Origin of the sequence: Xanthomonas sp. WHRI 7065, assembly GCF_040203115.2 — a bacterium.
Lineage (GTDB): Bacteria > Pseudomonadota > Gammaproteobacteria > Xanthomonadales > Xanthomonadaceae > Xanthomonas > Xanthomonas arboricola.
The window spans coordinates 3434167-3489907 of record NZ_CP168194.1; the positions used below are offsets into that span (position 1 = coordinate 3434167).

The following is a 55741-nucleotide window of genomic DNA, read 5'->3' on the forward strand; positions in this document are numbered from 1 at the left end:
CTGAAGCTGACCAGCGTCCATGTGCCGGCCAAGCCGAAGCGCAAGGGCATCAACCCGTTCACCAAGGAAGAGCAGACCTTTGCAGCGAAGCCGGCCAGCTTCAAGGTCAAGGCTCGTCTGCTGAAGAAGTTGAAGGACGCCGCGCTCTAATCGAGCACGCCTGCGTTGTAACGAAGGCGGCCTGCGGGCCGTCTTTTTTTTTGCGCGCGCGTGACCGCCCGCATCACTCCCCACATGCCGCTCATCGCCGCTTGCCTACCCTGCACGCTGATTTGCAACGCAGCAGGTGCATGTGACCGATCCGTCGTCTTCTCGCCCATCCACACCGCCGTCATCGGCAACCCGCAGCCCCGCGCGCCGGGTGCGCCGGCTGCTGGTGTCGATTGCGCTGCTGTGCGCCCTGGGTGTGGCCGCACGCTGGGCATGGCAGTTGCCGATTGCCGAACAACTGCGTACCAGTTGGGAGCTGTCACGCATGCCGCCACCCGCGCAGTTGTCGGTTCCGGTCGAAGGCGTGCAGGCACGCCGCATCGCCGACACCTTCGGCGCACCGCGCGGTCGCGACCGACGTCATGCCGGCGTGGATATCTTCGCGCCGCGCGGCACGCCGGTGCTGTCCGCAACACGCGGGGTGGTCAGCGCCATCCGCGATCAAGGCCTGGGCGGCAAGCAGGTTTGGGTACTCGGGCCGGCGATGGAACGTCATTACTACGCGCACCTGGACGATTGGGCCGCCGGCCTGGCCGTTGGCGATGTCGTCGAGCCCGGCACACCGCTCGGCATGGTCGGCACCACCGGCAATGCGCGCGGCACGCCGCCGCATCTGCACTATGGTGTCTATGGGCGCAACGGTGCGTACGATCCACTGCCGCTGCTGCGCAAACCCGTGCCACAGCCGGCACAGTGAGCATGCTGGAACACTGCGTCATGGCCTGAGCTATCGAGGCCGTTGCTGGCTACGCCTATGGTGGAGTCAGCCCAAGGAACGACGCCCCCTCCATGTCCCGAAAACGCTATCGCATTACGGTCACGCCCATCGAGAGCGATGGCCGCCCCTGCAGCGATCGCTGCACCATCGAATTCGAACAGCGCTCGCGGGCCGACTGGATGCGGCTGCTCGAGGAGCTGCACCTGCGACGCGATCTGAGCAGCGACGAATGTGCGGCGCTGACGGTCGGCTCGCAGCTGCTGGAAGACCTGGCCGCCCGCCCGCGCGCGCAGCCAAGCGATGCATTGGAGGCCTTGCGGCCAAGACTGCAGTTGCTGCTGGAACGCCTGCAACGCGTGCAGCCGGCCGCCGGCGCCTGAGACCGGCGTCGCGGCGACCGCTACACTGCGCGCATCGGGGACGGGAGATGCGCCATGCGTGGGTTGGGGATCGTCATGCTGGCAGCGGCAATCGCCGGTTGCAGTTGCCATCGCAGCGCTGATGAAGAAACGGGCAACGCGGCAGCGTCCTCGCACGTTGCAGCGGCGACGCAAACGCCGACTACCGCCACCACAGACAACACGCCCGCACGACCCGCAAGCGATGCCACCCCTGATGATGCGGTTGCGCGCGCCAACTTCGCCAAAGCAAGCGCGACCGTGCAGCGATACCTGGGCGCGTTGCCAGGTGCGGCACGTGGTGATGCCGATGCACTGTGGAGCGGCGGTCACCCTGCGCCGGTGCCGGACGATGCGGCGCTGCGCGGTATCGGCAATATCCAGTCGATGCGTATCAATAACGACGCGCCCATCGCACTGGATCAGGAACAGCCCCCGCGCCGGATCGAAGTGCCGGTGCAACTGATCGTGCGCACCGACACCGGCACCCAACGCCTGGTCGGCGCCTACCGGCTGCAGCCGCGCAGCGGCAGCGACGACTGGGAGATCTACTCGGCCACCCTGCACCCGGTATTGCGCTAACCCACGGTTCACCGGCACCGACTAAGGTGATCGCACCTGTTGCCGGAGTCACCCGATGAAACTGCGTTCGCTTGCCGGATCCATGCTTGCCCTCGCTCTGGCGATACCGACGACCAGCGCGTGGGCGACCCCGCAGATCCAGGGACACCAGATCAGCGTACAGGGCAGCGACCTGCAGCAATTCCTGGGTGGCCGCTTCCCGCAGACGCACGATGCGCTGGGCGGCCTGGTCGAGATGACGGTCAGCAATCCGGCGCTGTCGCTGCCGCCGGGCGACCGGCTCAAGATGGCCTTCGACCTGGCGCTCGCCACTGCCGGCGGCGCGCCCGCACCGGTCGGCAATGTGACCCTGACCAGCGCACTGCGCTACGACACGGCCAAGCAGGGCTTTTATCTCGATCAGCCCACCATCGACGATTTCCGCCCGGCCAACGCCGGCGCAAAACTCGACCACAGCACCCGCCAGCTGCTCAATGCCTGGCTGGCCGATTACGCGCGCAAGGAGCCGATCTATCGTATCGACCCGGCCATCGCGGCGGTGATGGGCAATGTGCAGGTGGAGTCGGTCGGCATCCAGAACGGCCGCGTCGCGGTGAATTTCAACCAAAACATCGAACAGCTGGTGCCGGCCGCTGCATTGTCCGGGAAATAGGCTGACGCGCTAGCTGCGACGCAGGACTTGAAATACGCCGTCATGCCGTCGCGCCAATCTGCGCAAACGGCCATCGGATCAAGACAAAGGCCCGGCGTCACCACGCCGGGCCTTTGTTTTCATCTCAACGTTGCAAGGGACGGATCAGGCCACCAGGGCCTTGGCCACTGCAGCGGTGAAGGCCGGGATATCGTCGGGGTTGCGACTGGTGATCAGCGATCCGTCGACAACCACCTCCGCATCCTGCCAGCGTGCGCCGGCATTGCGCAGGTCGGTCTTGACCGACGACCACGAGGTGACGTCGCGGTCGCGAACCAGCTCGCTTTCCACCAGCAGCCATGGGCCGTGGCAGATCGCGGCAACCGGCTTGTCGGCACTGGCAAAGGCCTGGATGAATGCGATCGCCTTGGCGTCGCCGCGCAAGGTGTCGGGGTTGAGCACCCCGCCGGGCAGCACCAGCGCGTCGTAGCTGTCGATCTTGGCCTGATCCAGCCGCTGGTCCACCGGCACCGAATCGCCCCAATCGGTCTTGTTCCAGGCGCGGATCTGCGCAGCGTCGCCGGGCGCAATCACATCGACCTTGGCGCCCCAGGATTCCAGCAGGCGCTTGGGCTCAATGAGTTCGGATTGTTCGAAGCCATCGGTGGCCAGCACTGCGATGGTCTTGCCGGAGAGCGAATACGACATGCGGGGACTCCTCACTGAAAAGAAGCCCGCACGCTAGGCGTGCGCCTGTTGCGCATGAGTGAATCGATGTGTGCGCCGCGTCAGTGCGACGCCGGCAAACCGGTGCTCAGCGCTTGGGCTGCAGCATCGTGCCGGTGCAGTTCTTCGACCCGCAGCGGCATGCCCAGATCTTCTTCAGACGCGGCGTGTGCCGCTCGGCCAGGGTGATGCCGTAGTTGTAGGTGAGCTCTTCGCCGGCCTTGATCGCGCGCTTGGCCTCGATGAAGATCTTGTCCTTGCTGCGGTCGTCGCCCTCGGCTTCTTCAATCACCGCCTCGCAATTGGGGTTGCAGCTGTGGTTGATCCAGCGCGCGACATTGCCTTCGTAATTGGCATCCAGCACATAGTCGTCGCTGAGCGTGAACAGGAAGGTGTGGCCGCTCTCCACATCGCCGGTGTCATCGGCATCCACTTCCGCATGCGTGCGCAGGCGCCCCTTGTACTGGATGATGCGCTCGCCCTTGCGGAGCGCGGCGAGGGCGAACATGCCATTGCCGTGGATACGTGACTTGCGGGCGGCAACTTTGCGCGACATGAAGGGGTCCAGTGATGGGGCCGCTCATTGTGACTGCAGTGCGACGATGCGCCAAGCACAAGCGCAGCAGTACCCGCAACGGCTGCTGCTTGCCGGCGGCTGAACCAGGCAGGTGGCCCTGCCCCGGCTAAAAGCGTACAATTTCGGTCCGCTTTCAGATTTATCGCCTTCCCCATGTTGCGCGTCACCAAACTCACCGATTACGCCACCGTCGTGTTGACCGTCCTGGCAGCGCGCTGCGGCCAGGTGCTCAGCGCCAGCGAACTTGCCGAGCAGGCCGGCCTGGAAGCGCCGACCGTGAGCAAGATCCTCAAGCCGCTGTCGCAGGCGGGCCTGGTCGAAGGGCTGCGCGGCGTGCACGGCGGCTACCGGCTGGCGCGCGCGGCCAGCGAGATCACGCTGGTGGAAATCGTCGAGGCGATGGAAGGCCCGCTGGCGATCACCGAATGCAGCCAGGACCACAGCCAGTGCGGCATCGCGCAGACATGCGGGGTGCGTTCCAACTGGCGCCTGATCAACGACGTGGTCGGCGATGCATTGCGTCGCGTCACGCTCGCACAGATGTTGCAGCCCCTATCTCTCCCTGGCGACAGCCGTCGGCGTTCCATCGCCGCACGCGTCGCGACCACCTGACCCTGTAGGCAGCCCGATGGCCACCGAACTTGCACCCCCGCAGAATGCCGAAATTATCGAACGGCTGGGCCGACGCTATGACGCCGGCTTCATCACCGACATCGAATCGGACTCGCTCCCACCCGGCCTGGACGAGGACGTCATCCGTGCCTTGTCGGCCAAGAAGGACGAGCCGCAATGGATGACCGACTGGCGTCTTGAGGCGTATCGGCACTGGCTGAAGATGCCGATGCCGGAATGGGCGAAGCTGAAGGTCTCGCCGATTGACTTCCAGGCGCTGAGCTATTACTCCGCGCCCAAGGGCCCGAAGTACGCATCGCTGGACGACGTGCCCAAGGAACTGCTCGACACCTACGACAAGCTCGGCGTGCCGTTGCACGAGCGCGCCCGGCTGGCCGGCGTGGCGGTGGATGCGGTGTTCGACTCGGTCTCGGTCGGCACCACCTTCCGCAAGGAACTGGCCGAAAAGGGCGTGATCTTCTGCTCGATGTCCGAAGCGATCAAGGAACATCCGGAGATCGTCAAACAGTATCTGGGCAGCGTGGTGCCGGTCGGCGACAACTATTTCGCCGCGCTCAACTCGGCGGTGTTCTCCGACGGCAGCTTCGTGTTCATTCCATCGGGCGTGCGTTGCCCGATGGAACTGAGCACCTATTTCCGCATCAATGCCGGCCATACCGGGCAGTTCGAGCGCACCCTGATCGTGTGCGAGGACAAGGCTTATGTGTCGTATCTGGAAGGCTGCACCGCGCCAATGCGCGATGAAAACCAGCTGCATGCGGCGGTGGTCGAGCTGGTGGCGCTGGAAGATGCCGAGATCAAGTATTCGACCGTGCAGAACTGGTATCCGGGTGACGAGGAAGGCCGCGGCGGCATCTACAACTTCGTCACCAAGCGTGCCGAATGCCGTGGCGCGCGCAGCAAGGTCACCTGGACCCAGGTCGAAACCGGCTCGGCGATCACCTGGAAGTATCCGTCCTGCGTGCTGATCGGCGACGACTCGGTCGGCGAGTTCCACTCAGTGGCGCTGACCCATCACCGTCAGCAGGCCGACACCGGCACCAAGATGATCCACATCGGCAAGCGCACCAAGAGCAAGATCGTCAGCAAGGGCATCAGTGCCGGGCGCGGGCAGAACACCTATCGCGGCCTGGTCAAGGTGGACCGCAATGCCGACGGCGCGCGCAACTATACCCAGTGCGACTCGTTGTTGATCGGCAAGCAGTGCGGCGCGCACACCTTCCCCTATATCGAGGTGAAGAATCCCGGCGCCACCGTCGAGCACGAGGCCACCACCTCCAAGATCAGCGACGACCAGCTGTTCTATTGCCGCGCGCGCGGCATCAGCCAGGAAGACGCGGTGTCGTTGATCGTCGACGGCTTCTGCAAGCAGGTATTCCGCGAGCTGCCGATGGAGTTCGCGGTGGAAGCCAAGAAGCTGCTGGAAGTCTCGCTGGAAGGCAGCGTCGGCTGACGCCAACGGAATCGGGAGTGGGGAATGGAGAATCGGTATCGGTTCTCTTTCCTGCTCCTTACCGCGCCAACGTCTCGCATTACCCATTCCCTATTCTCGATTCTCTATTCCCATGCTTACGATCAACAACCTCCACGCCAGCATCGCCGGCAAAGACATCCTCAAGGGCCTGTCGCTGGACATCCAGCCGGGCCAGGTGCACGCCATCATGGGGCCCAACGGCGCCGGCAAATCCACGCTGGGCAACGTGCTGGCCGGGCGCGACGGCTATGAGGTCAGCGCCGGCACCGTGCAGTTCGAAGGCAAGGACCTGCTCGAGCTGCCGCCGGAAGAACGCGCCGCCGCTGGCCTGTTCCTGGCCTTCCAGTACCCGGTGGAAATCCCCGGCGTCAACAATACCTATTTCCTGCGCGCCGCACTCAATGCACAGCGCAAGGCGCGTGGCGAAGAAGAGCTGGACTCGATGCAGTTCCTCAAGCTGGTGCGGCAGAAGCTGGCCGTGCTGCATCTGAAGGACGAGCTGCTGCATCGCGGCGTCAACGAAGGCTTCTCCGGTGGCGAAAAGAAGCGCAACGAGATCTTCCAGCTGGCCGTGCTCGAGCCCAAGCTCGCCATCCTGGACGAGACCGATTCGGGACTGGACATCGATGCGCTCAAGAGCGTGGCCGACGGCGTCAACGCGCTGCGCTCGCCGGAGCGTTCGTTCCTGGTGATCACCCATTATCAGCGCCTGCTCGACTACATCACCCCGGACGTGGTGCATGTGCTGGCCGAAGGCCGCATCGTGCAGAGCGGCGGCCCGGAACTGGCGCTGGAGCTGGAAAAGCACGGCTATCACTTCCTGAAGGACCGCGTGGTGCCCGAGGCGGCTGCCTGATGAGCGCCCTGCTGGAATCCCTCGCCCGCGGCTTCTGCGGTAACGATGCGCGCCGGGTCGAACTCGATGCCGCGCTGCAGGCCGGCCTGCCCGGCCCGCGCGCCGAAGCCTGGAAATACACCTCGCTGCGGCAGCTGGAGCGGCGCAGCTTCCAGCCCGCGCCGCTGGTGCCGACGCTGATCGATGCCGCGCTGCTGGACGAGATCCCGTCGCCGCGGCTGGTGTTCGTCAACGGCCGCCCGTCCGACGCATTGAGCGACCTGTCGACGCTGCCGGACGGCGTGCGGCTGGACACCTTGTCAGCGTCGCTGGCCGCCGGCGACGAGGCGCAGCAGTTGCTCGGCCGCCGTTTCGAAGGCAGCGATGAAATCTTTGCGCGCCTAAACGCCGCACTTGCCGACGAAGGCGTGCTGGTGCGCGTGCAGGACGGCGCGCAGATCGAGGCGCCGCTGCATCTGGTCTTCATCGGCGTGGCCGGCGAGCATGACCTGTCCTGGCACCACCGCCACCTGATCGAACTGCGCGCCGGCGCGGCGCTGAACGTGGTCGAGCACCACCTGCATGTCGGCGATGCCGCGCATCTGCACAACAGCCTGATGCATGTGCATCTGGCCCAGGATGCGGTGCTGTCGCATGCCCGCATGCAGGCCGACAGCGCGCACGCAACGTCGCTGCTGCGCACCGATGCGGTGCTGGCGCGCAATGCGCGCTACCAGCGCGTGGACCTGGAACTGGGTGCCAACCTGTCGCGCCACGAGCTCAACGTGCGCCTGGAAGGCAACAACGCCCAGCTCACCGCCAATGGCGTGCTGCTCGGCAACGGCCGCCGCCATGTCGATACACGGCTGGGCATCGCGCACATCGCACGCGACACCACCTGCGAGCTAGTCTGGCGCGGCGTGGGTGCCGATCGCAGCCGGGTGGTCTTCCACGGCGGCATCAACATTCGTCCCGGCGCCGATGGCACCGACGCGCGGCTGTCGAACAAGAATCTGCTGCTGTCGGCCAACGCCGAGATCGACACCCAGCCGGTGCTGGTGATCGATGCCGAGGAAGTGCAGGCCGCGCATGGCGCCACCGTCGGCCAGCTCGACGACAATGCCTTGTTCTATCTGCGCTCGCGCGGTCTGCCGCAGGCCGAGGCGCAGCGTTTGTTGAGCGCGGCGTTCTGCCACGAGCCGCTGCGCGTGCTCCCCGCCGCGCTGACTGCGGTGCTGGCGCTGCAGCTGGACCGCGCACTGGCCTCGGCAGGCGTGGCATGAACGCGCCCGCCGCCACGCAACTGGCCGCGCCGGACTGGGAGCGCGTGCGCTCGGATTTCCCGCTGCTGATGCGGCAGGTGCATGGCAAGCCGCTGATCTATTTCGACAACGCCAACACCGGGCAGAAGCCGCTGCAGGTCATCGCCGCGACCGACGAGTTCTATCGTCGCCAGAACGCCAATGTGAGCCGCGCGGTGCATGCGCTGGGCACCGAGGCCACCGACGCCTTCGAAGGCGCGCGCAGCAAACTGGCACGCTTTCTCAACGTGCGTGCCGACGAACTGGTGCTGTGCAGCGGCACGACCTTTGCAATCAATCTGGTGGCCTATTCCTGGGCGCTGCCGCGCCTGGGCGCCGGCGATGTGATCCTGATTTCGCGCATGGAGCACCACGCCAACATTGTGCCGTGGCAGCTGGTGGCACAACGCACCGGCGCGAGCATCCGCGTGGCCGAGATCACCCCGGACGGCGCGCTGGATCTGGATGCCTTGCGCAAGGCGATGACGCCGGAGGTCAAGCTGCTGGCGATCACGCATGTGTCCAATGTGCTGGGCACGGTCAATCCGGTGCGCGAGATCTGCCGCGAGGCGCGCAAGCGCGGCATCGTCACCGTGGTGGACGGCTCGCAGGCGGCGCCGCATCGGCGTATCGACGTGGCCGGCATCGGCTGCGATTTCTACGCCATCACCGGCCACAAGATGTGCGGGCCCACCGGCACCGGCGCGCTGTGGGCACGGCGCGAACACCTGCAGGCGATGCCGCCGTTCCTGGGCGGCGGCGAGATGATCAAGGAAGTCAGTTTCGAGGGCACGGTGTTCAACGATGCCCCACACAAGTTCGAAGCCGGCACGCCCAACATCGCCGGTTTCATCGGCCTGGGCGCGGCAGTCGATTATCTGGAGTCGGTCGGGCTGGCGCACGTGGAAGCGCGCGAGGCCGAGCTGCTGGCGCATTTCACCGAAGAACTGCAGCGCATCGACGGCCTGCGCATCTTCGGCACCACGCCGGACAAGGCCGCGGTGGTGTCGTTCCTGATCGAAGGCGCGCATGCCCACGACCTGGCCACCCTGCTCGACCTGGAAGGCGTCGCGGTCCGCTCGGGCCAGCACTGCGCGCACCCGCTGCTGCAGTACTACGGCGTCGCCGCCACCTGCCGCGCCTCGCTGGCGTTCTACAACACGCATGACGAGATCGAGCGCTTCGTTGCTGCGCTGGTGAAGGTGCGTCGCCTGCTGGGTTGACGGCGGGGATTGGGGATTCGGCATTGGGGATTCGGAAGACCCCTTCGCCGCCCTGCAGCGCGTGCGCCAGACCTCCGTGCGTTGGCGCACGTGCCCATGGCAAGACACAGAGCAACGCCCCAATCCGGACATCCGACACGGTGCAAGAAACAGCGTTCTCGCGCTTTTACGAATCCCCAATCCCGACTCCCGCTAAACTGCTCCCATGCAGACCACCACCTTCCGTACCGCTACCGTCGACGACATCGACGCCCTTGTGTCGCTGGTGACCTCGGCCTATCGCGGCGATGTCAGCCGCGTTGGCTGGACCACCGAGGCCGACTTTCTCGACGGCGCGCGGATCGATCCTGCGGTGCTGCGCGAGGACCTGTTGCGCGACCGCAGCCTGGTGCTGCTGGTCGAACAGGACGGGCGCCTGCTGGCCTGCGCACATATTGCCGACGACCACGGCGTCGGCTACTTCGGCATGTTTGCGGTGGACCCCGCGCTACAGGGCAGCGGACTGGGCAAGACGCTGCTGGCCGAGGCCGAGCGTATCGCCTACACCGAGTGGCAGCTGCCGTTGATGCGCATGACGGTGATCGATATCCGCGACGAGTTGATCGCGTTCTACGAACGACGCGGTTACCGCCGCACCGGCGTCTTCAAACCGTTCCCGTATGGCGACGCGCGTTTCGGCGTGCCGCTGCGCCAGGACCTGCGCTTCGAGGTGCTGGAAAAACCGCTTGGCGGCGCAGCGCCGTGAGCGACACCTGGACCTTCGTCTGCGCCAGCGAGGCGTTGCTGCCCGGCGAGCTGCAGACCGTCTGGGATGAGGTGACCGACACCCCGATCGTGATCTTCAACCTCGACGGCGAGCTGTATGCGCTGGAAGACCGCTGCAGCCACGAAGACTACGAATTGTCGCCGGGCACGTTCGACCCGGCGGAAGGCAGCATCGAGTGCCTGCTGCACAGCGCCCGCTTCGACATCCGCGACGGCCGCCCGCTGTGCGCACCGGCCTACACCGCGGTGCCCAAGTTCCCGGTCAAGCGCGAACACGGCGGCATCTGGACCCGCGACGACCGCTGACACCAGCCGGACCCGTGCGTGACACGGTCGCCATGAGCGCAGACCGCTCAGGACGCTGATCCGCAGTCTCGGCCCCGTCCGGCGCGTGCCCCGGCATGCGCATATCCGCGCCCCGCAGGAAAATGACGCGCTGCCACGCCAGCGAGCGCGACCAGTCATGCAAGCGACACCTCGGCCGGCCAGCAGGCGCAAACCCGCGCGGTTCCCCATGCAAGCCCGCATTGATCGCCGCAATGGCCTGACGCCTCAGCCGGCGCGATTGCCCGGCGCATGGCGTCAGCCGACAAAGATTGCAAAGAAGAATGATTTGCATTTAAGATCGCAGCCCTTCAGGCCTTCTTAACAACTGGCCTGCCCTGCGATCCCATGCGCCCAGCTCTGCTCGACACTTTTTTCCCGATCCTGCCCCGCATGCGCCTTGCTGCGCAGCGCCTGTGCGTGTCCGGAGACTGGTCGGGCCGACTGGCCGCCTCGGGCTAGCGGGCGCGCATTCCCCGATCCACTTCCCTTCCCGCATCCGCCGAGCCATCGCCAGGCCGGAGCCTCGCTTTCCTCTTCGAGACGCCTCATGACTCCCAGGATTTCCCCGCTCACCTCGGCCGTGCTGCTGACGCTGTCCGCTCCTGCCTTCGCCCAGCCTGGCGATGCGCCGGCGCCTCCGGGCGCGGTCGATCTGGACGCCATCCGGGTGCAGCAGGAACGCGCGCAGAAGCCATCCTCGCCCAAGTACACCGAGGTGCTGCGCGACACGCCGCAGACGATCACCGTGGTCACCAAGCAGACCATGGATCAGCAGAACCTGCTGTCGCTGCGCGATGTGCTCAGCACCCTGCCCGGCATCACCTTCGGCGCCGGCGAAGGCGGCGGTGGCTATGGCGACAGCATCAACCTGCGTGGCTTCACCGCCAGCAGCGACATCACCACCGATGGCGTGCGCGACAGTGCGCAGTACAGCCGCAGCGACACCTTCAACCTGGAAGCGGTGGAGCTGATCAACGGCGCCAACTCGGCGATGTCCGGCGCCGGCTCGGTTGGCGGCAACATCAATCTGGTCACCAAGACCGCCGGCCAGGGCGACTTCACCAACGTCGTGGTCGGTGGCGGCAGCGACCGCTATGGCCGGCTGACTGCCGACAGCAATTACGACTTCGAAAACGGCACCGCCGTGCGCCTGAACGCGATGGGCCACACCCAGGACGTGCCGGGGCGCGACGAGGAGTTCCGTCATCGCTGGGGCTTTGCGCCGTCGGTGGCGTTCGGCCTGGGCTCGGATACCCGCTTCACCCTGAGCTACCTGCACCAGCACGACAACAACCTGCCGCAGTACGGCGTGCCGTTCGCACTCAGCCCGTTCAACGACGGCCCGCTGCCGGGCGTGGACCCGGAAACCTTCTTCGGTTACCGCAACACCTCGCGTCAGGAAATCGACGTGGACATGCTGACCGGCGTGCTGGAAATGGATTTCGACGACAACGTCAAACTGCGCAGCCTGGCGCGCGTGCAGCGCGTCGACCAGACCACCAATGCCACCGCACCGCAGGGCACCTGGTGCCTGCCCAACGGCACCGACCCGTATACCGGCCGCGCCTGCGTCGGCCAGCCGGCGGCCAGTTGGAACCCCAACAGCGGCCCGCGCGGCCTGGTCCGCGAGACGGAAAACTTCATCGCGCACAGCCAGACCGACCTGACCGCCACCCTGCACACCGGCGCCATCGAGCACCGCGTGGTCGCAGGCGTGGCCTTCAGCAAGGAAGACTTTGAACTCAATAGCGGCACCACCTTCCGCAATGCCGATGGCTCCACCACCGGCATCACCTACCCGGTGCAGTCCTTCGACAATCCGTACAACATCTGGACCGGCCCGCAGAATTACTTCCGCACCGGGCGCAGCAAGGGCAGCCTGACCAATCAGGCGGTGTACCTGTTCGACACGCTGCAGTTCAACGAACAGTGGATGCTCAACCTGGGCGGCCGCTACGAGCACAATGAAGGCGACAGCACCACCTACACCGTCAACGCCGCCGGCAACGTCACCGGTGTGAGCGCGGGCTTCCCGGCCGGCAGCGAAGAGGACCTGTTCTCGTATCGCGCCGGCCTGGTGTTCAAGCCGGCCGAGAACGCCAGCCTGTATCTGTCCTACGCCAACAGCAAGACGCCGTCCAAGGCCTCGGTCAACGGCTCGTGCACGCCGATCGCCACGGCCACCGCCGGTGCCAACTGCAATGTCGAGCCGGAAACGGCGGTCAACATCGAACTGGGCGGCAAGTGGGACGTGCTGGACCAGCGTCTGGCACTGACCGCTGCGCTGTTCCGCAACGAGCGCGAAAACTACAAGGTCAACAGCGGCGATCCGCTGATCCCCGAGCAGGTGCTGGACGGCAAGGCACGCGTGGACGGCATTGCGCTCGGCGCCGCCGGTTACCTGACCGACCGCTGGTCGATCTTCGCCAATTACACCTTCCTGGACAGCGAAGTGCTGCAGAGCGTGTCCAACCGCACCGAGAGCCTCACCGGCGACCCGGTGGCCGGACGCGACCTGGTGCAGACCCCGCGCAATGCCGGCAACATCTGGACCACCTATACGCTCAACCAGTGGACCTTCGGCTATGGCGTCACCTACCAGGGCGGTTTCTATCCCAACAACGCCTCGGCCGCGGCCTATCGCAAGACCGACGACTACTGGGTGCACCGCGCGATGGTCGGCCTGCGCGTCAACGACTGGCTCAGCCTGCAGTTGAACGTCAACAACCTGTTCGACGAGGAGTACTACACCAGCGTGCGCAACAACCTCACCGTCAATGCGGCCGGCACCGTCACCGCCGGCAGTGGCTGGGCGCTTCCGGGCGAAGGCCGCTCGGCGGTGTTGAGCGCCACCTTCAGTTTCTGAACCACTGGCACGCCGCCCGCACAACGCGGGCGGCGTGGAGACCACCGCATGTTGCTGCCCATTCCCGATGTTCTCAGCACCGCCCAGCTCGCCGAGCTGCGCGCGCGGCTGGACGCGGCCGACTGGGCGGACGGCCGCATCACCGCCGGCCATCAGTCGGCGCAGGCCAAGGACAACGCACAACTGCCCGAAGACAGCGCCATTGCACGCGAGGCCAGCGCGCTGGTACTGGACGCGCTCTCACGCAGCAGTACGTTCTTTTCGGCGGTCTTGCCGCGGCGCATCTATCCGCCGCTGTTCAATCGCTACAGCGGCGGGCAATCGTTCGGCTACCACGTCGACAACGCGATCCGCTACGACCGCAGTCGCGGCGGCGCCGATCCCGTGCGCACCGATGTTTCGGCCACCTTGTTTCTCAGCGACCCGGACAGCTACGACGGCGGCGAGCTGGTGATCGAAGACACCTACGGCACGCAGTCGGTGAAGCTGCCGGCCGGGCACCTGGTGATCTATCCCGGCACCAGCCTGCATCGGGTGATGCCGGTGACCCGCGGCGCCCGTGTCGCCTGTTTCTTCTGGACGCAAAGCATGCTGCGCGACGATGCGCAGCGTCGCCTGCTGTTCGAACTAGATGTGTCGATCCGGCGGCTCACCCAGGACACCCCCGGCCATCCGTCGCTGATCCAGCTCACTGGCGTGTATCACAACCTGTTGCGGCAATGGGCCGATGTCTGAGCCCGCACTGGACCCGGCGCAGCTGATCGAGCTGTTGCACACGCAGCCCGATCGCGCGGTCGCGCTGCTGCGCAAGGCCGCCGAGCGCCAGGATCTGGCCGCGCAACTGCTGCTCGCCCAGCTCTACGCCGAAGGCCGCGGCATCCCCGCCGATCCGGCCATGGCGATGCTGTGGTACGAGGTCGCCGCCAATGCCGGGCATGCGGAAGCGATGAACCAGCTGGGGCGCTGCCACGAACTGGGCTTCGGCACCGCGTGCAACCATGTGTTGGCAGCGCTGTGGTACCGCCGCGCCGCCGAGCATGGGCTGGATTGGGGCATGTACAACCTCGCCCATCTGTATGGCTCCGGCCGGGGCGTGGCGCAGGACCACGCGCAGGCGTTGGCGCTGTATCGCACCGCCGCCGAACGCGGGCACGCCAAATCGATGAACTTCGTGGCGCGCTATCTCGACCAGGGCCTGGCCTGCGCTGCCGATCCGGTCGCCGCGCGCCACTGGTATCGCCGCTCCGCCGAAGCAGGCGATTTCCGCGGCCAGGCCAGTTACGCCACCTTGCTCGCGGACGCCGGCGACATCGACCAGGCCGAGCGATGGATGCGCCGTGCGATCGCCGGCGGGCATGCCGGCTTCCTGCAACAACTTACCCCGTTGCTTGCGGGTGCAACGCAGCCACGTCTGCGCGCCTTGCTGAGCGAAGTGGCCGCACGGCAATCGCACCTGCAGCCGTCGCTCGCAGTGGATGTGGCCTGAGCGCGCCATGGCGACCTCCAACGACACTCTTGCCGCCACCCAGCAACGCCGCGGTTTCTGGCTGCGCATGCTGCATCAGTGGCATTGGATCAGTTCGGCGCTGTGCCTGATCGGCATGCTGCTGTTCACCATCACCGGGCTGACCTTGAACCATGCCGCGCGCATCGAAGCCAGCCCCTCGACCGAACACCGCACGCTCACGCTGCCGCCGGCCCTGCTGAAGTCCCTGGGCAGCCGCGAAGACGGCGACGCCCCGCTGCCGCCACGCGTGGCGCAGTGGCTGGGGCGTGAGCTGGATATCAGCATCGGTAACCGTGCCGGCGAATGGTCGGCAGACGAGGTGTATCTGGCGCTGCCGCGTCCTGGCGGCGATGCCTGGCTGAGCCTGGACCGCAGCACCGGCGCGATCGAATACGAGCGTACCGGGCGCGGTGCCATCGCCTATCTCAACGATCTGCACAAGGGACGCAATGCCGGGCCGGCCTGGGGCTGGTTCATCGACGTGTTCGCCATCGCCTGCCTGGTGTTCTGCATCACCGGGCTGTTCCTGCTGCATCTGCATGCGCGCCAGCGCCGCATGACCTGGCCATTGGTCGGCCTGGGTCTGCTGATTCCATTGCTGCTCGCCCTGCTGTTGATCCACTGACTTTTTCCTACCGGAGACGATCATGCGCGCCACCCTGACCATCGCCCTGAGCGGCCTGCTCGCCATGCCGGCATACGCCGCCACGCTCGACATCAACGTCGAGATTCCCAAGCTCAACGTCGCCGAATATCACCGCCCGTACGTGGCGATCTGGCTGGAAGGTGCGGACCAGAAGGTCGCCGCCAATCTGGCGGTCTGGTATCAATCCAAGGACACCGCCGAAGGCCACGGCACCAAGTGGCTGCCGGACCTGCGCCAGTGGTGGCGCAAGAGCGGGCGCACCCTCGAGGTGCCGGTCGACGGCGTCACCGGCCCCACCCGTCCGGCCGGCGCGCATGCGCTGTCGTTCTCCGACACCAAGGGCGCATTGAAGTCGCTGCCGCCCGGCCAGTACACGCTGGTGGTGGAAGCCGCGCGCGAGGTCGGCGGCCGCGAGCTGGTCAAGGTGCCCTTTACCTGGCCGGCAAAGTCCGCGCAGACCGCCAAGGCCAGCGGCAGCAGCGAGCTCGGCGCCGTCAGCCTGGCCGCCAAACCCTGAGCGTCATCTGCTTTTGGCGGCCGCGCGCAGCGCACGCGGCCGGCCACGGCGCAGCTGCGCAATGCATCGCGTTGCCAGACACATTCGCTTTCCACGCATCCACGCAGCGCCATACCTGCGCGCTGATCAGACACGTGACCCACCATCCTCGTCGTCCTTCAAGGAGTTGTCATGAAACGTTCGCTCGTCCTGATCGCCATGCTCGCCGCACTGCCGCTCAGCGCACTCGCCCACAAGGCCTGGTTGCTGCCGTCGCAGACCGTCATCGCCGGTGAGGCGCCGTGGATCACCGTGGATGCAGCGGTGTCCAACGACCTGTTCTACTTCAACCACGTGCCGCTGCGCCTGGACAACCTGAGCATCACCGCGCCCGATGGCAGCGCGCTCAAGCCGGAAAATCCGGCCACCGGCAAGTACCGCAGCGTGTTCGACCTGCAGCTCACCCAGCCCGGCACCTACAAGCTGAGCATCGTCAACGCCGGCCTGTTCGCCAGCTGGAAGGAAGACGGCAAGCCCAAGCGCTGGCGTGGCGACGAAACCCGCTTCGCCACCGAGGTGCCGAAGAACGCGCAGGATCTGCAGGTTTCGCAGTCCTTCAACCGGGTGGAGACCTTCGTCACCCGCGGTGCACCGACCACCACGGTCTTCAAGCCCGCCGGCAAGGGCATCGAGTTGATTCCGGTGACCCATCCCAACGATCTGGTCGCCGGTGAAGCGGCGCAATTCACGCTGCAGCTGGATGGCAAGCCGGCGGCCGGGCTGGAGATCGAGATCGTGCGCGGCGGCACCCGCTATCGCGATGCGCAGAACGAGATCAAACTCAAAACCGATGCCAAGGGCGGCTTCAGCGTGACCTGGCCGGAGCCGGGCATGTACTGGCTGGAAACCACCACCGAAGACACCAAGACCTCGCTGCCGCAGGCCAAGCAGCGCCGCCTGGGCTATGTCGCCACCCTGGAAGTGTTGCCGCAGTAATCTGCCGGCACGCGGCAGGAGCGCACGCAGCGTGCATCCTGCCGCCCCATCCTCATAAGACCCGTCCATGCCCGCATCGTCTTCCGCCGACCACGCCATTGCCACGCTCGGCGGCCGCAGCATGGGCACCACCTGGAGCGTGAAGCTGGTGGCGCCGCGCGGACGCGATCTGCACCCCTTGCATGCGTGCATCCAGGCCGCGCTGGATCGCGTGGTCGCGCAGATGAGTACCTGGGAGGCCGATTCGGATATCAGCCGTTACAACCACGCACCGGCAGGCAGCTGGCATCACCTGCCCGACGAATTCCACGCAGTGCTGAGCGCAGCATTGGAGATCGCACAGACCAGCGAGGGTGCCTTCGATCCCACCGTCGGCCCGATGGTCGAGCTATGGGGCTTTGGCGCCGCCGGCACGCGCCAGCGCGTGCCGGAAGCGCAGGCGATCGCATTGGCGAGCCTGCGTTGCGGCTGGCAACGCCTGCAGTTGGATGGCAGGCGCGTGCTGCAGCCGGGCGCAGCGGCACTGGATCTATCCGGCATCGCCAAGGGCTTCGGTGTGGACTGCGTGCATCGCGCATTGCTGCAGTCGGGTATCGACAGTGCATTGATCGAGGTCGGCGGCGAATTGTTCGGCTACGGACGCAAGCCCGATGCCAGCGCGTGGCGCGTGCTGGTGGAATCCGCCCCCGACGAAGATGCCGGCAGCGCGCTGCCGGCACGGGTGCTGGCACTGGACGGCCTGGCGGTCGCCACCTCCGGCGATCGCTGGCACCGCTTCGATGCCGACGGCACACGCTATACGCACACCTTCGATCCACGCACCGGCGCGCCCGTTCCGCACGCCCCTGCGGCGGTCACCGTACTTGCGCCCGATGCGATGCGGGCCGATGCCTGGGCCACCGCGATGACCGTGCTTGGCGTCGATGCCGGTCTTGCCCATGCGTGCAAGGCGGAACTGGCCGTGCGATTCCTGGCACGCAAGGACGGCATCCTGCTCGAATCCATGAGCCCGGCATTCGAACGCCACCTGTCCGCGTCATGAGCAGCGCCACCTCACGGGTGTGGCTGGGCAACGGGCTGGTTCTGCTGGCGCTTGCGGTCATCGTCGGCTGGCTGGCCGGCCTGCATGAGGGCGCATGGTGGAGCGCACCCACGCCGCATCGTTGGCAACTGGCCACACTCGGCCTGGCGCTGTATCTGGGCCTGTGTGCGGTCGTGCTGCTGCGTGCCCGCAAGCGCGTCGGCGCACAACGCGCAGACGCCAGCGGCGTGTTGATCGTCTGGGCAAGCCAGACCGGATTTGCGCGTGAACTGGCGCAACGCAGCGTTGCCGCGTTGCAATCGGCAGGCGTCGGTGCACATGCGCTGCCGATCGAAGCCGTCGACAGCGATCAACTCGCACGCGTGCCGCGGCTGCTGTGCATCGTCAGCACCACCGGCGAAGGCGATGCGCCCGACCATGCGCGGGCCGCCGAGCGCGATTGGCTGGACGGCGATGCGCAGGATCTGACGGCGGTGCAGTACGCAGTGCTGGCGCTCGGCGATCGTGGTTACGCGCACTACTGCGCGTTCGGCCGACGCCTCGACGATCGCCTGCAGGCGCGCGGCGCCACTCGCCTGTTCGAACGCATCGAGGTCGACAATGCCGACCCGCGCGCCTTGCAGCAGTGGCAGCGGCGGCTGACGGAGCTGGCGCCCGCACTGGCGACGCAACCCGATTGGAGTCTGCCGACCTATGCAACCTGGCAGCTACGCGAACGTGTCCACGTCAATCCCGGCAGCGCGGGTGCGCCGATTTACCGACTGCGCCTGACGCCATGCGATGGCGCATTGCCGCAGTGGAGCGCAGGCGATATCGCGGAGATCGCACCGCGTCACGCCCCGGATGCGGTGGAGTCCTGGCTGCGGCGTAACCACTACGATGGCGCGCAGCACGTCGACGGCCGCCCCCTGCGCGACTGGCTCGGCGGCGCGCAACTTCCCGTCGATACCGATGCCGCTTTCGGTATCGATGTGGGTGCCGGTGCAAGCCTCGGCGATAGTGCTGGTGCTGGTGCTGGTGCTGGTGCTGGCGCCGAAGCCGAAGCCGAAGCCGAAGCCAGAATCGACCCAACTACGGACACAGGTAAAGGCACTGATACAGCTACGGGAACAGCCACAGGCACAACTTCACCACTGGACGCAGATGCGTTGGTGCGCAGTTTGGCCGCCCTGCCCCATCGCGACTATTCGCTTGCCTCCATCCCCGAGGAAGGCCATGCAGAACTGCTGGTACGCGAGCATCGGCACGCCGACGGCAGCCTGGGGCTGGGTAGCGGCTGGCTCTGCGTCCATGCACCGATCGGCGCAGCCATCGCGCTGCGCTTGCGCAGCAACCCCGGCTTCCACCCACCCGCACCCGACCAGCCGATGCTGCTGATCGGCAACGGCACCGGCATCGCCGGTCTGCGCGCGCATCTACGTGCACGCATCGCAGCCGGCGCGCGGCGCAACTGGCTGCTGTTCGGCGAACGCAATGCCGCGCACGACGCGCTGTATGCCGACGAGTTGCAGCAGTGGCATCAGGACGGCTGGATCGAACGCCTGGAGCTTGTCTACTCGCGCGATCAACCACAGCCACCGCATTACGTCCAACACGCACTGGCCGCAGCCGCCGACCGCCTGCGTCATTGGATCGATCAAGGCGCCTGCATCTACGTCTGCGGCAGCCTGCGCGGCATGGCACCCGAGCTCGACCACACGCTGGATTGCATCCTCGGAGCCGATGTCAGACAGGAACTCCTACGCAACGGGCGCTATCGCCGCGACGTGTACTGAACCATCGCGTGCGGCACTGCCAAAAGCGATCAACAACACGATTACGCAGGTGCCAGCAGCACGTCTGGTACTGAAATCCGCAACATCCATGCTTACGGTGGCTGCCCGTCAACCGCACCGGCTGATCCAGCGCTACGCGCCGTTGCTGCAGTCATCTGCCCTTCCCGATGCTTCTGACCGTTGTCGGCCGCTGACAACCGCTTGTGGCCTCTGTCAGCGGCCAATGGCGAAGAAGAAAGCAATCGTGTTGCCTCAGGGTTCACAGCCGGGTTGATCCAAACAGCCGCGTTGCCCAAAGAAGAAAGCAGTAGTTAACAGCCGGACTTCACAGAAGGCACATCCAGTGATGCATCCGCGGTGCCAGAAGCAGTCTTTGGTCCGACGCCTTCCGCGACGAAATCTCCTACCAACGCGGTGCTGCATCGACAAGGCATGCAGCACCCTCGCTGCACCGCGCGCGCTGGATACACCGCTACGCCCCGGCGTCCCCGTTATCGCTCGATACCGCGTTACGCTGCCAGATCGACCAGATTGCTCGTTGTCGCGCTGCCGCCAATGCTGCGGTACTGCCCCACGGCCACCTGCACCAACGCTGCATAGGCCTGCTGTGTGCCGTCGCTGCTGGATGCATCGGCCGATGACGGCGGTCGCGGCGGCGGATCGCGTGGCTGCATCGCTTCCTGCAGTTCTTGCAGACTCAATGCCCCGCTCTTGTCGCTGTCGAGCAGGTCCAGCAGCTGCGTGCTCGACGCACTGTCGCCATTGACCAGCGTGCTCAATTCACCGCTGCTGACACTGTCGTCGCCATCGCTGTCCAGGCCGGCAAACAACGACTGCACATCCTGTCCTTGCTCACCCGGCGGCGGCGGAGGCGGCGGCAAGGCCTGCGCCAGTTCGCTCTCGCTGACGGTGCCGCCACCATCCTGATCGAGCATGCTCAGCAGCCCATCGATGTCGATCTTGCTGTCGTCATCGCTATTAGACGACAGCGCGGTCGACAGCTCGGACGCGGTCAGGCTGCCATCGCTGTCGCTATCGATGGATTTGAACAACTGTGTCAGCGGATTGGTTTTTTCCGCCTGCGCGGCGGATGCGCTGTTGCCGATGCTCGCGCTTCTGCTTGCATAGGACGGGTAGGCGGCGTAGCCGGCTCCGACCGAGCTGATGGTACTCATTGATTTCCCCCTGGAATTGCCGGAACCACTCCCGGCGCATGCACTGTTCCCTAGCCAGGTGGCACGGCGATGCCGTCGCTTGTCTGCATTGACACGAACGCATCCGAGCGCGTGCCGCGGGGGCGCGCTCTGCTTGCGGATACGTGAAACGCCCTAGACCGGGCTCACCCGGATCGCCAGCAGCTCGCCGCCGCCATCGAGCACATGGCGCGTGCGCGTGGAGGCACTCAGCCACGCGGTATCGCCGGCAGCCAACGGTGGCAGGCCACTCTCGCGCCCAAAGCTGGCCTGGCCTGCCAGCAGGTGGATCGCCCAGGCGCTGCCCGGGTCGGCGAAAAACAGCATGGTGCCGACCAGCGGCCGGTGCAGCAGTTCGGTCTGCACCAGATCGCGCCGCCACATCAGGTTGAAATCCTGGGTCGGCCCGTCGAGCAACGTCGCATGTACCGTTTCCTCGCCTGCAAATCGGACGCGCTGGTGCGGCGGCAGCAATTCGCAACTGCGATGACTGCTGCCAGGGGCGCCGGTATCGTCATTGGTTCCGGCGTCATGGCCGCCATGATCAGAGCCACTGCCCTCATTGCCACTGCCGCTATCGCTTTTGCTGACGCCGCCGCTAGTAGCTGCGCCGATGCCAATGCCTGCACCGGTTCTTGTGCCTGTGCCTGTGCCTGTGCCTGTGCGGGTGTCGGTGCGGGTGTCGGTGCCGGTGCGGGTGTCGGTGCCGGTGCGGTTGTCGGTGCCGGTGCGGTTGTCGGTGCCGGTGCGGTTGTCGGTGTCGGTGCTGGTGCTGGTGTCGCTGCCCATACCGCTGGCAGCATCGCCAAACTGCAGCCGCATGCCATTGCCGTGTAACAGCACCAGCTCGCGATCGATGCCCGGGAACGCGGAAAACGCCGCGTCCTGCTCGATCTCGGCAATCGACAGGCGTAACGACCATGCGTCGGCGTCGCCGAGACGCAGGATCTCGCGCGTCCAGCCCAGTTGATTGCGCCACCGCTCGCGGCGGTACTCGGTGGCCGGAATCACCCGGCTGCTCAGGTATGTCAGCTGCATGGGCACATTGTGCCGGAAGCCCGGCGCCAAGCCGTCATGCGGTGCTTCAGGGCTGCTGATGTGCCTTAGCCTCGATGCCAAGCCAACTCGAGGGTGTGGCCGAGACCCACGAAGCGGCTGGTGCCTCACGAAGTGAGTAGCGCTTCATGCGGCGAGCACTGCTTTCCCGCAGTTACAAACGCTTGCGTGCGCTCGCGACCCACGCGGGCCCATAACGAAAAACGCCCGGCTGCACATCCAAGTGCAACACCGGGCGATTCCACGTCCTTGTCGGCTTCCAGCCATCCCCCGGACATCCTGTCCAGTTAGGTTGCGGCCACGCATCCTCGCGTCGAACCGTATCTCGGATCCTTTCCCATTAACGCCGTCCCACCGGTTTCACCGCCGCCCCCTTGGCAGCCTTCTTGGCGGGAGCCATCGTGGCTCCTACTTCGATCAGGTCTCGATTCCGTTCGACCGTCTTGAGTCCGATGCCCTTGACCAGTGCCAGTTCCTCGGCACTTTTGAAGGGACCGTTTGCCTGACGGTGCTCGACGATTGCCTCGGCTTTTGATCGCCCGACGTTCGTCAGCACCTTGTCCAATTCCTCAGCAGACGCGGTGTTGATATCGACCTTGTCGAGTGCATACGCATTCGAGGACAACAGCAACGCCAGTAGCAGGGACTTCAGGGCTACGGTAAATGACTTCATTGCAACGCTCCTTGTGGCTTGGGTGATGGTCCTAGCCAGCATTCCTGCCGGCGGAGCCAGTGTCCCGCGCCACATGCAGCAATCCTATCGCCAACGAACTTTTCACACAGCCGGTGAACTGCGCGCCGCCTTGTAGGGAAATACCTACCCCCAGGCACGGGCGTAGAATGTGCCGTTACGTCACGTATTCGGAGTCTCCATGGACAGCGCCAAGATCGACCAATTCATCAGCGAAACCTGGGACCGCGAGATCGTCCCGCAATTGGTCGATTACATCCGCATCCCCAATAAATCGCCGATGTTCGATGCCGACTGGGTCGCGCACGGCTATATGGAGCAGGCGGTCACCCTGATGGAAACCTGGGCGCGCGCGCAGGCCATCGAGGGCATGCAGGTGGAGGTGGTGCGCCTGGAAGGCCGCACGCCGTTGATCTTCATCGAGATTCCGGCAACCGGCGCCGAATCGGGCGACGACACCGTGCTGCTGTACGGCCACCTGGACAAGCAGCCGGAAATGACCGGCTGGGATGCCGACCTCGGCCCATGGGAGCCGGTGCTGCGCGACGACAAGTTGTACGGGCGCGGTGGCGCCGACGATGGCTATGCGATCTTCGGTTCGCTGGCGGCGGTACTGGCGCTGCGCACCCAGGGCCTGCCGCATGCGCGCTGCGTGGTGCTGATCGAGGCCTGCGAGGAATCCGGCAGCTACGACCTGCCGGCCTATGTTGACCATCTGGCCGCACGCATCGGCAAGCCATCGCTGGTGGTGTGCCTGGATTCGGGCTGCGGCAACTATGAGCAGTTGTGGTGCACCACCTCGCTGCGCGGGCTGACCGGCGGCAACCTGAGCGTAAAGGTGCTGGAGGAAGGCGTGCATTCGGGCGATGCCTCCGGCGTGGTGCCGTCCAGCTTCCGCCTGCTGCGCCAGTTGCTGTCGCGGATCGAGGACGAAGCCAGCGGCCGCATCCTGCTGGACGGATTGCATGTGCAGGTGCCGGCCGAACGGCTGGCGCAGGCCAAGGCCGCGGCGGCGACGCTGGATACCGCCATCTTCGACAAGTTTCCGATGGTCGAGGGCCTGGTGCCGATGCATGACGACCTCACCGAGCTGGTGTTGAACCGCACCTGGCGCCCGGCGCTGTCGATCACCGGTGTGGATGGCATGCCGCCGCTGGCGTCGGCCGGCAACGTGCTGCGTCCGCAGACCGCGGTGAAGCTGTCGCTGCGCCTGCCGCCGACCGCCGACGGCAAGGCCTGTGGCGAACTGCTGAAAGAGGCCTTGCTGCGCGACCCACCGAACGGCGCACAGGTGACGCTGGAACTGGAAAAGGCATCATCGGGCTGGAATGCGCCCGAGATGGCGCCATGGCTGGCAAAGGCCATCGACGACGCCAGCCTGGCATTCTTCGACAAGCCGGCGATGTACATGGGCGAAGGCGGCTCGATCCCGTTCATGGGCATGCTGGGCGAGAAGTTCCCCGGCGCGCAGTTCATGATCACCGGCGTGCTCGGCCCGCATTCCAATGCGCATGGCCCCAACGAGTTCCTGCATATTCCGATGGGCAAGCGGGTCACGGCCTGCGTGTCCAAGGTGATCGCCGAGCACCACGCCGCCTGCCTGCGCGGCGAGACCAGCGGCTCGCCGGTGGCGGCCGATAGCGGAACCCGTCATGGTGGGCATGGCTGCTGCTGATTGACCCCTGGACCGCCCCGCGCATGCCGGGGCGGTCCAATGGCATTGCGGTGCGCTGCGGCACGCGCATGGACATAACCCCAACGCCTTCGTCGCAGTCGGCGCTGCACATGTGGTTGCCACGGCAGCGAATGCTAGTCTGCCGATCCCACTTCCCTCAGTGCCTGCGATGAACAATCTCTTCGGTAGCGACAGCTGGCTTTACATCATTCTGGTCGGCTTCGTGGTCGGGCTGCTTGCCCGTTTCATTACGCCCGGCACGCAGCGACTGGGTTGCCTGCTGACCATCGTGCTGGGCATCGCCGGCGCATTGGTGGCCAGCTGGTTCGGCCGCTACATGGGCTGGTACCACGCCGGCGAACCGGCCGGTTTCCTCGGCGCGTTGCTGGGTGCGATCGCGATCCTGGCGCTGCTCCGGCTGTTCAGCGGCAGCAAGCGTTGATCGACCCGGCGTCGCTGCCGACCTGGCTGCGCCTCACTTCACGACACAGCATTTACCCATGACGTCATCGTTGACTCCCGATACCGCGCGCGCTGCGCTCCGCCTGCAATGGGCGCGGCAGGCGTTGAACGACCCTGAGGTCACGCTGCAACGTGCCTCGGTCGATGCGGGATTCCGCAGTTACTGGCGTACCCAAGGACGCGGCGTGGACCGCATCCTGATGGATGCGCCACCTGCACTGGAAAACGTGGCGCCCTGGTTGCGCATGCATGCCCTGCTCGGCACCCACGGCGTGCGCGTACCGCAGGTGCTTGCGCAGGATCTTGAAACCGGCTTCCTGCTGCTGGAAGACCTGGGCGTGCCGACCCTGGCGCAGGTGCTGACCGACGCCAATGCCGACGCGCTGCTGGATGCTGCGATCAGCCAGTTGCTGCTGCTGCAGCGCATTGCGCCGCCTGCCGACAGCGGCGTGTTCGGCGAGGCGCTGCTGCAACGCGACGCCGGACTGTTCGAAGAATGGTTTCTTGGCCGCCACCTGGGCCTGCAGCTGGATTGCGGCCAGGCCGAGCAGCTGCAGTTGGTGCAGCGCCGCTTGATGGACAATGCACTGGCGCAGCCGCGCGTCTTTACCCACCGCGATTTCATGCCGCGCAATCTGATGCCGGTCGGCGACGGGCCGGCGGTGCTGGATTTCCAGGATTGCGTGATCGGGCCGATCGCCTACGACCCGATCAGTCTGTTCAAGGACACCTCGGTGAGTTGGCCGCTGGCGCGCGTGGATGGCTGGCTGGAGCGCTACCACGCGCGTGCCGCAGCGGCCGGATTGCCGGTGCCGCCGCTGGCGCAATTCCTGCGCGATGCGGACTGGATGGGCGTGCAGCGGCACCTGAAGAATCTCGGCATCTTCTCGCGCCTGAGCCATCGCGACGGCAAGCACTGGTATCTGGATAACGTGCCGCGTTTCATCGTCTATCTGGACGAGGTGTTGCCGCGTCATCCGGACCTTGCGCCACTGATCGGCCTGCTGGAAAACCTGGTCAAACCTGCCCTGGCGGCACGCTCCGCGCAGGCCGGCGCATGAAGGCACTGATCTTCGCCGCCGGTTTCGGCGAGCGCATGCGTCCGTTGACCGAGCGCACGCCCAAGCCGCTGCTGTCGGTCGGCGGCACACCGCTGATCGTCTGGCATCTGCGCAAGCTGGCCGCGCTGGGCGTGGACGAGGTGGTGATCAATACCTCGTGGCTGGCCGAGCAGTTTCCGCAGGAACTGGGCGATGGCAGCGCGTTCGGGCTGCGGCTGACGTACTCCTTCGAGGGCGACACCCCGCTGGAAACCGGCGGCGGCATGTTGCACGCGTTGCCGTTGCTGGGCGAGGCCCCGTTCCTGCTGGTCAACGGCGATATCTGGACCGATTTCGATTTCGCGCGGCTGTCGGCCGCGCCAGCGGGCCTGGCCCAGTTGGTGCTGGTCGATCAACCCGCCTATGCGGCGCGCGCAGACTTTGCGCTGGATGCCGATGGCAAGGTACGTGCAGATCTACCCGCGACGCTGACCTACGCCGGCATCGGCATGTATCGACCGGCGCTGCTGCGCGATTGGCAGTCGGTCATCGGCCAGCTCCCGGAGCACCACGGCACCGCGCCGCGCTTCGCGCTGGCACCGATCCTGCGCGCGCAGATGGCGGCAGGCCTGATCGATGGCATCCACCACGCCGGGCGCTGGACCGATGTCGGCACGCCGCAGCGATTGGCGGAGCTGGATGCCCGGTTACTGCGCGACGGCGGCTGATCGCAACCATGCCGCTGCAAATATCCAGCCGCGCGTCGCGCATTGTTCGAACCCCAAACACCGACCATCTCGACGGACTTGCAGCCAACGCGCCGGCGCCGCTCCTGCTCTTGTCCATGCGCACCGACCATCCGGACAGGTCCTTGCCCGCCTACCGTCGCGGGACCTTACGCGGCATGGATGCCGCGTAAGAGCCTACATGGACGTACTTGCGGCGTGTCCTGCGATGGTGGGCAGGCAAGGGCCACGCAGCCAACCCGCAGATCAGCTGCTCTACAAGCTTCAGGCGATGTGCCTCGAATGCCCGGACACCGCGATAGATGTGCAGATGGGAAGCGCTAAGCAACCCGCGATCTAGCGCCGAATACAGTAATCCCGTCAACTGCTCGAAGAGCCGCGATCCTCCAGCACCCGCCGCAGGAACGGCACGGTGATGCGGCGCTTGGCAGCCAGCGATTCGCGATCCAGCCGGTCCAGCAATGCCACCAGTCCGGCCAGTTCGCGTTCGCTATGGGTCAGCAGCCAGTCGATTGCTGCCTCGTCCAGTGCCAGTCCGCGCCGTTGCGCACGATCGCGCAACACCGCCGCGCGCCCTGCGTCGTCGAGTACCGGCAGGCTGATGCGGACGCATTGCGACAGCCGCGAGCGCAGATCCGGCAACACCAAGGCCAGGCCGTCGGGCATGTGCCGCGCGGTGTACAGCAAGGTGGTGCCGGCAGCGCGCGCGCGGTTGTGGAAATCGAACAGCGCCACTTCGTCGTCGCGCTGTCCGGCAATGCTTTCCACGCCGTCCAGTGCGACCAGGCTGCGCCCTTCCAGCGCTTCCAGCGCATCGCGCAACCGGCCAGTGGCGGCGTGCAGAGGCAGGTACGCCGGGGCGCGCCCGGCCTGCTCGGCGGCCGCGCACAACGACAACGCCAGATGCGTCTTGCCGGTGCCGGCGGGGCCGGCCAGATACAGCCAGTCGCTCACCTGTCCGACCGCCAACGCCTGCAGTTGCGACAGCAGGCCGTCGGGCGCGGCGATGTAACTATCGAATCGCTGATCGGGCGGCGCGCGTAGCGCCAGTGGCAACTGCGGAACGCTCACAGCCGATCGGTGTCCTTGCCTGGGTCGATGATCACGCTGCGCTCGTTGGTGGACTGCAGCACGATGCCGGCACGTTCGCCCGCATACAGATCGCTGCGCGTGTACTGCTCATGCGCATAGCGCAGCAGCACATTAGCCACCGCCGCCACCGGCAGCGCCAGCAGCATGCCGAGGAAGCCGAACAACTGGCCGCCCGCCATCACCGCGAAGATCACCGCCACCGGATGCAGGCCGATCTTGTCGCCGACGATGCGCGGCGTCAGCACATAGCTTTCCAGCAGCTGGCCAACGGTGAACACTACCCCGACGCCGATCAGCAGCTTCAGGTCGAAGCCCTGTGCCTGCACCACCGCCGCCAGCAGGGCGAGCACGATGCCGGTGGTGGCGCCCAGATACGGAATGAAGCTGATCAGGCCGGCAATGATGCCGATCAACAGGCCCAGATTGAGCCCGATGATGGACAGGCCAGCGGCGTAGATCGCCCCAAGCGCCAGCATCACCAGGAACTGGCCGCGGATGAAGCCACCCAGCACGTCGTTGGATTCCTGCGCCAGCCGGCTCACGGTGCCGATGTAGGCGCGCGGAATGACCGCGGCCACACGCTCGACCAGGCGGTCCCAGTCGCGCAGGAAGTAGAACGCCAGGATCGGCAGCAATGCCAGGTTGATCACCCATGTCACCATCGCAAAGCCCGACCGCTGCACGTAGCCGAAGAAGGTCTTGGCGGCGCCACCGGCCTGCTCCCAGTGGCTGCGGATCCAGTCGATCAGGCGCTCCGGGTCCAGCCAGCCCATCAGCTCCACGCCGGTCTTGGCTTCCAGCCACGGGATCGCGGTACTGATGGCCCAGGCACGCATCTGCGGCAGCGCGTCGATCAGGGTCATGATCTGGCGCTCGATCATCGGCACCAGGATCATCAGCGCCAGCACGAATAACAGCAGCGCCAGCACGAATACCAGCACCACCGCGATGTTGCGCGAGCGGCCGGCGCGCTCGATGCGGTCCACCAGCGGGTCGCCCAACCAGGCCAGCAGCAGCGCCAGCACGAACGGCGTCAGGATCGGCGACAGCAGCGATACCACCCACAACACGCCGACGGTCACCGCCACCCATTTCAGGCGACGCAGAAACAGGGCGATCTCGGCTTCGGGAGTCAAAGTCATTTCAGGCGGTACTCGGCGTGCTCGTTTTCGAGAATGATCGGGCCCTCGGTCGGTACCGAAACGGGCACCAACGGGCTGTTGTCGCCGAGCATACGGTTGAGGCCGGAAATGCCCGTGAGCAATTCCAGATCCACTTCCATGCGGTCGCCATTGGCGCTGACCGGGCGGATGCTACGCACCACCGAGACGCCCTGCAGTGCGGCAGAGACACGCAGGTAATCGTCGGCGCTGCTGATGCCGGTGATCACCGCGCGGTAGACCCCGGGCACACCCGAATCCACGCGCTTGGCGTAGCGCTTGACCAGCGCATCGGCGGCGCCATCGGCACCGGCAGCCATCGCGCGACGCGCGTCGGCGTCGCTGCTGGTCCAGCTGGACAGCACGTTGCCGTTGTCGACGAAGACCCAATCGGCGGTCCAGCCGGCGTCATTGCGGTAGAGCTTGCCGATCAACTGCATCGGCGGGCTGTACTTGGCCGAGGCGCGTGCCACTGCGGCGGTGTCCTTGCGCCAGATCGCGCCGGCCAGCACCTGCTCGGCGGCGGCACCGCCAGGCAGGCCGAGCCGGTAGCCGCGCTCGATCGCCCGGTCCAGCACGCTGCGCGCGGCATTGGCCTGCGCCACGCCGACCAGGCGCGGGCCGCTTCCGTCGTCGATGGCCAGCCACAGCACCGGCTTGGGCCGCGGCAGCGGCCACACCGGCAGACCCAGCGCGGCGATCAGGCCATCCACGTCCGATTGCCGGAAGCGCGCCACCAGCACGGTGCGGAAAGTCGGCGCGCCGGTGCGCGAGGTGCCCTGGTCCTGACGGTAATCGTAGTTTTCGACATAGCCCGGCGCGCCGCGCAATGCCTGCGAGACGCCGGGGCGGCTCATCACGCCGCGGTCGCCGGAGACCTTGCCCAGCACCGCGCCCAGCGCGCGCGCCAGCGCACCGGGGCGATCGGACTCGCTCTGGCTGTTGACCGGCACTTCGGCCTCGTAGGCACTTTGCGCCTTGGCGACGTCGCCTTCGGTGCGTAGATCGGCCTGCGCAAAGGCTGGCGCGAGGGGCATGGCGACCACGAGGGCGAGAAAGAAAGCGAGACTGCGGCGCATCGACGGTTCCATGACGTAAGCGTATCCGGGTGAATTGTTGCCCGAATGGGACGCCAGCGCCAACGTGGCTGCTAAAATCGCCGCCTTTACAGCCGAGCCCTCCCCGCCCGTGACCAGCCCAACGCCTTCCAATCCCTCGCCCATGACCTACCGTGAGGCAGGTGTCGACATCGATGCCGGCAATGCATTGGTCGAACGTATCAAGCCGCTGGTCAAGCGCAGCTTCCGGCCGGAGGTGATGGGTGGCCTGGGCGGTTTTGGCGCCTTGTTCGACCTGTCCGGCAAGTACCGCGAGCCGGTGCTGGTGTCCGGCACCGACGGCGTCGGTACCAAGCTCAAGCTGGCGCAGCAGCTGGGCCGACACGACACCATCGGCATCGACCTGGTCGGCATGTGCGTCAACGACGTGCTGGTGCAGGGCGCCGAGCCGTTGTTCTTCCTGGATTATTTCGCCACCGGCAAGCTGGACGTGGACACCGCCGCGGCGGTGGTCGGCGGCATTGCGCGCGGCTGCGAGCTGTCCGGCTGCGCCCTGATCGGCGGCGAAACCGCCGAGATGCCCGACATGTATCCGCCGGGCGAGTACGACCTGGCCGGCTTCACCGTCGGCGCGGTGGAAAAATCGCAGCTGCTGGACGGCGCACAGGTGCGCGCGGGCGACGTGCTGATCGGCATCGCCTCGTCCGGCCCGCATTCCAATGGCTACTCGCTGATCCGCAAGATCTACGAACGTGCCGGCTCACCCGCCGAGTTGGTGCTGGATGACGGCGTCAAGCTAATCGATGCGCTGATGGCGCCGACCGCGCTGTACGTCAAGCCGATCCTGGCGCTGCTCAAGTCGTATGGCGACAGCATCCACGCCATGGCGCACATCACCGGCGGCGGGCTGACCGAAAACATCATCCGGGTGATCCCCGACGGCCTGGGCCTGGACATCGACGCCAAGGCCTGGACGCTGCCGCCGGTATTCGCCTGGCTGCAGCGCGAAGGCGCGGTGGCCGATGCCGAAATGTGGCGCACCTTCAACTGCGGCATCGGCTTCGTGCTGATCGCCGCCCCCGAGCAGGCTGCCGCGCTGGAACAGGCGCTGGATGCGCAGTCGCTGGCGCACTGGCGCATCGGCCAGGTGGTCCCGGCGCAGGGCGACGAGCGCGTGCGGATCGGTTGATCGAGGAGAGCTGCATGGACGCTTCCCCACGCGCACTGCCGGCATCGGCCAGCGCTGACGATCTCCAGCACCTGAAACTGCTGTCGGTCTTTCACTATGTGCTGGCCGCCATCACTGCGCTGTTTTCACTTTTCCCGTTGATCCATCTGTTCATGGGCATTGCAATCATCACGGGGCACCTGCCCATGACACATGCCAATGCGGACGCACCATCGATGGATCCGCGATTGTTCGGCTGGTTCTTCGTGGCGTTCGCGGCTGTGTTCATTGGCTGCGGCCTGACGCTGGCGGCGTTCATGGCCTACGCGGGCCGCTGCATTGCCCAGCGCAGACGGCATCTGCTGTGCCTGATCGTGGCCGGCATTTCCTGCTCCTTCATGCCGTTCGGCACCGTCGTCGGCGTGTTTACACTGGTGGTGCTGCTGCGCCCACAGGTCAAGGCCTTGTTCGCGCCGACCGCCACCGCCGCGTGACGCGCACTGCCCCATGACTTCAGCGAACCCGACCCCATGAGCCTGCGTCTGGCGGTCCTGGCCTCCGGCCGTGGCAGCAACCTGCAGGCCATTCTTGATGCCATCGCCAGCGGCCGGCTGCCGGCCGAGGTCGTCGGCGTGTTTTCCGACCGCCCACAGGCGCCGGCACTGCACAAGGTCGATGAGGCATTGCGCTGGAGCGCCAGCCCGCGCGACTTTGCCGACCGCGCGGCCTTCGACGCTGCGCTGGGCGATGCAATCGCCGCCGCGCAGCCGGACTGGGTGATCTGCGCCGGCTACATGCGCATCCTCGGCGAACCGCTGGTGCGTCGCTTTGTCGGGCGCATGCTCAACATCCACCCCTCGCTGCTGCCCAAATACCGCGGCCTGCATACCCATGCCCGCGCACTGGAAGCCGGCGATACCGAACATGGCGCCAGCGTGCACCTGGTGGTGCCGGAACTGGACGCCGGCACGGTGATCGCGCAGGCGCGCGTGCCGGTGCTGCCCGACGACAGCCCCGAGCAGCTGGCCGCGCGTGTGCTGGCGCGCGAGCACCCGCTGCTGCTGGCCATGCTGGACCTGCTCGCCAGCGGGCGTGTGGAGGTGCGTGGCGATGGCGTCCATATCGACGGTCAGTGCCTGTTTACGCCACTGCGACTAGAGTCCGCTGACACCGCACTTGCCTGAATGCGGATACGCCCTCCTCATCCTGTCTCGGACATCCTGGCGGCCCCGTGCCTCCCTCCCAGCGCATGAAACTCCTCCCGATCGCGACCGCGCTGTTGACCACCGCCCTGCTCGCCCCGGCCGGTGCCGGCCGTGCGCAACAGGCGCCTGCCGTGCCTGCGCCAGCGGCCCCTGCTCCAGCTGCGGCGCTACCAGCGGCGCCGGCCTCTGCAGCGGCCCTGCCTGCCAGCACCTGGACGCCGCCGCCACTGCAACCCTTCGTGGCCACCTACCAGGCGTTCTACCGCGGCAAGGAAGCCGGCGATGCCACCATGCAGGTCAGCAACGGCGAAGGCAGCCAGTGGCGTATCGACATGTCGGTGCGCGGCCGCAAGGGCTTTGCCAGCATCCTGGGACTCAATCTGGAACAGAGCACGGTGTTCCGCGTCGATGGGGACACCTATGTACCGTTGAGCCAGAGCACGGTGCGCAAGGCGATGTTCTTCGGCAAGAAGGTCACCGGCGTCTACAACTGGCAGACCGCCAGCGCCCAGTGGGACGGCGATCTGAAGAAGGAGCGCCAGCAGGCGATTCCCCTGCAGCGCGGCGACCAGAGCGCGCTGTCGCTGAACCTGTCGCTGATGCGCGACGCGCAACCCGGACGCAGCCTGAGCTATCGCTACGTCGATGTCGGCCGGGTGCGCAAGTACGACTACAAGGTCGCCGATGCCACCGAAGTGGTGCAGGTCGGCGACCTCAGCTATGACGCGTTGCGCGTGTACCGCGTCAACAGCGGCGACAACGAAACCATCCTCTGGATCGCCAACGGCGTTCCCACGCCGGTGCGCATCCTGCAACGTGACAAAGGTGAGGATCAGGTCGATCTACGCCTGGTCGAATATCAAGGAGCCTGACCCATGCACACCGTTTCCCGCACCTGTTCGCTGATCGCCGCTGCTGCACTGGCGGTGGCCAGCCTGCCCGCATTCGCCATGCAGCCGTTCCAGGCCGATTATTCGGCCAACTACATGGGCATGCAGGCCAACGGCACCATGACCCTGGCCGCCGCCGGCGCCAATCAGTGGCGCTATACGCTCACCATCCAGAACCAGCTGGCCAACCTGACCCAGAGCACGGTGTTCGAAGAGAGCAACGGCCAACTGCGTCCGGTCAGCAGCAACGACACCTCGTCGATGATGGTCAAGCGCCGCAACGTCACCGCCAACTACGACTGGAAAACCAGCCAGGCGACCTGGGGCGGCGACATCAAGCCGGACCGCCGTGGCCCGGTGAAATTGCAGCCCGGCGACATGGATGCGCTGCTGATCAACCTGGCCATTACCCGCGACCTGGCCGCTGGCAAGCCGCTGAACTACCGCATGGTCGACGAAGGCCGCATCAAGACGATGAGCTACAAGGTGGTCGGCAAGGAAACCATCACCGTCAACGGCAAGCAGGAACAGGCGACCAAAGTCTCGCGCGTGGACGGCGACAAGGAACTGATCGCCTGGGTGGTCAAGGATCTGCCGGTGCCGGCACGCCTGCTGCAGAAGGAAAAAGGCCAGGACGCACTGGACCTGACCATCAAGGGCCTGCGCTAAGCGCCAGACGCGCCTGCTAGGAGCGTGCCTGCGCGCGACGGGGCTTTATCGGTAACGCCCCGTCGCGCGCAGGCACGCTCCTACCAGGGCATGGAACCTGCTTGACAGGCATCCTGCCTCCGACAGCGATGAAAAGCCCGGCTGCAAGCCGGGCTCTTCATTTCGATCGGCGTGCGGCGGAATCTGCGCAGCACGCAGAAACGCTCGACCCTCAGGGCTTGGCGGCCGCCTTGTCATCGCCGCTGGAGAACACCGTGCGGCAGTCCACGCGGATCTGCTCGCCGGTGCTGCGCCAGTAGAACAGGTCGCAATGGCGCTTGCCTTCGACGGTCTTCTTGACCGCCACCGCATAGAACGACTGCGCGATCTCGTCGCGGCTGGCGGTGCCGTCGTTGTTCCAGTCCATGTCCTTGAACTCGACGCCCTGGGTGATCGCCATGCCCACCGACCAGGCATAGGCCAGCCACGCCAGGATCAGCACGATCACGCCGAGCAGGATCTTGCGCCGGGTGGTGAAGCGCCCGCGCAGGATCATGCGATGCGCCGGATGGTCGCGCCCAGCGCCCCCAGCTTCTCCTCGATGTTTTCGTAGCCACGGTCCAGGTGGTAGATGCGATCGATGGTGGTGTCGCCGTCGGCCACCAGGCCGGCCAGGATCAACGATGCCGACGCGCGCAGATCGGTCGCCATCACCGGCGCGCCGCTGAGGCGCTCGGCGCCGCGCACGATCGCGGTATGGCCTTCGACCTGGATGTCCGCGCCCAGGCGCAGCAGTTCGTTGACGTGCATGAAGCGGTTTTCGAAGATGGTTTCGTTGATCACGCCCACCCCGTCGGCCACGCAGTTGAGCGCCATGAATTGCGCCTGCATGTCGGTGGGGAACGCCGGGTACGGCGCAGTGGTCAGGTTGACCGCACGCGGGCGCTTGCCGTGCATGTCCAGCGTGATGCTGTCGGCAGTGGTGGTGATGCTGGCACCGGCTTCGGTGAGCTTGTCCAGCACCGCGTCCAGGGTGTCCGGACGGGCGCGGCGCACGCTGACGCTGCCGCCGGTCATCGCCGCGGCGACCAGGAAGGTGCCGGTCTCGATGCGATCCGGCAGCACCGCATGGTGCCCGCCGCCCAGGCGCTCCACGCCCTGCACCACGATGCGCGGCGTGCCGGCACCTTCGATCTGCGCACCGAGTGCGATCAGGCAGTCGGCCAGGTCGGTGACTTCCGGCTCCATCGCCGCGTTCTCCAGCACGGTGGTGCCTTCGGCCAGCACGGCGGCCATCAGCACGTTCTCGGTACCGGTGACGCTGACCATGTCGAACACGTAGCGGCCACCCTTCAGGCGCCCGTTGCTGGTGGCCTTGATGTAGCCGTTCTCCACGCTGATCTCCGCACCCAGCGCCTGCAGGCCCTTGATGTGCTGGTCGACCGGGCGTGAGCCGATCGCGCAGCCGCCGGGCAGCGACACCTCGGCGGTGCCGTAGCGCGCCAGCAGCGGGCCGAGCACCAGGATCGAGGCGCGCATGGTCTTGACCAGCTCATAGGGCGCGACCTGGTGGGTGACCGAGCGCGGGTCGACCAGGATCGAGCGGCCCTTGGCCAGCGTGCCTTCGTCGATGGTGACCTCGGCGCCCAGTTCGCTGAGCAGTTTCACCGTGGTGATCACATCGTGCAGATGCGGCACGTTGCTGATCTCCACCGGCGCATCGGCCAGCAGGGTCGCGCACAGGATCGGCAGCACCGCGTTCTTGGCGCCGGAAATATTGACCTCACCGTGCAGCGCTTGGCCGCCGGTCACTACGATTTTTGCCATGGGAGCTTGGGGAATCCGAAAAGGGATGTCGGGGGAATGGGAAGGGTGGCCAGGAGCCGGCCGGGCCGCTGGCAGTCGGGGCGCAGGCGCAGCCTGACCGGCCAGGACCTGGCTGACGCTCAGCCTTCGTCGGGCGTCAGCGTCTTGAGCTGCAGCGCGTGGATCGCGCCGCCCATCAGTTCGCCCAGGGTCGCGTAGACCATGCGGTGGCGCGCCAACGGGGCCTTGCCGGCGAATGCGGGGCTGATCACGGTCGCCTCGAAGTGCACGCCGTCGTCGCCGTGCACGTCGACGCGGGCTTCGGGCAAGCCGGATTCGATGAGTTTACGGATGGTTTCGGCGTCCAAAGGGCGTTTCCTCATAAAATGAGCGCACATTCTACTCTTCACCCGAGTCCCGCATGGCCGTCTCGCACCTGCCCTCCGCCACCGTCAGCGACGCCAGCCTGGTCGCCAGCGGCCAGCGCGTGCTGGAGATCGAGCGCGAGGCGCTGGCCAGCGTGGGCGCGCGGATCGGCAGCGACTTCGCCGCCGCCTGCCGGCTGGTACTGGCCTCGCGCGGGCGCGTGGTGGCCACCGGCATGGGCAAGTCCGGGCATATCGCGCGCAAGATCGCCGCCACCCTGGCCTCCACCGGCACGCCGGCGTTCTTCGTGCATCCGGGCGAGGCCGGGCACGGCGACCTGGGCATGATCACCGAGGCCGACATCGTGCTGGCGCTGTCCTACTCCGGCGAATCGGACGAGGTGCGCATGCTGCTGCCGGTGCTCAAGCGCCAGGGCAACCCGATCATCGCCATGACCGGGCGCCCGAACTCCTCGCTGGCGCAGGCCGCCGACGTGCATCTGGACGTGAGCGTGTCGGCCGAAGCCTGCCCGCTGCATCTGGCGCCCACCTCCAGCACCACCGCCTCGCTGGCGATGGGCGACGCGCTGGCCGTGGCGCTGCTGGACGCGCGCGGCTTCACCGCCGACGATTTTGCGCGCTCGCATCCGGCCGGCAGCCTGGGCCGGCGCCTGCTGCTGCACATCACCGACGTGATGCACAGCGGCGATGACCTGCCGCGCGTGCGCGAGGACGCCAGCCTGAGCGAGGCGCTGATGGAAATGAGCCGCAAGCGGCTGGGCATGACTGCCGTGGTGGACGCGGACGGGCGCCTGATCGGCCTGTTCACCGACGGCGATCTGCGCCGTGCGCTGGACAGCGACATCGACGTGCGCAGCGCCGGCATTGCCCAGGTGATGACGCGCAACCCGCGCACCATCGGCGCCGACCAGCTGGCCGCCGAAGCCGCACGGCTGATGGAGGATTACAAGATCAACGGTTTGATCGTGGTCGACGCGCAGCAGCGCGCGGTGGGCGCATTGAACATTCACGACCTGTTGCGCGCCAAAGTGGTTTAACAGGTTCAGTTTTCTACCGTTGGAACCCCGTTCTCACCGATTCGTGCCGATGCCCTATTCCCCTTTGCAGCACCTGCCCGCCGACATCACCGACCGCGCCGCGCGTATCCGCCTGGCCTGTTTCGACGTCGACGGCACCCTGACCGACGGCCGCTTGTATTACGACCATGCCGGTAACGAGAGCAAGTCGTTCAATGTGCTCGACGGCCAGGGGCTCAAGCAGCTCGACCATGCCGGCATCCATGTCGCGCTTATCACCGCACGCGCCAGCCTGTCGGCGGAAAAACGCGGCCAGGATCTGGGCCTGCACGTGCAGATCGGGGTCAAGAACAAGCGCCTGGCAGTGCTGGCCCTGTGCCAGGAGCACGGCCTGTCGCTGGACCAGGTGTTGTTCATGGGCGACGACCTGCCGGACCTGCCGGCCCTGCTGGCGGTCGGCCTGCCGGTGGCACCGGCCAATGCGCACCCGTGGATCGCCGAGCGCGTGCAGTGGCATACCCGGGCACGTGGCGGCGAAGGCGCCGCGCGCGAGGTCTGCGATGTGGTGCTGGCCGCGCAGGGCCAGGTCGAGGGCATTATCGAAAGGTTCTCGGCATGAGCTGGAACTGGCGCACCACCCTGGGCGTCGCGCTGTTTGCCGCTGCGGTGATTTCCGGCTGGTCGGCGTGGCAGCAGCGCGCGCGGCCGGTCGCCGCGGCGACGGACGATTCGCGCGCTGACTACGTGCTGCGCGATTTCGAATTGATTGCGCTGGACAAGGAGACCGGCAAGGAATCGATGACGCTGCGCGCGCCGGAGATGCATCGCAACCGCGCCGATCGCACTTCCGAAGTCACCACCCCGGTGTTCCTGCTGCCTGACAACACTAACCAACCGTGGACGCTGCGCTCCAAGACCGGCTGGATCAGCCCCACGGGCGACGAGCTGCGCTTGCGCGGCGATGTCGAGGGCGACAGCCCCACCGGCGGCGCGACCCCGCCGACCACCTTCCGCACCCAGAGCCTGGACGTGTTCCCGAAGCAGAACCTCGCCAAGACCGCGGCCCCGGTGAGCATGAGCCGGCCGGGTATCATGCAGAGCGGGGTCGGCTTCGAGGCCGATCTCAAATCACGCCAGTACAAGCTCCTTTCCCAGGTCAAGACCCGCTATGAACCGAATGCTGCCCGCTAAACTGGCGTTTGCCGCGCTGCTGCTGCCCGCCCTTGCGATGGCCAAGACCAGCGACCGCAATCAGCCGATGGCGATCGACTCCAATGCCAACGATTGCAACATGCTCGACGACAGCGGCAAGTGCCGCTTCAGCGGCAATGTGGTGATCACCCAGGGCACGCTGGAAATCCACGCCGACACCGCCGACATCTTCCAGAAGAACGGCCAGACCGACCGCGTCGTGCTGACCGGCAAGCAGGCCACGCTGAAGCAGCAGATGGACGACGGCGCGATGATGAACGGCCAGGCCGACAACATCGAGTACCAGGTCGCCAACGAAGTCATCGTGCTGACCGGCAACTACAAGGTCGACTCGCCCAAAGGCACCAACGCCGGCCAGCGCATGGTCTACAACACCAAGACCGGCAACATGCAGAGCGGCGGCGACGGCAGCCGCGTGCGCACGATCATCCAGCCCAAGACCGCAGCGCCGGCGGCAGCAGCGCCTGCGACGACGCCGGCCGCCAAGCCCGCGGCCAAGCCGCAGGGGAAGAAGTAATGCTGGTCGCCACCGGTCTGCGCAAGAAGTACAAGCAACGCGAAGTGGTCAAGGAATTCGGCCTCACGCTCGAGGCCGGCGAAGTGGTCGGCCTGCTCGGCCCCAACGGTGCCGGCAAGACCACCTGCTTCTACATGATCGTCGGCCTGGTCGAGGCCGATGCCGGGCGTATCGAGCTGGACGGCCGCGATCTCACCGCCGAACCGATGTACGCCCGCGCCAAGCTCGGTGTCGGCTATCTGCCGCAGGAACCCTCGATCTTCCGCAAGCTTACCGTGGCCGACAACATCCGCCTGGTGCTGGAGCTACGCGAAGAGCTGGATGGCGCCGGCCGCGAGAAGGAACTGGTCTCGCTGCTGGAAGAACTGCAGATCACCCATGTGGCCGACCAGCTCGGCGCCAGCCTGTCCGGCGGCGAGCGGCGGCGCTGCGAGATCGCGCGGGCGCTGGCGGCCAAGCCGCGCATGATGCTGCTCGACGAGCCCTTTGCCGGCGTCGACCCGATTTCGGTCGGCGAGATCCAGCGCATCATCATCCACCTCAAGGAACGCGGCATTGGCGTGTTGATCACCGATCACAACGTGCGCGAAACCTTGGGAATCTGCGACCGCGCGTATATTCTCGCCGAGGGGGGCGTGCTGGCGCAGGGGGCACCAGATGCGCTGCTAGCCAATCCCGACGTCCGTCGCGTGTATCTGGGGGAAACTTTCCGCCTTTGAGCGCGTCGCCGCGCCATCGATTCTTCCAGTCAGTGCCCGCATGAAAGCCCGGCTCCAGACATCGCTAGGACAGCAGTTGGTCATGACGCCGCAGTTGCGTCAGGCGATCAAGCTATTGCAGATGTCCACCACCGAGCTGGAACTGGAAATCGCCGAAGCGGTGGAGACCAATCCGCTGCTGGAATGGGCCGACGAGGCCGCGCATGCGGCCAACGAGCTGCCGGTGGACGCGTCGTCGGCCGCCTCCACCGACGACACCCCGCGCGAGGAACCGGCACCGGCCGAGCGCGATGACGACTGGTCACAGGACGAACTGCAGTGGACCGGGTCGGGCAGCGGCGGCAGCTTCGACGACGACGAGTCCGGCGATGCCGCCGAGCGCGTAGCCGAATCCGAAACCCTGGCCGACCACCTGCTGTGGCAGCTGCACCTGTCGCCGCTGTCGCCGCGCGACCGCCAGATCGGCGCGCTGCTGATCGATGCGCTGGATGAGGACGGCTACCTGCGCGAGCCGCTGTCGGCGATTCTGGAAACGCTGGCGCTCGGTGCGGCGGTGGACGAGGCCGAAGTGCTGACCGTGCTGCACCAGATCCAGCGCTTCGACCCGGTCGGCGTGGGTGCGCGCACTCTTGGCGAATGCCTGGCACTGCAATTGGCCGTACTCGACCCGGCCACTCCGGGGCGCGAGCTGGCGCTGCAGATCGTCGCCGGCCCGCTGGAGCGCCTGCCGCGCAGCGGCGTGGCCGGCCTGGCGCACGAACTCAAGCGCTCCACCGCCGATGTCGAGCAGGCGGTCCAATTGGTGCGCTCGCTGGACCCGCGCCCGGGCAAGCAGATCGGCGACCTGTCGCAGGACACCTACGTGGTGCCGGACTGCGTGATCTGGCGCCAGCGCGGCGTGTGGCGGGCCTCGCTGGCCGGCCGCGCGCAGCCCAAGGTCACCATCCACCGCGGCTACGAGAACCTGATCCGCAGTTGCGGCGAGTCCGACGCCGGCTACCTGCGCGGCCAGCTGCAGGAGGCGCGCTGGCTGCTCAAGAGCCTGGAGGCGCGCGGCGAGACCCTGCTGCGGGTGGTGCGCTGCCTGCTGCAGCACCAGGCCGGGTTCCTGGAATTCGGCGCGCAGGCCTTGCGCCCGCTGACCCTGCGCGAGATCGCCGGCGAGCTCGGCCTGCACGAATCCACCATTTCCCGCGCGATCGCGCGCAAATACGTGCGCACCCCGCGCGGCACCATCGCGTTGCGCTCGTTCTTTGCCTCCGGCATCGACACCGACAGCGGCGGCGAGGCCTCCAGCACCGCCATCCAGGCCATGATCCGGCGCCTGATCGAGGCGGAAAACCCGCGCAAACCGCTGTCCGACGCCAAGTTGGCCGATCTGCTGAAAACCTCCGGCGTACCAGTGGCGCGGCGCACCGTTGCGAAGTATCGTGAGGCCATGAACATTTCCGCCTCCCACGAACGCGTGCGTATCGCCTGACGTTGCACCCACCGCAACGCCGGCCTGCGCCGGGTGAGTCGGATCACCGGAAAGGTTCATTGGCCCACCGACCAATGGAGGTATCCGATGCGTATCGAGACGTATGGCCACCAGCTTGAAGTGACCCCCGCGCTGCGGGAGTACGTGGCAAGCAAGCTGCAGCGACTGCAGCGCCATTTCGACCAGCACTGTGAAGTCCGAACCCAGCTGGCCGTTCGCAAGCCAGACCATCACGTGGTCGCCACCGTCAACCTTCCCGGTCGCACCCTGCACGCAGATGCCAGCGGCTCCAGCATGTATGCGGCCATCGACCTGCTGGTCGACAAGCTCGACCGCCTGGTGCTCAAGCACAAGGAAAAGAAATGTAACCACCATGCACGCGAGGTGCGCGACAATCCCGCATGACGCTTCCCGCTTGATGCCCTCATGCCTTTAACCGATCTGATGGCGGCCGTGCGCACCGTGGTGTCGCCGGCCGCCGATCGCGACACCGTCCTGCATGCCGCCGCCGACCTGCTGTCCTGCCGCCAGGCCGGCGCCGACGAGCTCTACGCCAACCTGTGCGAACGCGAGGCCCTGGGCAGTACCGCCATCGGCCACGGCATTGCCATCCCGCACGGGCGCTGCCCCAACCTCACCGAACCGCGTGGCGCACTGCTGCGCTTGGACACCCCGGTGGCCTTCGGTGGCGACGAGCCGGTGGACCTGATCTTTGCAATGGCGGTGCCTGCGCACTACACCCACCAGCATCTGATGCTGCTGTCGGAACTGGCCGAGCGGTTTTCCGACGCGGACTTCCGTCAGCAGTTGCGCGCCGCCCCCAATGCCGACGCCTTGATGGCGCTGCTCACCGACGCACCGCCAGCACAGGCCAGCGCCGCATGAATACCAGCATCACCGCACGCGAACTGTTCGACCAGCAACGCGACAAGCTGGCACTGCGCTGGGTGGCGGGCCAGAAAGGCGAGCACCGCGAGATCGAGGCCGGCAGCAACAATGCACGCCGCCCGTCGCTGGCCGGCTATCTCAATGTGATCTATCCCAACAAGGTGCAGATCCTGGGCACCGAAGAGCTGGCCTGGCTGGATTCGCTGGATGCGCGGCAACGCTGGGAAACCATCGAGAAGATCATCCAGGTGCAGCCGCTGGCGCTGGCGATCAGCAAGAACCAGTCCTGCCCGGAAGACCTGCGCGCGGCCGCCGACGAATCCAACACGCCGCTGTGGATCTCGCCCAAGCGCGGCCACGAGTTGCTCAATCACCTCTCCTACCACCTGGCGCGCACGCTGGCGCCGCGGGTCACGCTGCATGGCGTGTTCATGGAGATCTATTCGATCGGCGTGCTGATCACCGGCGAGGCCGGCTCGGGCAAGAGCGAGCTGGCGCTGGAGCTGCTCAGCCGCGGTCACCGGCTGGTGGCCGACGACGCGCCCGAGTTCACCCAGATCGCCCCCGACGTACTCGACGGCACCTGCCCGGAACTGCTGCAGGACCTGCTGGAAGTGCGCGGCCTGGGCGTATTGAACGTGCGCGACATGTTCGGCGACACCGCGGTGAAGAAGAACAAGTACCTGCGCCTGATCGTGCACCTGACCCGCCCGATGACAGAGCCCACCCCGTCGGGCTACGAACGCCTGACCGGCGATTCCGGCAGCCGGCATGTGCTGGATCTGGACGTTCCGCTGATCACCCTGCCGGTGATGCCCGGCCGCAACCTGGCGGTGCTGACCGAAGCCGCCACGCGCCTGCATATCCTGCGCACCAAGGGCATCGACCCGGCGGCGATGTTCATCGCCCGGCACAGCAACCTGCTGGAGCGACGCACGCCATGAGTATTGCGCCCTCCACGTTGATGATCGTGAGCGGGCTGTCCGGCTCGGGCAAATCGGTCGCGTTGAAGACCTTCGAGGATCTGGACTACTACTGTTCGGACAACCTGCCGGTGGAGCTGCTGCCGGATTTCGTGCGCAGCCGCCTGCGCGGCAATCCGCTCGGCGACCAGCGGCTGGCGGTGGGCATCGATGTACGCAGCCGCAGCGACCTGACCCAGCTGGCGCAATGGCGCCAGGCCGCGCAGGAATACGGCATCGAGGCGCGGCTGCTGTTTTTCGAGGCCAGCGACGAGGCGCTGATCAAGCGCTACGCCGATACCCGCCGCCGCCACCCGCTCAGCCATCTGGGCCTGGCCTTGCCGGAAGCGATCACCCGCGAGCGGCAGTTGACCGAACCGCTGCGCACGCAGGCCGACGCCATCATCGACACCAGCGCGCTCAACGTGCACCAGCTGCGTCGCCGCGTGGTCACCGAATTCGCGCTCGGCAGCAGCGACCGGCTGTCGCTGCTGTTCGAATCGTTCGCCTACAAACGCGGCGTGCCGGCCGAGGCCGACTTCGTGTTCGATGCGCGCGTCCTGCCCAATCCGCATTGGGACCCGGAACTGCGCCCGCTGACCGGCCGCGATGCCGGCGTGCGCGAGTATCTGGACAAGGAACCGGACGTGGTGCGCTACAGCGCGCAGATCGTGGACCTGCTCGACACCTGGCTGCCGCGGCTGCGCAACGACACCCGCAGCTACGTGACCATCGCCTTCGGCTGCACCGGCGGCAAGCACCGCTCGGTGTATCTGGCCGAACGGATGGCGCGGCATGCGCGCGAGCAGGGCTGGCCGGAGGTGGCGACGTTTCATCGTGAGCAGGATTGAAGGGCTGGGATTGGGGAATCGGGAATCGGGAATCGTCAAAGCGGTGTCATGCGGCTTGGAATGTGCGAACGGTCGATGACAGCTGTGCTTTGAAGCTTGGCCTTGCGAGTTGGCTTCTGCATCGGGCCCCTGCCCCGCGCTTGCTATGGATGTTTAGTCTTGATGGCTGATCGGGAGCTGCAGCTCGTCTTTTTTGGCATTGCTGCTTCTCTGTTTTGCTGCGGGTCGCATTGTTCGGCCTGATGCAGGCTTTGGGTCTGCGGGAAAAAACTTTCGATCGGTGCATTCGTCTGCGCGTTCTGATCAGGGACTGCCTGCCATGTGCGCACTGCAGCGTTCGCTTGTGATGCGGTTCGCATCGGCAGACTGCGGACGTCGCGATCATCGCCATGCGGGCAGCGGCGCGCTTGCTGCATGCAGTGCACGCGACACGCTGCAGCGGTCCTAAACGGCTATTCATTTCGCAACACATCGGTGCCGGCAAACGCTATCGCGCGGTCATGCCGACCTGTTAACGTTTCGGCATGGCCTGTGGCATTCTCCTCATTACTCATCCCGGCATCGGCGCGGCGTTGTTGAACGTGGCGACGGGGCTGTTGCGGCAGTTGCCGCTGAAGACCGAAGCGTTCGATGTGCCGCTCGATGCAGACCTGGACGCCTTGTTGCCCCAGGCCTCGTCGGCGATGCGACGGGTCGACAGCGGCGACGGCGTGCTGGTCATGACCGACCTGTACGGCGCCAGCCCCAGCAATCTCGCCAGCCGGTTGGCAAAGCTCGGCACGCCGGTTCGCCGGGTGTCCGCGCTCAGCCTGCCGATGCTGCTGCGGGTGATGAACTACCCCGAACAAGGATTGCAGGAGCTGCCCGCCACCGCGGCGGCAGGTACCCGCAACGGAGCGATCATCGACGATGCTTGAACGCGAACTCATAGTTTCCAACCGACTCGGACTGCATGCGCGGGCAACCGCCAAGCTGGTGCAGACGTTGTCGTCCTATCGCAGCAACGCGACCCTGGCGGCCAAGGGTCGCGAGGTGAATGCCAAGAGCATCATGGGTGTGATGCTGCTGGCTGCCGGCCAGGGCACCAGCGTGGTGGTGCGGCTGGATGGCGAAGACGAGGCGCAAGCGCTGCAGGCGCTGGTGGACCTGTTCGAGCGTCGTTTCGACGAGGACAGCTGAGCATGCGCCGCGTCGGTGCGGGGCTGACCGACAGGGCGCGTCCGCGCCAGGGCCGCACATGAGCCTGCGTTTGCGTGGACATGCCGCCTCGCGCGGCAACGCACTCGGACGCGCGCGCGTGCGCCAGAGCCACACGCTGGAAGTGGCCGAGCAACGCGTGCCCGCCAGCCAGGTGGAAACCCAGCTGCAGCGTCTGCACGTGGCGATCGAGGCAGCACGCACCGAGATGCAGCAGCTGCGCGACCGCCTGCATGGCGCGCTTGCGCGCGAGGTCGGCGAGTTCCTCGAACTGCATGCGCTGCTGCTCGACGACCCGGAGCTGTTGCAAGGCCTGGACGAGTTGATCCGCACCCACCGCTACAGCGCCGACTACGCCTTGCGCGTGCAGCGTGACCGGCTGGCGGCGGTGTTCGACGGCATGGAGGACGCCTACCTCAAGAGCCGTATGGACGACCTGGATCACGTCATCGGCCGCATCCACGCGTTCTTGCACAAGCGCGCGCCCGACCTCAAGGGCGTGGCCGGCGAGATCCTGGTCTGCGACAACGTGGCGCCGTCGGAGCTGGCGCAGCTGCAGGCGCAAGGGGTGGTCGGCATCGTCACCACCGCCGGCAGCGCGCTGTCGCACAGCGCGATCCTGGCGCGCAGCCTGCACCTGCCGCTGGTGGTGGGGGTGAGCGATGCGGTCCAGCGGATCGACGATGGCGATGTGTTGATCGTCGATGCCGGCTCCGGCCAGGTCATCGTCGACCCCAAGCCCGAGCATCTGCGCGACTACCGCGAGCGCCTGCGCGCGCTGGCCAAGGAGCAGCGGGAACTCGGACGGCTGCGCTCCAAACCCACGCGCACGCGCGACAACGTCGATATCACGCTGCTGGCCAACGCCGAATCGCTGGAGGACGTGGCCAAGGCGCACGCCCTCGGCGCCAGCGGCCTTGGCCTGTATCGCACCGAATTCCTGTTCCTGCAGCGCAACGAGCTGCCGGACGAAGAAGAACAGTTCCATACCTATCGCGACACCGTGCTGGGCATGAGCGGCCGACCGGTCACCATCCGCACCCTGGATCTGGGCGCCGACAAGGCCGACCGCACCGGCCTGACCTTGAGCGATGAGGACAACCCGGCGCTGGGCTTGCGCGGGGTGCGGTTATCGCTGGCCCGGCCTGCGGTGGCGCAGGCGCAGTTGCGCGCAATCCTGCGCGCCTCCGGCTACGGACCGGTGCGCATCCTGGTGCCGATGGTCAGCGGCCGCGAGGAAGTACAGCTGCTGCGCCGGCAGATCAAGAAGCTGGCCGCGCAATTGCGCGAACAAGGCCACGAGATCGCCGAGCACATCCCGCTGGGCGCGATGATCGAAGTGCCGGCTGCGGCCCTGGCGCTGGACTGCTTTATCGACGACATCGATTTCCTGTCGATCGGTACCAACGATCTGGTGCAGTACCTGCTCGCGGTGGATCGCAACAACGAGGCATTGGGCGAGCTGTATTCGCCGTTGCATCCGGCGGTGCTGCGCCTGATCGCGCAGGTGATCGCCACCGGGCGCGCGTACGCCAAGCCGGTGGCGGTGTGCGGCGAGATCGCGGGCGACCCGCGCTTCGTGCCGATGTTGCTGGCGCTGGGGCTCACCGAGTTCAGCCTGCATCCGGCCACGCTGCTGGAAGTGCGCCGTGCGGTGCGCGACATCCACCTGGGCGAGTTGCGCGTGCAGGGCGACAAGCTGCTGCGCGCGCGCGACCGCAAAGGCATCGAGAAGTGGCTGACTACCGTCGCGCAGGGCCTGGCGCGCTGAGCGATCGCGTCATCGCGCAGGCGATGTTCTAACGCGTTGCGAGCGGCACTGTATGTTTCGTCACCGTGCGCAAGCGATAATGCCGTGCTGACTCAGCAGCGCGTCTTCCATCGGGACGTGTCCACTCTTCCAGGGAGCCGCGCATGGCCGAAGCCGTCCGCCACGACAAGACCGCGCGCCAGCTGCGATTGCTGTCCGATGCGCTCGATAGCGGACGCCTGGGCCCGGTACGCCGGCTGGTCAATACGCTGGCGCCGGCGGAGATCGGCAACCTGCTGGAGTCGCTGCCGCCCGGCAAGCGCGAAGTGGTGTGGGGGCTGGTCGACCCGGAAGACGACGGCGAAGTGCTGCTGCATGTCGGCGATGAAGTACGCGAAAGCCTGCTGGCCGACATGGACACCGACGAGATCGTCGCCGCGGTCGAAGACCTCGACATCGACGATCTGGCCAATCTGGTCGAAGACCTGCCCGACACCGTCATCGACGAAGTGCTCAAGTCGATGGACCGCGAGAACCGCGAGCGGCTCGAGCAGGTGCTGTCGTACCCGGAGGACACTGCCGGCCGCCTGATGAATCCGGACGTGGTGACGGTGCGCGCCGACGTCAATGTCGATGTGGTGCTGCGCTATCTGCGCCTGCGCGGCGAGCTGCCCGACCACACCGATCACCTGTATGTGGTGAGCCGGCGCCACCAGTACCTGGGCCGGGTGTCACTGGCCGCGCTGGTCACCCATGAGGACAGCACGCCGGTCAACCGCCTGATCGACGACGAACAACCGGCGATCGATGTCGGCGATGGCTCCGACGAGGTGGCACGGCGCTTCTCGGACCACGACTGGATCTCCGCGCCGGTGGTGGACGACAACAACATCCTGCTCGGCCGCATCACCATCGACGACGTGGTCGACATCATCCGCGAACAGGCCGAACACCAGGCCATGAGCGCGGCCGGTCTGGACGAGGACGAGGACATGTTCAGCCCGGCGCGGCGCGCCTTCCGCCGCCGCCTGATCTGGCTGGGCATCAACCTGTGCACCGCCTTCCTCGCGTCCAGCGTGGTCAGCCGCTTCGAAGGCACGATCGAGAAGCTGGTGGCGCTGGCAGCGTTGATGCCGATCGTCGCCGGCATGGGCGGCAATGCCGGCACCCAGGTACTGGCCCTGATGGTACGCGGCCTGGCGCTGGGCCAGATCGGCTCTTCCAACGTGATGACCCTGCTCAAGAAGGAGCTCACCGTCGCGCTGATCAACGGCCTGGTGCTGGGCGTGGGCCTGGGTCTGATCGTGCTGGCCTGGTTCCAGCAGCCGATGCTGTCGCTGGTGATCGGCACCGCGCTGACCTTGAACATGCTCACCGCCGCATTCGGCGGGGTGCTGGTGCCGGTGACGCTGAAACGGCTGGGCTTCGATCCGGCATTGGCCGGTGGCGTGATCCTGACCACGCTGACCGACGTGATGGGGTTCCTGAGCTTCCTCGGCCTGGCGACGCTGATCCTGCTGCCGTAGTCGCCGTGTCGGGCCGTGGCGATCAACGTTGCGCCGAGCACACCGCGGCGACAATCAGATGAATATTCGACAGAAATCGCCGCAATGCGACATGCCAGCACAGCTGCATGCGGCGATACTGCGGGTATGTCATCGGTCAGGGGGTGTGCGTGATCCGTCGTTGTCTTGTTCTTGCGATTCTTGCGCTGCTGCTGGCCGGCTGTTCCAGCATGGCTGAGCGCCACCACGACGGGCGCCGCGGCCATTTCGTCACCCGCACGCTGCAGCTGGAAGGACGGCTCTACCGCTATCAGGTGTTCGTGCCGACCTCCAAGGCGCCGCAACCGCGCCCCATCGTGCTGTTCCTGCATGGCTCGGGCGAACGCGGCGACAACGGGCGCGATCAGGCCGAAGTGGGCGTCGGGCCTTACCTGAGCGAACACACCGCCGAGTTCCCGGCGCTGGTGGTGCTGCCGCAGGTGCCCGACGACGAGGAGTGGCTGGGCATCAATGCACGCATGGCGATCGCGGCGCTGGATGCGGCCAGCGCCGAATTCGGTGCCGACCCGCAGCGCACCTATCTCACCGGCATCTCGATGGGCGGCTATGGCGCCTGGGAAATCGGCCTGATGCAGCCGCAGCGCTTTGCCGCGATCGTGCCGATCTGCGGTGCGCTCAAGGCGCCACGCGATGAGCGTCGCACGCTCTACGTCAGCCTGGTGGCCAAGGAAGCCGACCCGTATACCGCTGCGGTCACCCAGCTCAAACACGTGCCGATCTGGATGTTCCATGGCGCCAAGGACGACTCGGTGCCACCGCATGACGACCGTGCGCTGTACCGCGCCGCCAAGGGCATCGGCGCCAACGTGCGCTACAGCGAATATCCGGACGGCAACCACAACGCCTGGGATGCGACCTACGCAGACCCGGCGATGTGGGAGTGGATGTTCAGGCAACGCCTGCGCTGAGCGGGCGGCGCACCGCGCCGATACGGTCTGCGCCCGCTCAGTGGTGATAGCCGGTATCGGCGGTGATCTTGCCGCGGAACACGCGGTACGACCACACCGTGTAGCCCAGGATCAGCGGCAGCAGCACCACCAGGCCGATCAGTGCGAACAGCTGCGACGACGGCGGCGCGGCGGCCTGCCAGATGGTGTAGACCGGCGGCACCAGGTATGGCCACATGCCCAGCACCAGGCCGAGGAAGCCGAGCACGAACAGGCCCATCGCCAGCAGAAACGGCGGCGTATCCGGCCGCCCCGCTTCGGTGCAGCGCCAGAGCGCGAAGCCGACGATGGCGACCAGCACCGGCACCGGCATCAGCCACAGGTAGTGCGCGCCGCTGAACCAGCGGTCCATCACATGCGATTGCAGCGACGGCAACCACGCGCTGACCAGGCCGATGAAGATCAGCACGCTGATGGTCAGCGGCCGGCTCAACTGCCGCGCGAGCTGCTGCACATGACCTTCGGTCTTGAGGATCAGCCAGGTGCTGCCGAGCAGCGCGTAGCCGAACACCAGCGCCGCGCCGGTCAGCATCGCGAACGGACTGAACCAACCCCAGATGCCGCCGACGTAGCGGTCGTCTTCGATCGGCAGGCCCTGCACCAGCGCGCCCAGGATCACGCCCTGCGCAAACGTGGCCAGGATCGAGCCGGCAGCGAAGGCATTGCTCCACAGCCGCCGCGAGCGATGCGCCTTGAAGCGGAACTCGAACGCCACCCCGCGGAACACCAGCGCCATCACCATCAACAGCACCGGCAGATACAACGCCGACAGGATCACCGCATACGCCTTGGGAAACGCCGCCAGCAGCCCTGCCCCGCCCAGCACCAGCCAGGTCTCGTTGCCGTCCCAGATCGGCGCGGCGGTATTCATCATCAGATCCAGCTGCGCTTCGTCCTTGCGGAACGGCGCCAGGATGCCGATGCCGAGCACGAAGCCATCCAGCACCACGTACATCAGCACCCCGAAGCCGATCACTGCGAACCACGCCACCGGCAATACGCTGCTCATGTCCATCATGCGGCTCCGTCGATCGGTTCGTCGGCCGCCGACAGCGGCCGTGCCGGGGTGTGTTCGCCGTGGTCCAGCTGCGGCGCGTCATGCGGGGTCGGGCCGATCTTGCCGATCTTGACCAGGTACCAGATGCCCCAGCCGAACACGAACGCATAGCCGGCCACGTACACCGCCAGCGAGATTGCGGTCATCAGCGTCGATTGCGGTCCCACGGCATCGGCGGTGCGTAACAGGCCATAGACCACGTACGGCTGCCGCCCCATCTCGGTCACGAACCAGCCCGACACCAGCGCGATGAAGCCGCTCGGCAACATCCAGCGCCAGGTCGCCAGCAGCCAGCGCCACTGCAGCAACTTGCCGCGCCACCAGGCGAACGCCGAGACCCAGGCCACCAGCAGCATCAACGAGCCCAGCCCGACCATGATGCGGAAGGCGAAGAACACCGGCAGCACCGGCGGGCGATCGGCCGCCGGCACCGAGGTCAGCGGCGCAATGCTGCCTTCCGCACTGTGGGTCAGGATCAGGCTGCCCAGGCGCGGGATCGCCACCTCGTAATCGTTGCGCTCGGCCTGCGCATTGGGCAGCGCGAACAGCACCAGCGGAAACCCCTTGCCCTGGCCTTCGTCATGCCAGTGCGCTTCCATCGCCGCGATCTTCATCGGCTGGTGCTTGAGCGTGTTCAAGCCATGCATGTCGCCGACGAAGATCTGCAGCGGCACGGTGATCGCCGCGAAGGCCACTGCCAGCTTGAGCATGCGCAGCCCGGCCTCGCGGTGCACGCCGCGATGCAGATACCACGCCCCCACCGCACCGACCACAAAGCAGGTGGTGATGAACGAGCCCAGCGCCATATGCGCAAGCCGGTACGGGAACGAGGGGTTGAAGATGATCTTCAGCCACGCCACCGGATGCACGATGCCGTCCACCACCTCATAGCCGGCCGGGGTCTGCAGCCAGCTGTTGGACGACAGGATCCAGAACGTGGAAAACAGCGTGCCCAGCGCCACCATGCAGGTCGCCAGGAAATGCAGGCGCTCGGAAATGCGCCCCCAGCCGAACATCATCACGCCCAGGAAACTGGCTTCGAGGAAGAACGCGGTCAGCACTTCGTAGCTCAGCAACGGGCCGATCACGCTGCCGGCGATCCGGCTCAGCTCCGGCCAGTTGGCCCCGAACTGGAAGGCCATCACGATGCCGCTGACCACGCCCATGCCGAACGACACCGCGAAGATCTTCTGCCAAAAGAAATACAGCTCGCGCCACACCGGCAGCCGGGTGCGCAGCCAGCGCCACTCGAGAAATGCCAGCAGGCTGGACAGCCCGATGGTGAATGCGGGAAACAGCACGTGGAATGCGATGACGAATCCGAACTGGATCCGCGATAACAGCAAGGCATCCATGGAGAATCCTCCAGGAAAAAGATGGGGCAGCATCAGCGCACAGGCTGCAGGTCGATTGCCGAACACCAGTGCCGGTCGATCGCGACCTCTGCGCTACGGGATCATCATAAGGACGGTCGTGCTCGTTCCCGATGCGACACGGCGTCGCATCTGCGGCAAATTGCCGCGCTTGTGCAGTCAGCAGCGGCCCACAACACGCAGCGAGTGGCCGTCAGGTGGGTGCGGACGGCGCGCCCGGAACCGCAGCGCAGGCGTGGCTCATGCCGATTCGTAGCCCCGGCTGCACCTGCCTGACGGCGGCGTTGTAGTTTTGTTGGCTCTCTGGGCGATGCTACACCCAGTGTGCACTGCAGCGCGCATTTCTCGCATGCAGACGCGTTGCACGCAGGCCGGTCACTGCGATGCACCCGGCTCTCGCAGGTACACCGGTACGCGATGGAAGGTCGCCGCGCTGCCCCACCCCATCCACACGCAGGTCGCCGGAAAACGCTACGGCCGCACCCGCTCCCAGACACGCAGGAAATTGCCGCTATACACATCGACGATGCGTTGCGTGGGCCAGCCGGCATCCAGCATCGCCTGCGTGAGCCTGGGCAGATCCGCGCCGCTGCGCATACCGGTCGGCAGGCTGGAAATGCCGCCATCGAAATCGCTACCGAAACTCAGGTGCTTCCACGGATCCTCGACGATCCCCATGGCGGCGATCTGTCGGGCGAAGGCTTCGTAGTAGCCGACGACAAAGGCGAGATCGGCATCCATGTTCGGCTTGCCGTCGGCCAGATAGGCATGTTGCAGAAAGTACGGCGCCAGAATGACGCTGATGCAACCACCGGTCTGGACGATGGCACGGATCGCCGCCTCGTCGAGCCCGCGGTCGAGATGACGCGACGGCCGCGTCTCGGCGCCACGGGTGACGCTGCGCGAGGCGGCATGCGAGGCGAAGGCCGGCACGTTGCGACGGACGCAGATGGCGCAGGCATCGAGGACGCCCTGGCTGGAGGTATGCGAAAGATCCACCAGCAGTCCGACATCGATGCAGCGCTCCACGACCTTGCGGCCGAATTCCGACAGCCCCGCGCCCTCGATCCCGCGCCAAGGATTGAGCGGCGCATAGCCGGCCTGGGAGATGTCGGTATGGCTGAAATGATTGAGCGTCACATAAGCGGCGCCGGCCCTGGCAGCGATGTCCAGGCGCTCCAGCCGCAGCGCCTGGCTGCGGACTCCGCGTGGGCCGAGCATATGCGCACCCTCCAGCGACAGGATCGCGCAGCAAAGACCTTCGGCCCGAACCGCGCGCAGCTCGGCGGCGCTGCGTGCCAGCCGCATCCGACCGTTGCTCGCGGCCACCATCTCCTCGACATAGCGCTGATGCTCCACCCAGTTGTTCCAGGGGTCGAGAAACGGCGCGCCGAAGAGGTTCTCCCACAATGCGTGGGCGCTGAAGCAGGCAGCGCCGTAGCCGCCGGCCAGAAAGTCCGGGCCGCTGACGTGGTACATCAGCGGTTGGTTGCGACCCCTTGGCGAGGTCTTGGACATCAGCCAGAGGATCAGCGAGCGTCGATGCGCTTTCCAGTCGCCCTTCCAGTAATCGAAGCCACCCAGGCGCGACAGATACAGCGAGTCCAGATGCGTGTCGACCGGATAGGCCAGCGCATGCACCGCCTCCAGGGTGCGGGCGGCAGGCAAGGCAGCAGAATTCTCGGACGAAACGGCATGCATGCACGAACCCCGGCGATGATTGCTGAAACAATCAAGGAATGAAGCGATGCATTTTCATCGTCGCGCCTGGCGCGCCGATGTTTTCCAGCCAACCGATGCAACAAACAGAATCGGCCGAATGACAGTAGCCGAGCTGGATCGGCAGATCCAGTCACTCGCCTGTCTGATGGGGAAGGAAACCGCAAGACTGCTTGCGTGTTCTCGCTTCGACGGTGTGCAACAGCGCACTGCCGCCGTGGTTGCGCCGCTGGACGATCACGCACTCAGCCACGTGGACCTATACGCTCATGTCCGAGCACGCACGCGTCGCGCCACTTCGCTGACCACGGCGATGAAGACAGTCAGACCGACCATCGACAGGAACTGCGCGCGGGTGTCCGCCGAAGACGCCAGCAGCACGAAGATCACCGCCAGGATCGCCAGGGCCAGCAGGGTCAGAAACGGATAACCCCGCATGCGGAACGGCAACGCGATGCCGGCGCGGTCGGCGCGTGCGCGCAGGATCAGCTGCGACAGCAGCGAGATCGTCCACACCAGCAGGCAGGTGGCGCCGACGATGTTGAGCAGCATCGGCAACACCTTGTTGGGGTACAGCAGCTCCAGCGCGGCTGCGGCAAACCCGAACAGCACGCTGGCGATCACCGCCACCAGCGGCACCTGCTCGCCGCTGGTCCTGCCAAGCATCCGCGGCGCTTCGCCGCGCTGCGCCAGCGAAAAGATCATCCGCGAGGCGCCGTACAGATTGGCATTGAGCGCCGACAGCAAGGCCACCACGGCGACCAGGGTGATGGCGGTGGCCGCGCCGGGAATGCGCGCTACCTCCAGCACGGCGGCAAACGGCGAGCTGAGCGCTGCGCTGGTCCACGGCACCACCGCCACGATCACGCTGATCGAGCCGATGTAAAACACCAGGATGCGCCAGGCCACGGTGCGAATCGTGCGTGCCAGGCTGCGGCCCGGGTCGGCGGTTTCCGCGGCAGCCACTGCGACGATTTCGGTGCCGCCGAAGGCGAACACCACCACCAGCAACGCCGAGCCGATGCCGGCCAGCCCCTTGGGCGCGAATCCGCCGTTCTGGGTGAAGTTGGACAGCCCCGGCGACACCACGCCGGGCAGCCAGCCGGCCAGCAGGGCCACACCGATCAGCAGGAACACCACGATCGCAACGACCTTGAGGATGGCGAACCAGAATTCGAACTCGCCGAAATTGCGCACGCCGAGCAGATTGATCGCAGTGAAGGTGGCCATGAACACCACCGCCAGCAACGGCACCGACAATGCCGGCCATACCGAGGCGAGCAGGCCCGCCGCACCGACCGCTTCGGCGGCGATCACCACCACGATCTGTAGCCACCACAACCAGCCCACCGTCGCACCGGCGGTCGGCCCCAGCGCGTCGGCTGCATATACGGAAAACGCACCGCTGGCCGGCTTGGACGCGGCCATTTCGCCCAGCGCGTTCATCACGATGATCACCAACGCTCCGGCGATCAGGTACGACACCAGCACTGCCGGCCCCGCCGCGTGGATCCCCACGCCCGAGCCCAGGAACAGCCCGGCGCCGATCGCCGTGCCCAGGCCCATCATCATCAATTGCCGCGGTTTCAGCGCGTGGCGCAAGGTGGGCGCGGCGGACGGAGCGTGCTCAGCAACGGGATCGGTTGGAAGCGGCATGGACAGGCTTGCATGGATGGGATCGCGACACGATACCGCGTCGCGGCGCCTGCCGCGCCTCTTGACGCCGGCGCCGGAGCGAGGTCGATCAACCCAGGCGGGCGCTTGCCTGCATCCACCGCCAGGGATTCACTGCCACGTGCAACCACCGGTGGCCGCCATGCCTTGCCGCGAACCGGCCAGGCGCGAACCAGCTGCACCCACAGACAAGAATCCCCGGCCAGGCCGGGGATTCATGTGACCGCACCCTGTTGCCGCTTACTCGGCCAGGTTGGTGCCCGCACCGGCGGTGGCGATCACCTTGGCCTTGACCTGCGCGGCCGGGGTGATGCTGTAGGTGTAGCCCAGCGGTTCGGGGAACACCTTGGTGGTGATCCAGTTGGTGGCGTTGGCGTACGGCTTGCTGCCATCCGGGGTGCCCCAGGTGATGCCGCTACCGACGTAGTTGTTGATCAGGTCCCAGTAGCCGATCTCGCTGCTGTCGCGCGAGGTCACCGGGTTCTTGATGTTTTCGAAGTAGTTGGACTCGATCTTGGCCACCCCGCCCATGCGCACGTTGATGCCCGAGGTGGTGACGTTGTTGAAGTAGTTGTTGTAGATGTGGCTCAGGCCACGCCGTTGCAACGGCACGCGCGATTCGACGTTCTCGAAGCGGTTGTGGTGGTAGGTGGTGCGCGCGGCCGAATTCTTGGTGTCGCTGTCGCTGTATCCGTTGAGCGCGACCTTCTGGTAGTTGTAGACATGGTTGTAGGACACGGTGACGTGATGGGTGCCCTTCTTCATGTCGATGCCACCATCGAAAGACGCATCGCCGGCGCCCGAGCACTT

60 protein-coding genes, 1 other RNA gene and 1 pseudogene (2 of these 62 running past the window's edge) are annotated in these 55741 nt (G+C 66.3%); 44 read left to right on the forward strand and 18 right to left on the reverse strand.

The window, feature by feature from the left end:
- From ABQY64_RS14410 to ABQY64_RS14430, 5 genes are all read left to right on the forward strand, one after another.
- A protein-coding gene (locus ABQY64_RS14410; RefSeq protein WP_026064288.1) for an HU family DNA-binding protein crosses the window boundary here: on the forward strand, positions 1–150 show its end. Its footprint begins 276 nt before the window's first position; only the last 150 of its 426 coding nucleotides appear in the window; its start codon lies off the left edge, out of view; the stop codon is at positions 148–150.
- A gap of 136 nt (positions 151–286) precedes the next feature.
- The gene (locus ABQY64_RS14415; protein ID WP_039526211.1) at positions 287–907 is read left to right on the forward strand and encodes a M23 family metallopeptidase; all 621 of its coding nucleotides are present in this window, start codon (positions 287–289) and stop codon (positions 905–907) included.
- A 92-nt stretch (positions 908–999) separates the two neighbouring features.
- The gene (locus tag ABQY64_RS14420; RefSeq protein WP_016902350.1) at positions 1000–1308 is read left to right on the forward strand and encodes a DUF3861 family protein; all 309 of its coding nucleotides are present in this window, start codon (positions 1000–1002) and stop codon (positions 1306–1308) included.
- 75 nt (positions 1309–1383) lie between these two features.
- Complete coding sequence (locus tag ABQY64_RS14425; RefSeq protein ID WP_374151367.1) at positions 1384–1908, forward strand: hypothetical protein; 525 nt, start codon at positions 1384–1386, stop codon at positions 1906–1908.
- Between the two features lie 55 nt (positions 1909–1963).
- Positions 1964–2560 (forward strand): DUF1439 domain-containing protein, encoded by a 597-nt coding sequence (locus tag ABQY64_RS14430; RefSeq protein WP_039519840.1) that lies wholly within the window; start codon positions 1964–1966, stop codon positions 2558–2560.
- Positions 2561–2704: 144 nt separating this feature from the next.
- Here the strand turns inward: ABQY64_RS14430 and ABQY64_RS14435 are convergent, their stop codons facing one another.
- Entirely contained in the window at positions 2705–3247 is a 543-nt protein-coding gene (locus ABQY64_RS14435) for a type 1 glutamine amidotransferase domain-containing protein (RefSeq protein ID WP_349779828.1), read from the reverse strand.
- Positions 3248–3353: 106 nt separating this feature from the next.
- On the reverse strand, positions 3354–3821 hold the full coding sequence (locus ABQY64_RS14440) for an SET domain-containing protein (RefSeq protein ID WP_016902346.1): 468 nt from the start codon (positions 3819–3821) through the stop codon (positions 3354–3356).
- 174 nt (positions 3822–3995) lie between these two features.
- Between ABQY64_RS14440 and ABQY64_RS14445 the strand changes: the two genes are divergently transcribed.
- The 15 genes from ABQY64_RS14445 (at position 3996) to ABQY64_RS14515 (ending at position 19728) form a co-directional block, all read left to right on the forward strand.
- On the forward strand, positions 3996–4454 hold the full coding sequence (locus ABQY64_RS14445; protein WP_016902345.1) for an SUF system Fe-S cluster assembly regulator: 459 nt from the start codon (positions 3996–3998) through the stop codon (positions 4452–4454).
- Between the two features lie 16 nt (positions 4455–4470).
- Positions 4471–5928 carry a Fe-S cluster assembly protein SufB gene (gene sufB, locus ABQY64_RS14450; protein WP_349779829.1) on the forward strand — a complete coding sequence of 486 codons (1458 nt, stop codon included), beginning with the start codon at positions 4471–4473 and terminating at the stop codon, positions 5926–5928.
- Positions 5929–6040: 112 nt separating this feature from the next.
- A complete protein-coding gene (sufC, locus tag ABQY64_RS14455) occupies positions 6041–6805 on the forward strand; it encodes a Fe-S cluster assembly ATPase SufC (RefSeq protein ID WP_024938770.1) in 765 nt (254 codons plus the stop codon).
- A complete protein-coding gene (gene sufD, locus ABQY64_RS14460; protein ID WP_228607731.1) occupies positions 6805–8067 on the forward strand; it encodes a Fe-S cluster assembly protein SufD in 1263 nt (420 codons plus the stop codon). The genes sufC and sufD overlap by 1 nt, the downstream gene beginning before the upstream one ends.
- On the forward strand, positions 8064–9308 hold the full coding sequence (locus tag ABQY64_RS14465) for a cysteine desulfurase (RefSeq protein WP_102253733.1): 1245 nt from the start codon (positions 8064–8066) through the stop codon (positions 9306–9308). Before sufD ends, ABQY64_RS14465 begins: the two co-directional genes overlap by 4 nt.
- Before the next feature lie 205 nt (positions 9309–9513).
- Complete coding sequence (locus ABQY64_RS14470) at positions 9514–10053, forward strand: GNAT family N-acetyltransferase (RefSeq protein ID WP_167707037.1); 540 nt, start codon at positions 9514–9516, stop codon at positions 10051–10053.
- Positions 10050–10379, forward strand: a complete 330-nt coding sequence (locus tag ABQY64_RS14475; RefSeq protein WP_024938766.1) for a non-heme iron oxygenase ferredoxin subunit — start codon at positions 10050–10052, stop codon at positions 10377–10379. Before ABQY64_RS14470 ends, ABQY64_RS14475 begins: the two co-directional genes overlap by 4 nt.
- A 568-nt stretch (positions 10380–10947) precedes the next feature.
- Entirely contained in the window at positions 10948–13266 is a 2319-nt protein-coding gene (locus ABQY64_RS14480) for a TonB-dependent siderophore receptor (protein WP_065049132.1), read from the forward strand.
- A 48-nt stretch (positions 13267–13314) separates the two neighbouring features.
- Positions 13315–14001, forward strand: a complete 687-nt coding sequence (locus ABQY64_RS14485; RefSeq protein WP_054591444.1) for a Fe2+-dependent dioxygenase — start codon at positions 13315–13317, stop codon at positions 13999–14001.
- The gene (locus tag ABQY64_RS14490; protein WP_039519823.1) at positions 13994–14752 is read left to right on the forward strand and encodes a tetratricopeptide repeat protein; all 759 of its coding nucleotides are present in this window, start codon (positions 13994–13996) and stop codon (positions 14750–14752) included. The genes ABQY64_RS14485 and ABQY64_RS14490 overlap by 8 nt, the downstream gene beginning before the upstream one ends.
- A 7-nt stretch (positions 14753–14759) precedes the next feature.
- Complete coding sequence (locus ABQY64_RS14495; protein WP_349779830.1) at positions 14760–15398, forward strand: PepSY-associated TM helix domain-containing protein; 639 nt, start codon at positions 14760–14762, stop codon at positions 15396–15398.
- A 22-nt stretch (positions 15399–15420) separates the two neighbouring features.
- Positions 15421–15936 carry a DUF2271 domain-containing protein gene (locus ABQY64_RS14500; RefSeq protein WP_104594481.1) on the forward strand — a complete coding sequence of 172 codons (516 nt, stop codon included), beginning with the start codon at positions 15421–15423 and terminating at the stop codon, positions 15934–15936.
- A 171-nt stretch (positions 15937–16107) separates the two neighbouring features.
- Complete coding sequence (locus ABQY64_RS14505) at positions 16108–16911, forward strand: DUF4198 domain-containing protein (protein WP_102253727.1); 804 nt, start codon at positions 16108–16110, stop codon at positions 16909–16911.
- 67 nt (positions 16912–16978) lie between these two features.
- Positions 16979–17953, forward strand: coding sequence for an FAD:protein FMN transferase (locus tag ABQY64_RS14510; protein ID WP_349779831.1), 975 nt, complete (start codon positions 16979–16981; stop codon positions 17951–17953).
- Complete coding sequence (locus tag ABQY64_RS14515; RefSeq protein WP_349779832.1) at positions 17950–19728, forward strand: flavodoxin domain-containing protein; 1779 nt, start codon at positions 17950–17952, stop codon at positions 19726–19728. The genes ABQY64_RS14510 and ABQY64_RS14515 overlap by 4 nt, the downstream gene beginning before the upstream one ends.
- A 509-nt stretch (positions 19729–20237) precedes the next feature.
- On the opposite strand, the gene ABQY64_RS14520 is transcribed toward ABQY64_RS14515, so the two are convergent.
- From ABQY64_RS14520 to ABQY64_RS14530, 3 genes are all read right to left on the reverse strand, one after another.
- Positions 20238–20903 carry an EF-hand domain-containing protein gene (locus tag ABQY64_RS14520; protein ID WP_349779833.1) on the reverse strand — a complete coding sequence of 222 codons (666 nt, stop codon included), beginning with the start codon at positions 20901–20903 and terminating at the stop codon, positions 20238–20240.
- Between the two features lie 153 nt (positions 20904–21056).
- The gene (locus tag ABQY64_RS14525; protein ID WP_349779834.1) at positions 21057–21959 is read right to left on the reverse strand and encodes a HutD family protein; all 903 of its coding nucleotides are present in this window, start codon (positions 21957–21959) and stop codon (positions 21057–21059) included.
- A 358-nt stretch (positions 21960–22317) separates the two neighbouring features.
- A complete protein-coding gene (locus tag ABQY64_RS14530) occupies positions 22318–22692 on the reverse strand; it encodes a helix-hairpin-helix domain-containing protein (protein WP_016904771.1) in 375 nt (124 codons plus the stop codon).
- A gap of 157 nt (positions 22693–22849) precedes the next feature.
- Here ABQY64_RS14530 and ABQY64_RS14535 point away from each other — a divergent pair, with 157 nt between their 5' ends.
- The 4 genes from ABQY64_RS14535 to murU all read left to right on the forward strand — a co-directional run bounded on the left by ABQY64_RS14535 (position 22850) and on the right by murU (position 26573).
- Complete coding sequence (locus ABQY64_RS14535) at positions 22850–24343, forward strand: M20 family metallopeptidase (protein ID WP_104559342.1); 1494 nt, start codon at positions 22850–22852, stop codon at positions 24341–24343.
- A gap of 169 nt (positions 24344–24512) precedes the next feature.
- Positions 24513–24785, forward strand: a complete 273-nt coding sequence (locus ABQY64_RS14540) for a GlsB/YeaQ/YmgE family stress response membrane protein (RefSeq protein ID WP_054591453.1) — start codon at positions 24513–24515, stop codon at positions 24783–24785.
- Positions 24786–24843: 58 nt separating this feature from the next.
- Positions 24844–25866: an aminoglycoside phosphotransferase family protein gene (locus ABQY64_RS14545; RefSeq protein ID WP_167707031.1), complete on the forward strand. Its 1023-nt coding sequence runs from the start codon at positions 24844–24846 to the stop codon at positions 25864–25866.
- On the forward strand, positions 25863–26573 hold the full coding sequence (murU, locus tag ABQY64_RS14550; protein ID WP_349779835.1) for an N-acetylmuramate alpha-1-phosphate uridylyltransferase MurU: 711 nt from the start codon (positions 25863–25865) through the stop codon (positions 26571–26573). The genes ABQY64_RS14545 and murU overlap by 4 nt, the downstream gene beginning before the upstream one ends.
- 378 nt (positions 26574–26951) lie before the next feature.
- On the opposite strand, the gene hda is transcribed toward murU, so the two are convergent.
- From hda to ABQY64_RS14565, 3 genes are read right to left on the reverse strand one after another with little or no spacing between them, the layout of a single operon-like run.
- A complete protein-coding gene (gene hda / locus ABQY64_RS14555) occupies positions 26952–27662 on the reverse strand; it encodes a DnaA regulatory inactivator Hda (RefSeq protein WP_016904628.1) in 711 nt (236 codons plus the stop codon).
- On the reverse strand, positions 27659–28825 hold the full coding sequence (locus tag ABQY64_RS14560) for an AI-2E family transporter (RefSeq protein WP_016904627.1): 1167 nt from the start codon (positions 28823–28825) through the stop codon (positions 27659–27661). Before ABQY64_RS14560 ends, hda begins: the two co-directional genes overlap by 4 nt.
- Positions 28822–29934 carry a DUF2066 domain-containing protein gene (locus tag ABQY64_RS14565; protein WP_016904626.1) on the reverse strand — a complete coding sequence of 371 codons (1113 nt, stop codon included), beginning with the start codon at positions 29932–29934 and terminating at the stop codon, positions 28822–28824. The genes ABQY64_RS14560 and ABQY64_RS14565 overlap by 4 nt, the downstream gene beginning before the upstream one ends.
- A gap of 22 nt (positions 29935–29956) precedes the next feature.
- On the opposite strand from ABQY64_RS14565, the gene purM reads away from it, so the two are divergent.
- The 5 genes from purM to ABQY64_RS14590 all read left to right on the forward strand — a co-directional run bounded on the left by purM (position 29957) and on the right by ABQY64_RS14590 (position 33833).
- Positions 29957–31090: a phosphoribosylformylglycinamidine cyclo-ligase gene (purM, locus tag ABQY64_RS14570; RefSeq protein ID WP_180971259.1), complete on the forward strand. Its 1134-nt coding sequence runs from the start codon at positions 29957–29959 to the stop codon at positions 31088–31090.
- A 14-nt stretch (positions 31091–31104) separates the two neighbouring features.
- Positions 31105–31563 carry a hypothetical protein gene (locus ABQY64_RS14575; RefSeq protein ID WP_184352741.1) on the forward strand — a complete coding sequence of 153 codons (459 nt, stop codon included), beginning with the start codon at positions 31105–31107 and terminating at the stop codon, positions 31561–31563.
- A 36-nt stretch (positions 31564–31599) separates the two neighbouring features.
- On the forward strand, positions 31600–32253 hold the full coding sequence (gene purN, locus ABQY64_RS14580; RefSeq protein WP_184352278.1) for a phosphoribosylglycinamide formyltransferase: 654 nt from the start codon (positions 31600–31602) through the stop codon (positions 32251–32253).
- A 65-nt stretch (positions 32254–32318) separates the two neighbouring features.
- Entirely contained in the window at positions 32319–33146 is an 828-nt protein-coding gene (locus ABQY64_RS14585; protein WP_184352277.1) for a DUF3108 domain-containing protein, read from the forward strand.
- A gap of 3 nt (positions 33147–33149) precedes the next feature.
- A complete protein-coding gene (locus tag ABQY64_RS14590) occupies positions 33150–33833 on the forward strand; it encodes a DUF3108 domain-containing protein (RefSeq protein WP_349779836.1) in 684 nt (227 codons plus the stop codon).
- A gap of 211 nt (positions 33834–34044) precedes the next feature.
- On the opposite strand, the gene ABQY64_RS14595 is transcribed toward ABQY64_RS14590, so the two are convergent.
- The 3 genes from ABQY64_RS14595 to ABQY64_RS14605 all read right to left on the reverse strand — a co-directional run bounded on the left by ABQY64_RS14595 (position 34045) and on the right by ABQY64_RS14605 (position 35986).
- Positions 34045–34368, reverse strand: a complete 324-nt coding sequence (locus tag ABQY64_RS14595) for a hypothetical protein (protein WP_046343664.1) — start codon at positions 34366–34368, stop codon at positions 34045–34047.
- Complete coding sequence (gene murA, locus ABQY64_RS14600) at positions 34365–35639, reverse strand: UDP-N-acetylglucosamine 1-carboxyvinyltransferase (RefSeq protein ID WP_102251577.1); 1275 nt, start codon at positions 35637–35639, stop codon at positions 34365–34367. Before murA ends, ABQY64_RS14595 begins: the two co-directional genes overlap by 4 nt.
- 119 nt (positions 35640–35758) lie before the next feature.
- Entirely contained in the window at positions 35759–35986 is a 228-nt protein-coding gene (locus ABQY64_RS14605; protein ID WP_016905061.1) for a BolA family protein, read from the reverse strand.
- A gap of 53 nt (positions 35987–36039) precedes the next feature.
- Between ABQY64_RS14605 and ABQY64_RS14610 the strand changes: the two genes are divergently transcribed.
- The 10 genes from ABQY64_RS14610 (at position 36040) to rapZ (ending at position 43649) form a co-directional block, all read left to right on the forward strand.
- Positions 36040–37041 carry a KpsF/GutQ family sugar-phosphate isomerase gene (locus tag ABQY64_RS14610; RefSeq protein WP_024938742.1) on the forward strand — a complete coding sequence of 334 codons (1002 nt, stop codon included), beginning with the start codon at positions 36040–36042 and terminating at the stop codon, positions 37039–37041.
- 49 nt (positions 37042–37090) lie between these two features.
- A complete protein-coding gene (locus ABQY64_RS14615; RefSeq protein WP_024938741.1) occupies positions 37091–37639 on the forward strand; it encodes an HAD family hydrolase in 549 nt (182 codons plus the stop codon).
- The gene (gene lptC / locus ABQY64_RS14620) at positions 37636–38211 is read left to right on the forward strand and encodes an LPS export ABC transporter periplasmic protein LptC (protein ID WP_039519781.1); all 576 of its coding nucleotides are present in this window, start codon (positions 37636–37638) and stop codon (positions 38209–38211) included. Before ABQY64_RS14615 ends, lptC begins: the two co-directional genes overlap by 4 nt.
- Positions 38189–38749 (forward strand): lipopolysaccharide transport periplasmic protein LptA, encoded by a 561-nt coding sequence (gene lptA, locus ABQY64_RS14625; RefSeq protein ID WP_104553927.1) that lies wholly within the window; start codon positions 38189–38191, stop codon positions 38747–38749. Before lptC ends, lptA begins: the two co-directional genes overlap by 23 nt.
- Complete coding sequence (gene lptB, locus ABQY64_RS14630) at positions 38749–39468, forward strand: LPS export ABC transporter ATP-binding protein (RefSeq protein WP_016904606.1); 720 nt, start codon at positions 38749–38751, stop codon at positions 39466–39468. Before lptA ends, lptB begins: the two co-directional genes overlap by 1 nt.
- 82 nt (positions 39469–39550) lie before the next feature.
- On the forward strand, positions 39551–40948 hold the full coding sequence (locus tag ABQY64_RS14635) for an RNA polymerase factor sigma-54 (protein ID WP_024938738.1): 1398 nt from the start codon (positions 39551–39553) through the stop codon (positions 40946–40948).
- Positions 40949–41035: 87 nt separating this feature from the next.
- Entirely contained in the window at positions 41036–41353 is a 318-nt protein-coding gene (gene hpf, locus ABQY64_RS14640; protein ID WP_016904608.1) for a ribosome hibernation-promoting factor, HPF/YfiA family, read from the forward strand.
- A gap of 21 nt (positions 41354–41374) precedes the next feature.
- Positions 41375–41833 (forward strand): PTS sugar transporter subunit IIA, encoded by a 459-nt coding sequence (locus ABQY64_RS14645; protein WP_026064839.1) that lies wholly within the window; start codon positions 41375–41377, stop codon positions 41831–41833.
- A complete protein-coding gene (gene hprK, locus ABQY64_RS14650) occupies positions 41830–42780 on the forward strand; it encodes an HPr(Ser) kinase/phosphatase (RefSeq protein WP_016904610.1) in 951 nt (316 codons plus the stop codon). Before ABQY64_RS14645 ends, hprK begins: the two co-directional genes overlap by 4 nt.
- Positions 42777–43649: an RNase adapter RapZ gene (gene rapZ, locus ABQY64_RS14655; RefSeq protein ID WP_039526172.1), complete on the forward strand. Its 873-nt coding sequence runs from the start codon at positions 42777–42779 to the stop codon at positions 43647–43649. Before hprK ends, rapZ begins: the two co-directional genes overlap by 4 nt.
- Positions 43650–44101: 452 nt before the next feature.
- On the opposite strand, the pseudogene ABQY64_RS14660 reads toward rapZ, so the two are convergent.
- A pseudogene (locus ABQY64_RS14660) lies at positions 44102–44353 on the reverse strand (GNAT family N-acetyltransferase); the annotation flags it as partial.
- On the opposite strand from ABQY64_RS14660, the gene ABQY64_RS14665 reads away from it, so the two are divergent.
- The 5 genes from ABQY64_RS14665 (at position 44243) to ABQY64_RS14685 (ending at position 49069) form a co-directional block, all read left to right on the forward strand.
- Positions 44243–44566: a PTS sugar transporter subunit IIA gene (locus tag ABQY64_RS14665; protein ID WP_369920304.1), complete on the forward strand. Its 324-nt coding sequence runs from the start codon at positions 44243–44245 to the stop codon at positions 44564–44566. The pseudogene ABQY64_RS14660 and the gene ABQY64_RS14665 overlap by 111 nt on opposite strands.
- Entirely contained in the window at positions 44559–44828 is a 270-nt protein-coding gene (locus tag ABQY64_RS14670) for an HPr family phosphocarrier protein (protein WP_016904613.1), read from the forward strand. Before ABQY64_RS14665 ends, ABQY64_RS14670 begins: the two co-directional genes overlap by 8 nt.
- A gap of 58 nt (positions 44829–44886) precedes the next feature.
- Positions 44887–46617 carry a phosphoenolpyruvate--protein phosphotransferase gene (gene ptsP, locus ABQY64_RS14675; protein ID WP_349779837.1) on the forward strand — a complete coding sequence of 577 codons (1731 nt, stop codon included), beginning with the start codon at positions 44887–44889 and terminating at the stop codon, positions 46615–46617.
- A gap of 143 nt (positions 46618–46760) precedes the next feature.
- Positions 46761–48122, forward strand: a complete 1362-nt coding sequence (gene mgtE / locus ABQY64_RS14680) for a magnesium transporter (protein ID WP_016904202.1) — start codon at positions 46761–46763, stop codon at positions 48120–48122.
- A 107-nt stretch (positions 48123–48229) separates the two neighbouring features.
- Positions 48230–49069: a prolyl oligopeptidase family serine peptidase gene (locus ABQY64_RS14685; RefSeq protein ID WP_065032588.1), complete on the forward strand. Its 840-nt coding sequence runs from the start codon at positions 48230–48232 to the stop codon at positions 49067–49069.
- 37 nt (positions 49070–49106) lie between these two features.
- On the opposite strand, the gene cydB is transcribed toward ABQY64_RS14685, so the two are convergent.
- The 6 genes from cydB to ABQY64_RS14715 form a co-directional block, all read right to left on the reverse strand.
- Complete coding sequence (gene cydB / locus ABQY64_RS14690; RefSeq protein ID WP_039519768.1) at positions 49107–50123, reverse strand: cytochrome d ubiquinol oxidase subunit II; 1017 nt, start codon at positions 50121–50123, stop codon at positions 49107–49109.
- The gene (locus ABQY64_RS14695; protein ID WP_349779838.1) at positions 50123–51520 is read right to left on the reverse strand and encodes a cytochrome ubiquinol oxidase subunit I; all 1398 of its coding nucleotides are present in this window, start codon (positions 51518–51520) and stop codon (positions 50123–50125) included. The genes cydB and ABQY64_RS14695 overlap by 1 nt, the downstream gene beginning before the upstream one ends.
- 185 nt (positions 51521–51705) lie before the next feature.
- Positions 51706–51782: non-coding RNA, sX9 sRNA (locus tag ABQY64_RS14700), on the reverse strand.
- Between the two features lie 227 nt (positions 51783–52009).
- The gene (locus tag ABQY64_RS14705; RefSeq protein ID WP_127159725.1) at positions 52010–53239 is read right to left on the reverse strand and encodes a dipeptidase; all 1230 of its coding nucleotides are present in this window, start codon (positions 53237–53239) and stop codon (positions 52010–52012) included.
- 285 nt (positions 53240–53524) lie between these two features.
- Complete coding sequence (locus ABQY64_RS14710; protein WP_349779839.1) at positions 53525–54913, reverse strand: amino acid permease; 1389 nt, start codon at positions 54911–54913, stop codon at positions 53525–53527.
- A gap of 258 nt (positions 54914–55171) precedes the next feature.
- Positions 55172–55741: the 3' portion of a polysaccharide lyase family 1 protein gene (locus tag ABQY64_RS14715; protein WP_039526156.1), read on the reverse strand. It continues 492 nt past the right edge of the window; the window shows 570 of its 1062 coding nt (coding positions 493–1062); the start codon falls outside the window, past its right edge — the gene reads right to left on this strand; its stop codon occupies positions 55172–55174.

Coding starts and splice junctions, on each gene's coding strand:
- lptA (WP_104553927.1), top strand. CDS start 38,189: ATGAACCGAATGCTGCCCGCTAAACTGGCGTTTGCCGCGCTGCTGCTG.
- ABQY64_RS14515 (WP_349779832.1), top strand. CDS start 17,950: ATGAGCAGCGCCACCTCACGGGTGTGGCTGGGCAACGGGCTGGTTCTG.
- ABQY64_RS14635 (WP_024938738.1), top strand. CDS start 39,551: ATGACGCCGCAGTTGCGTCAGGCGATCAAGCTATTGCAGATGTCCACC.
- ABQY64_RS14485 (WP_054591444.1), top strand. CDS start 13,315: ATGTTGCTGCCCATTCCCGATGTTCTCAGCACCGCCCAGCTCGCCGAG.
- ABQY64_RS14445 (WP_016902345.1), top strand. CDS start 3,996: ATGTTGCGCGTCACCAAACTCACCGATTACGCCACCGTCGTGTTGACC.
- ABQY64_RS14705 (WP_127159725.1), bottom strand. CDS start 53,239: ATGCATGCCGTTTCGTCCGAGAATTCTGCTGCCTTGCCTGCCGCCCGC.
- ABQY64_RS14480 (WP_065049132.1), top strand. CDS start 10,948: ATGACTCCCAGGATTTCCCCGCTCACCTCGGCCGTGCTGCTGACGCTG.
- ABQY64_RS14525 (WP_349779834.1), bottom strand. CDS start 21,959: ATGCAGCTGACATACCTGAGCAGCCGGGTGATTCCGGCCACCGAGTAC.
- ABQY64_RS14490 (WP_039519823.1), top strand. CDS start 13,994: ATGTCTGAGCCCGCACTGGACCCGGCGCAGCTGATCGAGCTGTTGCAC.
- ABQY64_RS14545 (WP_167707031.1), top strand. CDS start 24,844: ATGACGTCATCGTTGACTCCCGATACCGCGCGCGCTGCGCTCCGCCTG.
- ABQY64_RS14710 (WP_349779839.1), bottom strand. CDS start 54,913: ATGCCGCTTCCAACCGATCCCGTTGCTGAGCACGCTCCGTCCGCCGCG.
- ABQY64_RS14595 (WP_046343664.1), bottom strand. CDS start 34,368: ATGATCCTGCGCGGGCGCTTCACCACCCGGCGCAAGATCCTGCTCGGC.
- ABQY64_RS14575 (WP_184352741.1), top strand. CDS start 31,105: ATGGACGCTTCCCCACGCGCACTGCCGGCATCGGCCAGCGCTGACGAT.
- ABQY64_RS14695 (WP_349779838.1), bottom strand. CDS start 51,520: ATGGATGCCTTGCTGTTATCGCGGATCCAGTTCGGATTCGTCATCGCA.
- ABQY64_RS14505 (WP_102253727.1), top strand. CDS start 16,108: ATGAAACGTTCGCTCGTCCTGATCGCCATGCTCGCCGCACTGCCGCTC.
- sufD (WP_228607731.1), top strand. CDS start 6,805: ATGAGCGCCCTGCTGGAATCCCTCGCCCGCGGCTTCTGCGGTAACGAT.
- ABQY64_RS14440 (WP_016902346.1), bottom strand. CDS start 3,821: ATGTCGCGCAAAGTTGCCGCCCGCAAGTCACGTATCCACGGCAATGGC.
- ABQY64_RS14540 (WP_054591453.1), top strand. CDS start 24,513: ATGAACAATCTCTTCGGTAGCGACAGCTGGCTTTACATCATTCTGGTC.
- murU (WP_349779835.1), top strand. CDS start 25,863: ATGAAGGCACTGATCTTCGCCGCCGGTTTCGGCGAGCGCATGCGTCCG.
- ABQY64_RS14500 (WP_104594481.1), top strand. CDS start 15,421: ATGCGCGCCACCCTGACCATCGCCCTGAGCGGCCTGCTCGCCATGCCG.
- ABQY64_RS14520 (WP_349779833.1), bottom strand. CDS start 20,903: ATGAGTACCATCAGCTCGGTCGGAGCCGGCTACGCCGCCTACCCGTCC.
- sufB (WP_349779829.1), top strand. CDS start 4,471: ATGGCCACCGAACTTGCACCCCCGCAGAATGCCGAAATTATCGAACGG.
- ABQY64_RS14465 (WP_102253733.1), top strand. CDS start 8,064: ATGAACGCGCCCGCCGCCACGCAACTGGCCGCGCCGGACTGGGAGCGC.
- murA (WP_102251577.1), bottom strand. CDS start 35,639: ATGGCAAAAATCGTAGTGACCGGCGGCCAAGCGCTGCACGGTGAGGTC.
- ABQY64_RS14470 (WP_167707037.1), top strand. CDS start 9,514: ATGCAGACCACCACCTTCCGTACCGCTACCGTCGACGACATCGACGCC.
- purN (WP_184352278.1), top strand. CDS start 31,600: ATGAGCCTGCGTCTGGCGGTCCTGGCCTCCGGCCGTGGCAGCAACCTG.
- ABQY64_RS14560 (WP_016904627.1), bottom strand. CDS start 28,825: ATGACTTTGACTCCCGAAGCCGAGATCGCCCTGTTTCTGCGTCGCCTG.
- ABQY64_RS14565 (WP_016904626.1), bottom strand. CDS start 29,934: ATGGAACCGTCGATGCGCCGCAGTCTCGCTTTCTTTCTCGCCCTCGTG.
- ABQY64_RS14530 (WP_016904771.1), bottom strand. CDS start 22,692: ATGCTGGCTAGGACCATCACCCAAGCCACAAGGAGCGTTGCAATGAAG.
- ABQY64_RS14420 (WP_016902350.1), top strand. CDS start 1,000: ATGTCCCGAAAACGCTATCGCATTACGGTCACGCCCATCGAGAGCGAT.
- ABQY64_RS14585 (WP_184352277.1), top strand. CDS start 32,319: ATGAAACTCCTCCCGATCGCGACCGCGCTGTTGACCACCGCCCTGCTC.
- ABQY64_RS14495 (WP_349779830.1), top strand. CDS start 14,760: ATGGCGACCTCCAACGACACTCTTGCCGCCACCCAGCAACGCCGCGGT.
- ptsP (WP_349779837.1), top strand. CDS start 44,887: ATGAGCCTGCGTTTGCGTGGACATGCCGCCTCGCGCGGCAACGCACTC.
- hprK (WP_016904610.1), top strand. CDS start 41,830: ATGAATACCAGCATCACCGCACGCGAACTGTTCGACCAGCAACGCGAC.
- ABQY64_RS14510 (WP_349779831.1), top strand. CDS start 16,979: ATGCCCGCATCGTCTTCCGCCGACCACGCCATTGCCACGCTCGGCGGC.
- ABQY64_RS14590 (WP_349779836.1), top strand. CDS start 33,150: ATGCACACCGTTTCCCGCACCTGTTCGCTGATCGCCGCTGCTGCACTG.
- lptB (WP_016904606.1), top strand. CDS start 38,749: ATGCTGGTCGCCACCGGTCTGCGCAAGAAGTACAAGCAACGCGAAGTG.
- cydB (WP_039519768.1), bottom strand. CDS start 50,123: ATGGACATGAGCAGCGTATTGCCGGTGGCGTGGTTCGCAGTGATCGGC.
- ABQY64_RS14430 (WP_039519840.1), top strand. CDS start 1,964: ATGAAACTGCGTTCGCTTGCCGGATCCATGCTTGCCCTCGCTCTGGCG.
- ABQY64_RS14610 (WP_024938742.1), top strand. CDS start 36,040: ATGGCCGTCTCGCACCTGCCCTCCGCCACCGTCAGCGACGCCAGCCTG.
- ABQY64_RS14685 (WP_065032588.1), top strand. CDS start 48,230: ATGCGGCGATACTGCGGGTATGTCATCGGTCAGGGGGTGTGCGTGATC.
- ABQY64_RS14615 (WP_024938741.1), top strand. CDS start 37,091: ATGCCCTATTCCCCTTTGCAGCACCTGCCCGCCGACATCACCGACCGC.
- ABQY64_RS14425 (WP_374151367.1), top strand. CDS start 1,384: ATGCTGGCAGCGGCAATCGCCGGTTGCAGTTGCCATCGCAGCGCTGAT.
- hpf (WP_016904608.1), top strand. CDS start 41,036: ATGCGTATCGAGACGTATGGCCACCAGCTTGAAGTGACCCCCGCGCTG.
- ABQY64_RS14535 (WP_104559342.1), top strand. CDS start 22,850: ATGGACAGCGCCAAGATCGACCAATTCATCAGCGAAACCTGGGACCGC.
- ABQY64_RS14670 (WP_016904613.1), top strand. CDS start 44,559: ATGCTTGAACGCGAACTCATAGTTTCCAACCGACTCGGACTGCATGCG.
- mgtE (WP_016904202.1), top strand. CDS start 46,761: ATGGCCGAAGCCGTCCGCCACGACAAGACCGCGCGCCAGCTGCGATTG.
- ABQY64_RS14435 (WP_349779828.1), bottom strand. CDS start 3,247: ATGTCGTATTCGCTCTCCGGCAAGACCATCGCAGTGCTGGCCACCGAT.
- ABQY64_RS14645 (WP_026064839.1), top strand. CDS start 41,375: ATGCCTTTAACCGATCTGATGGCGGCCGTGCGCACCGTGGTGTCGCCG.
- lptC (WP_039519781.1), top strand. CDS start 37,636: ATGAGCTGGAACTGGCGCACCACCCTGGGCGTCGCGCTGTTTGCCGCT.
- sufC (WP_024938770.1), top strand. CDS start 6,041: ATGCTTACGATCAACAACCTCCACGCCAGCATCGCCGGCAAAGACATC.
- rapZ (WP_039526172.1), top strand. CDS start 42,777: ATGAGTATTGCGCCCTCCACGTTGATGATCGTGAGCGGGCTGTCCGGC.